This window comes from Arthrobacter sp. 05L417, assembly GCF_056397865.1.
On the sequence record NZ_JBFTOG010000017.1, the window covers coordinates 1 to 57194 of the forward strand.

55 protein-coding genes, 1 pseudogene and 1 riboswitch (1 of these 57 running past the window's edge) are annotated in these 57194 nt (G+C 65.6%); of the genes and pseudogenes, 27 read left to right on the forward strand and 29 right to left on the reverse strand.

Annotated elements, in window-relative coordinates; all coding sequences use genetic code 11:
• From AC1DJW_RS13675 to fabF, 6 genes are all read left to right on the forward strand, one after another.
• The coding region (locus AC1DJW_RS13675) for a transketolase-like TK C-terminal-containing protein (RefSeq protein WP_476901657.1) at window positions 1-399 on the forward strand (399 nt) is incomplete at its 5' end.
• Between the two features lie 209 nt (window positions 400-608).
• Complete coding sequence (locus AC1DJW_RS13680; RefSeq protein ID WP_284751101.1) at window positions 609-1853, forward strand: PucR family transcriptional regulator; 1245 nt, start codon at window positions 609-611, stop codon at window positions 1851-1853.
• An 88-nt stretch (window positions 1854-1941) separates the two neighbouring features.
• Window positions 1942-2871, forward strand: coding sequence for an ACP S-malonyltransferase (locus AC1DJW_RS13685; RefSeq protein WP_284751102.1), 930 nt, complete (start codon window positions 1942-1944; stop codon window positions 2869-2871).
• On the forward strand, window positions 2868-3929 hold the full coding sequence (locus tag AC1DJW_RS13690; RefSeq protein WP_284751103.1) for a beta-ketoacyl-ACP synthase III: 1062 nt from the start codon (window positions 2868-2870) through the stop codon (window positions 3927-3929). Before AC1DJW_RS13685 ends, AC1DJW_RS13690 begins: the two co-directional genes overlap by 4 nt.
• A 109-nt stretch (window positions 3930-4038) precedes the next feature.
• On the forward strand, window positions 4039-4284 hold the full coding sequence (locus tag AC1DJW_RS13695; protein WP_028267518.1) for an acyl carrier protein: 246 nt from the start codon (window positions 4039-4041) through the stop codon (window positions 4282-4284).
• A gap of 140 nt (window positions 4285-4424) precedes the next feature.
• Window positions 4425-5660 (forward strand): beta-ketoacyl-ACP synthase II, encoded by a 1236-nt coding sequence (gene fabF, locus AC1DJW_RS13700; RefSeq protein WP_284751104.1) that lies wholly within the window; start codon window positions 4425-4427, stop codon window positions 5658-5660.
• A 181-nt stretch (window positions 5661-5841) separates the two neighbouring features.
• On the opposite strand, the gene AC1DJW_RS13705 is transcribed toward fabF, so the two are convergent.
• From AC1DJW_RS13705 to AC1DJW_RS13785, 17 genes are all read right to left on the reverse strand, one after another.
• Window positions 5842-6345 carry a DUF3145 domain-containing protein gene (locus AC1DJW_RS13705; protein ID WP_078108617.1) on the reverse strand — a complete coding sequence of 168 codons (504 nt, stop codon included), beginning with the start codon at window positions 6343-6345 and terminating at the stop codon, window positions 5842-5844.
• Window positions 6346-6604: 259 nt separating this feature from the next.
• Window positions 6605-7570 carry a tyrosine recombinase XerC gene (locus tag AC1DJW_RS13710; protein WP_476901658.1) on the reverse strand — a complete coding sequence of 322 codons (966 nt, stop codon included), beginning with the start codon at window positions 7568-7570 and terminating at the stop codon, window positions 6605-6607.
• Window positions 7571-7642: 72 nt separating this feature from the next.
• The gene (gene dprA / locus AC1DJW_RS13715) at window positions 7643-8869 is read right to left on the reverse strand and encodes a DNA-processing protein DprA (protein WP_476901659.1); all 1227 of its coding nucleotides are present in this window, start codon (window positions 8867-8869) and stop codon (window positions 7643-7645) included.
• A gap of 11 nt (window positions 8870-8880) precedes the next feature.
• The gene (locus AC1DJW_RS13720; protein WP_476901660.1) at window positions 8881-10422 is read right to left on the reverse strand and encodes a YifB family Mg chelatase-like AAA ATPase; all 1542 of its coding nucleotides are present in this window, start codon (window positions 10420-10422) and stop codon (window positions 8881-8883) included.
• Window positions 10423-10779: a YraN family protein gene (locus AC1DJW_RS13725; protein ID WP_476901661.1), complete on the reverse strand. Its 357-nt coding sequence runs from the start codon at window positions 10777-10779 to the stop codon at window positions 10423-10425. It abuts the gene before it with no gap.
• 113 nt (window positions 10780-10892) lie between these two features.
• Complete coding sequence (locus AC1DJW_RS13730) at window positions 10893-11237, reverse strand: DUF2469 domain-containing protein (RefSeq protein WP_059387678.1); 345 nt, start codon at window positions 11235-11237, stop codon at window positions 10893-10895.
• A gap of 78 nt (window positions 11238-11315) precedes the next feature.
• On the reverse strand, window positions 11316-12026 hold the full coding sequence (locus AC1DJW_RS13735; RefSeq protein WP_284751119.1) for a ribonuclease HII: 711 nt from the start codon (window positions 12024-12026) through the stop codon (window positions 11316-11318).
• A 35-nt stretch (window positions 12027-12061) separates the two neighbouring features.
• On the reverse strand, window positions 12062-13009 hold the full coding sequence (gene lepB / locus AC1DJW_RS13740) for a signal peptidase I (RefSeq protein ID WP_390283090.1): 948 nt from the start codon (window positions 13007-13009) through the stop codon (window positions 12062-12064).
• Window positions 13010-13687, reverse strand: coding sequence for a signal peptidase I (lepB, locus tag AC1DJW_RS13745; protein ID WP_390283092.1), 678 nt, complete (start codon window positions 13685-13687; stop codon window positions 13010-13012).
• A gap of 78 nt (window positions 13688-13765) precedes the next feature.
• Window positions 13766-14125, reverse strand: coding sequence for a 50S ribosomal protein L19 (gene rplS, locus AC1DJW_RS13750; RefSeq protein WP_059387674.1), 360 nt, complete (start codon window positions 14123-14125; stop codon window positions 13766-13768).
• 286 nt (window positions 14126-14411) lie between these two features.
• Window positions 14412-15257, reverse strand: coding sequence for a tRNA (guanosine(37)-N1)-methyltransferase TrmD (gene trmD / locus AC1DJW_RS13755; protein ID WP_390283094.1), 846 nt, complete (start codon window positions 15255-15257; stop codon window positions 14412-14414).
• The gene (rimM, locus tag AC1DJW_RS13760) at window positions 15258-15821 is read right to left on the reverse strand and encodes a ribosome maturation factor RimM (RefSeq protein WP_390283096.1); all 564 of its coding nucleotides are present in this window, start codon (window positions 15819-15821) and stop codon (window positions 15258-15260) included.
• Between the two features lie 130 nt (window positions 15822-15951).
• Window positions 15952-16194, reverse strand: a complete 243-nt coding sequence (locus AC1DJW_RS13765; protein ID WP_028267532.1) for an RNA-binding protein — start codon at window positions 16192-16194, stop codon at window positions 15952-15954.
• 1 nt (window position 16195) lies between these two features.
• Complete coding sequence (gene rpsP, locus AC1DJW_RS13770; protein WP_059387673.1) at window positions 16196-16618, reverse strand: 30S ribosomal protein S16; 423 nt, start codon at window positions 16616-16618, stop codon at window positions 16196-16198.
• A gap of 194 nt (window positions 16619-16812) precedes the next feature.
• A complete protein-coding gene (locus tag AC1DJW_RS13775; RefSeq protein WP_284751125.1) occupies window positions 16813-17256 on the reverse strand; it encodes a hypothetical protein in 444 nt (147 codons plus the stop codon).
• A 134-nt stretch (window positions 17257-17390) separates the two neighbouring features.
• Window positions 17391-18263 (reverse strand): VOC family protein, encoded by an 873-nt coding sequence (locus AC1DJW_RS13780; protein ID WP_476901662.1) that lies wholly within the window; start codon window positions 18261-18263, stop codon window positions 17391-17393.
• Between the two features lie 77 nt (window positions 18264-18340).
• On the reverse strand, window positions 18341-19435 hold the full coding sequence (locus AC1DJW_RS13785; protein WP_476901663.1) for an amidohydrolase family protein: 1095 nt from the start codon (window positions 19433-19435) through the stop codon (window positions 18341-18343).
• A 93-nt stretch (window positions 19436-19528) separates the two neighbouring features.
• Window positions 19529-19636, forward strand: a riboswitch (TPP riboswitch).
• On the opposite strand from AC1DJW_RS13785, the gene thiC reads away from it, so the two are divergent.
• Window positions 19632-21461, forward strand: a complete 1830-nt coding sequence (thiC, locus tag AC1DJW_RS13790) for a phosphomethylpyrimidine synthase ThiC (protein ID WP_476901664.1) — start codon at window positions 19632-19634, stop codon at window positions 21459-21461. Its footprint overlaps the riboswitch before it by 5 nt.
• Here the strand turns inward: thiC and AC1DJW_RS13795 are convergent, their stop codons facing one another.
• Complete coding sequence (locus AC1DJW_RS13795) at window positions 21462-22211, reverse strand: alpha/beta fold hydrolase (RefSeq protein WP_459341967.1); 750 nt, start codon at window positions 22209-22211, stop codon at window positions 21462-21464.
• A 44-nt stretch (window positions 22212-22255) separates the two neighbouring features.
• Window positions 22256-23821 (reverse strand): signal recognition particle protein, encoded by a 1566-nt coding sequence (gene ffh, locus AC1DJW_RS13800; RefSeq protein ID WP_284751130.1) that lies wholly within the window; start codon window positions 23819-23821, stop codon window positions 22256-22258.
• Between the two features lie 151 nt (window positions 23822-23972).
• Between ffh and AC1DJW_RS13805 the strand changes: the two genes are divergently transcribed.
• A complete protein-coding gene (locus AC1DJW_RS13805; RefSeq protein ID WP_476901665.1) occupies window positions 23973-25373 on the forward strand; it encodes a glucose-6-phosphate dehydrogenase in 1401 nt (466 codons plus the stop codon).
• An 89-nt stretch (window positions 25374-25462) separates the two neighbouring features.
• On the opposite strand, the gene AC1DJW_RS13810 is transcribed toward AC1DJW_RS13805, so the two are convergent.
• On the reverse strand, window positions 25463-25801 hold the full coding sequence (locus AC1DJW_RS13810) for a P-II family nitrogen regulator (protein ID WP_028264639.1): 339 nt from the start codon (window positions 25799-25801) through the stop codon (window positions 25463-25465).
• On the reverse strand, window positions 25798-27132 hold the full coding sequence (locus AC1DJW_RS13815; RefSeq protein WP_284751132.1) for an ammonium transporter: 1335 nt from the start codon (window positions 27130-27132) through the stop codon (window positions 25798-25800). The genes AC1DJW_RS13810 and AC1DJW_RS13815 overlap by 4 nt, the downstream gene beginning before the upstream one ends.
• A 226-nt stretch (window positions 27133-27358) precedes the next feature.
• On the opposite strand from AC1DJW_RS13815, the gene AC1DJW_RS13820 reads away from it, so the two are divergent.
• Entirely contained in the window at window positions 27359-28594 is a 1236-nt protein-coding gene (locus AC1DJW_RS13820; protein ID WP_476901666.1) for an MFS transporter, read from the forward strand.
• Between the two features lie 190 nt (window positions 28595-28784).
• Here the strand turns inward: AC1DJW_RS13820 and ftsY are convergent, their stop codons facing one another.
• The 5 genes and pseudogenes from ftsY to AC1DJW_RS13845 all read right to left on the reverse strand — a co-directional run.
• Window positions 28785-30008, reverse strand: coding sequence for a signal recognition particle-docking protein FtsY (gene ftsY / locus AC1DJW_RS13825; protein ID WP_390283110.1), 1224 nt, complete (start codon window positions 30006-30008; stop codon window positions 28785-28787).
• 20 nt (window positions 30009-30028) lie between these two features.
• The gene (gene smc / locus AC1DJW_RS13830) at window positions 30029-33622 is read right to left on the reverse strand and encodes a chromosome segregation protein SMC (protein ID WP_476901667.1); all 3594 of its coding nucleotides are present in this window, start codon (window positions 33620-33622) and stop codon (window positions 30029-30031) included.
• Window positions 33623-33720: 98 nt separating this feature from the next.
• Window positions 33721-34788 carry a hypothetical protein gene (locus AC1DJW_RS13835; protein ID WP_459341971.1) on the reverse strand — a complete coding sequence of 356 codons (1068 nt, stop codon included), beginning with the start codon at window positions 34786-34788 and terminating at the stop codon, window positions 33721-33723.
• 41 nt (window positions 34789-34829) lie between these two features.
• Entirely contained in the window at window positions 34830-36110 is a 1281-nt protein-coding gene (locus AC1DJW_RS13840) for an MFS transporter (RefSeq protein ID WP_476901668.1), read from the reverse strand.
• A gap of 147 nt (window positions 36111-36257) precedes the next feature.
• Window positions 36258-36422: pseudogene (locus tag AC1DJW_RS13845) on the reverse strand (bifunctional DNA-formamidopyrimidine glycosylase/DNA-(apurinic or apyrimidinic site) lyase); the annotation flags it as partial.
• 213 nt (window positions 36423-36635) lie between these two features.
• Between AC1DJW_RS13845 and AC1DJW_RS13850 the strand changes: the two are divergent.
• Both AC1DJW_RS13850 and AC1DJW_RS13855 read left to right on the forward strand, forming a co-directional pair.
• Entirely contained in the window at window positions 36636-38102 is a 1467-nt protein-coding gene (locus AC1DJW_RS13850) for a recombinase family protein (protein ID WP_476901669.1), read from the forward strand.
• A 132-nt stretch (window positions 38103-38234) separates the two neighbouring features.
• A complete protein-coding gene (locus AC1DJW_RS13855; RefSeq protein WP_476901670.1) occupies window positions 38235-38882 on the forward strand; it encodes a hypothetical protein in 648 nt (215 codons plus the stop codon).
• 40 nt (window positions 38883-38922) lie between these two features.
• On the opposite strand, the gene AC1DJW_RS13860 is transcribed toward AC1DJW_RS13855, so the two are convergent.
• Together AC1DJW_RS13860 and AC1DJW_RS13865 are read right to left on the reverse strand one after the other, a co-directional pair.
• Window positions 38923-39102 (reverse strand): hypothetical protein, encoded by a 180-nt coding sequence (locus tag AC1DJW_RS13860; protein ID WP_476901671.1) that lies wholly within the window; start codon window positions 39100-39102, stop codon window positions 38923-38925.
• Between the two features lie 9 nt (window positions 39103-39111).
• Complete coding sequence (locus tag AC1DJW_RS13865) at window positions 39112-39960, reverse strand: hypothetical protein (RefSeq protein WP_476901672.1); 849 nt, start codon at window positions 39958-39960, stop codon at window positions 39112-39114.
• A 216-nt stretch (window positions 39961-40176) separates the two neighbouring features.
• Between AC1DJW_RS13865 and AC1DJW_RS13870 the strand changes: the two genes are divergently transcribed.
• Entirely contained in the window at window positions 40177-41349 is a 1173-nt protein-coding gene (locus tag AC1DJW_RS13870) for a hypothetical protein (protein WP_476901673.1), read from the forward strand.
• A 34-nt stretch (window positions 41350-41383) separates the two neighbouring features.
• Here AC1DJW_RS13870 and AC1DJW_RS13875 read toward each other — a convergent pair whose 3' ends face one another.
• Window positions 41384-41821 carry a helix-turn-helix domain-containing protein gene (locus AC1DJW_RS13875; protein WP_476901674.1) on the reverse strand — a complete coding sequence of 146 codons (438 nt, stop codon included), beginning with the start codon at window positions 41819-41821 and terminating at the stop codon, window positions 41384-41386.
• 442 nt (window positions 41822-42263) lie between these two features.
• Between AC1DJW_RS13875 and AC1DJW_RS13880 the strand changes: the two genes are divergently transcribed.
• From AC1DJW_RS13880 to AC1DJW_RS13950, 15 genes are all read left to right on the forward strand, one after another.
• On the forward strand, window positions 42264-42647 hold the full coding sequence (locus AC1DJW_RS13880) for a hypothetical protein (protein ID WP_056387364.1): 384 nt from the start codon (window positions 42264-42266) through the stop codon (window positions 42645-42647).
• A 172-nt stretch (window positions 42648-42819) separates the two neighbouring features.
• On the forward strand, window positions 42820-44121 hold the full coding sequence (locus AC1DJW_RS13885; RefSeq protein WP_330194234.1) for a hypothetical protein: 1302 nt from the start codon (window positions 42820-42822) through the stop codon (window positions 44119-44121).
• Between the two features lie 58 nt (window positions 44122-44179).
• Window positions 44180-46471, forward strand: a complete 2292-nt coding sequence (locus tag AC1DJW_RS13890; RefSeq protein WP_476901675.1) for a phage tail tip lysozyme — start codon at window positions 44180-44182, stop codon at window positions 46469-46471.
• A gap of 134 nt (window positions 46472-46605) precedes the next feature.
• Window positions 46606-47598 (forward strand): hypothetical protein, encoded by a 993-nt coding sequence (locus AC1DJW_RS13895; RefSeq protein WP_476901676.1) that lies wholly within the window; start codon window positions 46606-46608, stop codon window positions 47596-47598.
• 2 nt (window positions 47599-47600) lie between these two features.
• A complete protein-coding gene (locus AC1DJW_RS13900; protein ID WP_476901677.1) occupies window positions 47601-48320 on the forward strand; it encodes a hypothetical protein in 720 nt (239 codons plus the stop codon).
• A gap of 73 nt (window positions 48321-48393) precedes the next feature.
• Window positions 48394-49200, forward strand: a complete 807-nt coding sequence (locus AC1DJW_RS13905) for a hypothetical protein (RefSeq protein WP_476901678.1) — start codon at window positions 48394-48396, stop codon at window positions 49198-49200.
• 8 nt (window positions 49201-49208) lie between these two features.
• Window positions 49209-49685, forward strand: a complete 477-nt coding sequence (locus AC1DJW_RS13910; RefSeq protein WP_476901679.1) for a hypothetical protein — start codon at window positions 49209-49211, stop codon at window positions 49683-49685.
• Window positions 49682-49939: a hypothetical protein gene (locus AC1DJW_RS13915; RefSeq protein WP_476901680.1), complete on the forward strand. Its 258-nt coding sequence runs from the start codon at window positions 49682-49684 to the stop codon at window positions 49937-49939. The genes AC1DJW_RS13910 and AC1DJW_RS13915 overlap by 4 nt, the downstream gene beginning before the upstream one ends.
• Before the next feature lie 52 nt (window positions 49940-49991).
• Window positions 49992-50528: a hypothetical protein gene (locus tag AC1DJW_RS13920; RefSeq protein ID WP_476901681.1), complete on the forward strand. Its 537-nt coding sequence runs from the start codon at window positions 49992-49994 to the stop codon at window positions 50526-50528.
• The gene (locus AC1DJW_RS13925) at window positions 50528-51544 is read left to right on the forward strand and encodes a hypothetical protein (RefSeq protein WP_476901682.1); all 1017 of its coding nucleotides are present in this window, start codon (window positions 50528-50530) and stop codon (window positions 51542-51544) included. The genes AC1DJW_RS13920 and AC1DJW_RS13925 overlap by 1 nt, the downstream gene beginning before the upstream one ends.
• A 94-nt stretch (window positions 51545-51638) precedes the next feature.
• Window positions 51639-53915 (forward strand): relaxase MobL, encoded by a 2277-nt coding sequence (gene mobL, locus AC1DJW_RS13930; RefSeq protein WP_476901683.1) that lies wholly within the window; start codon window positions 51639-51641, stop codon window positions 53913-53915.
• 160 nt (window positions 53916-54075) lie between these two features.
• Window positions 54076-54615 carry a hypothetical protein gene (locus AC1DJW_RS13935; protein ID WP_071416492.1) on the forward strand — a complete coding sequence of 180 codons (540 nt, stop codon included), beginning with the start codon at window positions 54076-54078 and terminating at the stop codon, window positions 54613-54615.
• 87 nt (window positions 54616-54702) lie between these two features.
• Window positions 54703-55497: a hypothetical protein gene (locus tag AC1DJW_RS13940; RefSeq protein WP_476901684.1), complete on the forward strand. Its 795-nt coding sequence runs from the start codon at window positions 54703-54705 to the stop codon at window positions 55495-55497.
• 25 nt (window positions 55498-55522) lie between these two features.
• Window positions 55523-55795, forward strand: coding sequence for a hypothetical protein (locus AC1DJW_RS13945; protein WP_476901685.1), 273 nt, complete (start codon window positions 55523-55525; stop codon window positions 55793-55795).
• Window positions 55796-55948: 153 nt separating this feature from the next.
• On the forward strand, window positions 55949-57194 hold the 5' portion of the coding sequence (locus tag AC1DJW_RS13950) for an AAA family ATPase (protein WP_476901686.1). 521 nt of this gene lie beyond the right edge of the window; 1246 of the gene's 1767 nt are visible here — the first part of the coding sequence; its start codon is at window positions 55949-55951; the stop codon falls past the right edge of the window.

Below are 57194 nucleotides of genomic sequence, written 5' to 3' on the forward strand. Positions count from 1 at the left end.
TGGAACGAACTCCGACGCGACGGACTCGCCGCCGAAGAACACGCCTTCCTGAACCCCGGCGAAGAACCCCGCACCCCGTTCGTCGCCCAGCAACTCGCCGGCGCCACCGGACCGGTCATCGCCGTCACCGACTACATGAAGGCCGTCCCGGACCAGATCCGCCAATTCATCCCCAACGAATTCGCCTCCCTCGGCGCCGACGGCTTCGGATTCTCCGACACCCGCCAAGCCGCACGCCGCTTCTTCAAGAACGACACCCACTCCATCGTCGTCAAAGCCCTCCAACTCCTCGCCCGCCGAGGCGAAGTTGACGTGCAGGCGCCTGCCCAGGCAATCGAGAAGTACAGCCTCCTCGACGTCAACGCCGGCACCACCGGAGGGGCGGGCGGCGAAAGCTAAGCCTCCAGAGAAGCAAGCAACATCTCGACGGCGGTCCACACCGAAAGGTGCGGGCCGCCGTCGGGCTTTAACACCCGGGCTTTAACATCCGGGCAGTAACAATCGCCGCTCAGCACCACTCGACGCGGACAGTCACGTGACGTGCACCAATCGCAGTTGTAGCCTTCGCACAAATGGAGCTTGTGGATGATGCGCCGTATGCTCAAGGCATGGCAGAGCCGAATCAAACCCCCGCGAAACGCAAAGCGGCCGCGCGCACGTTATCTCCCGAAAAGGCGGAGACCCTCAAGCGGCTCCGTGCCAATGTGGGGCAACTGTCCACCACCACCATGCGCAAGCTTGAGAAATCGTTGCCGTGGTACAGCCGGCTGAGCTCCGATGAACGCTCAGCATTGGGCCTGGTTGCCCAAAACGGAATCGCGGCTTTCGTGACGTGGTACGAGAGGCCGAGCTCGCCGTCGTGGATCCTGACGGACGTCTTCGGGAATGCTCCGACCGAACTGACCCGCTCCATCAGCCTGCAAAAGGCCCTCCAGCTGATCCGGATCGTCGTCGAGGTGGTGGAGGACCAGGTCCCCGTCATCGCACCCGAAGCCGACCAGCCCTCTTTGCGCGAAGCGGTCCTGCGCTACTCGCGGGAAGTGGCATTCGCCGCAGCCGATGTCTATGCCCGCGCCGCCGAATCCCGCGGTTCCTGGGACACCAGGCTCGAAGCCTTGATCGTGGACGCCATCCTCCGTGGCGAGAACACCGACGCCCTTCGTTCCCGCATCGCGGCCCTCGGCTGGAAGGCCCAGGAGCGCTTCACGGTGATGGTGGGCAACTCGCCGTCGGAACCAAGCGCAAGCTACGTGAGCGAGTTGCGCCGGACCGCCGGACGCTACGCCGAGGACGCCCTCGTCGGCATCCAGGGCGATCGCCTCATCCTGATCCTCGGTGGCGTCCAAGACCGCGACACCGCGTATCTGAAACTGAGCGAGCTGTTCGCCCCCGGCGCGGTGGTCTATGGACCCGAGGCCGGGTCACTGTTGGAGGCAAGCAGCTCCGCACAGGCAGCCTTTGCAGGGCTCACAGCTGCCAAGGCCTGGCCTTCGGCTCCGCGACCGGTAGCCGCTGACGACCTCCTCCCGGAGCGCGTAGTCTCAGGCGACGACGCCGCCCGCCGTTCCCTGATCAAGAACATTTACCGGCCGCTGCTGGCCGCATCCAACGGCCTTGTTGAAACCCTCGGAACCTACTTGGAACTGGGCCATTCCCTCGAAGCAACCGCCCGCGAGCTGTTCGTCCACGCAAACACGGTGCGGTATCGTCTCAAGCGCGTCTGCGACGTCACAGGGTGGGATCCCCTCCTCCCCCGGGAGGCTTTCGTGCTCCAAACCGCGTTGGTTGTGGGCAGGCTTTCGGCCCAGCCAAAGGCGACGTCGGAGCGTCACGGTACCCGATCCGCGGGTTGAACCGTTGTAGACTTCCTACAAACTGACCCAGTGAGCTTGGTGTACGCAAACACCAGTAGTTCACGCGGCAATTTGGAAAGCTGGTTACGTGCTTGCAATCGTCTGCCCTGGACAGGGCTCCCAGACCCCTGGATTTTTGGCCCCCTGGCTGGAGCTCCCTTCCGTAGAAGGCCATTTGGCCTCCCTGAGCGAAATCGCAGGCATCGACCTCAAGGCCCACGGCACCACCTCCGATGAAGAAACCATCAAGGACACCGCCGTCGCGCAGCCCCTGATTGTTGCCGCAGGGCTCGTGGCAGCGAAATCGCTGTTCGACGTCGAACTCAGTACCCTTCCGATCGTCCTTGCCGGCCACTCGGTCGGGGAGATCACGGCCTCGGCGCTTGCGGGTGTCCTGAGCGAGGAAGAAGCCATGACGTTTGTCCGCGAGCGTGCCAACAACATGGCCGCTGCCGCCGCCGTCACCCCCACCGGAATGAGTGCCGTCGTCGGCGGCGATCCGGCCGAGGTGCTGTCCGCTATCGAGGCAGCGGGCGCAACTCCCGCGAACGTCAACGGCGCGGGCCAGACGGTTGCCGCGGGCACGTTCGAACAGCTCCAGGCGCTGGCTGACAACCCGCCCGCCAAGGCCAGGGTCATCCCGCTGAAGGTCGCCGGAGCATTCCACACCTCCCACATGGCCCCGGCCGTGAGCGCGCTTGAAGCACTGCGGCCGTCGCTCAAGCCGCAGGCTCCCACGGTTCCCTTGCTCTCGAACTTCGATGGCCAGGAAGTAACGGACGGCGGCGCCGCCGTCGAAAGCCTGATCGCCCAGGTCTCGCGCCCGGTGCGCTGGGATCTCTGCATGGAGAACCTGGTCCAGCGCGGAGTCACCGGACTCATCGAACTGGCACCTGCCGGCACCCTGGCCGGCCTCGCCAAGCGCGGCATGCCCGGCGTGAAAACCGTTGCCGTCAAGACGCCGGAAGACTTGTCCGCCGCACTTGCACTCTTCGCGGAATTGGAGGGAGACGCATGAGCGCCCCCGTACTCAAGCAAGCGCCGACGAACGCATACTCACGCGTTATCGGCATCGGGGCATACCGCCCTGACATCATCGTCACCAACGACGACGTTTGCCAGTGGATCGATTCCTCGGACGAATGGATCCGCCAGCGCACAGGCATCGTGACCCGCCACCGCGCTGCGGCCGATGTCAGCGTTATCGACATGGCCGAAGGCGCTGCCCGCGAGGCACTCAAGCAGGCCGGCATTGAGGCTTCCCAGCTGGGTGCCGTCATCGTCTCCACCGTCACGCACCCGTATGCCACGCCGTCCGCCGCCGCCGCCCTCACCGACCGTTTGGGCGCCACCCCTGCACCGGCCTTCGACATCTCCGCGGCATGTGCAGGCTACTGCTATGGCATCGCCCAGGGCGACGCCTTGGTCCGATCGGGCGCGGCTGAATACGTCCTGGTGGTCGGCGCCGAGAAGCTCTCGGACGTCATCGACAACCATGAGCGAACCATTTCCTTCCTTCTCGGCGACGGTGCGGGCGCCGTGATCATCGGCCCGTCCGACACGCCCGGCATTGCCCCGTCCGTCTGGGGATCCGATGGCAGCAAGTGGAACGCGATCGGCATGACGCATTCCCTCGACGAAGTCCGCAACCTTGGCGAGACTGCCCGCCACTCGGATGAATCCGACGATCAGGCCATTATTTCCGCGGCGCAGGATGTCTGGCCGACGCTCCGCCAGGACGGCCAGACGGTCTTCCGCTGGGCCGTCTGGGAAATGGCGAAGGTTGCCCAGCAAGCCCTCGACGCCGCAGGCATTGAAGCCTCGGATCTGGCGGCGTTTGTCCCGCACCAGGCGAACATGCGGATCATCGATGAGATGGTCAAGAAGCTCAAACTTCCCGAGACTGTGGTGGTTGCACGGGACATCGCCGATGCGGGAAATACTTCTGCCGCCTCCATTCCGCTGGCCACGCACCGACTCCTCAAGGAGAACCCGGCGCTCAGCGGCGGCCTCGCCTTGCAGATCGGCTTCGGTGCCGGTCTTGTGTTTGGTGCCCAGGTAATCGTTCTTCCGTAGTTTCGGACCGCACCTGCCTTCCAATTGAATAGCGCTTTGAAACCCAAGCCGTAACCGCGGTTTGCCCCCATTCCGGCAATAGCCGGCACAACAAGAAAAGGAGCCAACAATGGCTAGCAACGAAGAAATCCTGGCCGGCCTGGCTGAAATCGTGAACGAAGAGACCGGCCTCGCCACCGAAGCCGTGGAGCTGGACAAGTCCTTCACCGAGGACCTCGACATCGACTCCATCTCCATGATGACCATCGTCGTCAACGCCGAAGAGAAGTTCGGCGTGCGCATCCCGGACGAAGAGGTCAAGAACCTCAAGACCGTCGGCGACGCCGTCAACTTCATCTCGAACGCACAGGCCTAGCCTGGCCTCAACTGTGCCGGACTTCGGGTGCGCCCTGTTGCATCCGAAGCCCGGCACAGCTGCTTTATCTCCCAAAGTTTTTTCCTGCCTCCCCAGTGAGAACAGCACGTGGGTTGGCTGATCCGACAGAGAGTGATCGCATGGCACGCAAAGTAGTCATAACCGGTCTGGGCGCCACAACGCCCATCGGCGGCGACGTCCCCACGATGTGGAAGAACGCGCTCAAAGGGGTCTCCGGTGCCCACACACTCGAGGACGAGTGGGTTGCCAAGTATGACCTTCCGGTCCACTTTGCCGCCCGGTGCTCGACGCCGGCCCTCGAGGTTCTGAGCCGCGTAGAAGCCAAGCGCATGGACCCGTCCACGCAATTCGGTGTCATCGCCGCCCGCGAGGCCTGGGCTGATTCCGGTATCACCGAAATCGACCACGATCGCCTTGCCGTGGCTTTCGCCACGGGTATCGGTGGCGTCTGGACGCTCCTGGACGCTTGGGACACGCTGAGGGAAAAGGGCCCCCGCCGGGTTCTGCCCATGACGGTTCCCATGCTCATGCCGAACGGCGTCGCCGCCGCGGTCAGCCTTGACCTTGGTGCCCGCGCCGGTGCGCACACCCCGGTTTCTGCCTGCGCTTCCGGCACCGAAGCCTTGCACCTCGGCCTGGATCTCATCCGCTCCGGCAAGGCCGACGTCGTCGTCTGCGGCGGCGCCGAAGCCGCCATCCACCCGATGCCGCTCGCCGCGTTTTCTTCGATGCAGGCCCTCTCGCGCCGCAATGACGATCCCGAGCACGCTTCGCGGCCATACGACCGCGACCGCGACGGCTTTGTCATGGGTGAAGGCGCCGGCGCCCTGGTCCTGGAAGCCGAGGAGCACGCGATCGCCCGCGGCGCACGCATCTACGCTGAGCTCGCCGGCACTTCAGTCACGGCTGACGCCTACCACATCACGGCACCGGACCCGGAAGGCTTGGGCGCTACCCGCGCTTTGAAGGCTGCCATGTTCGATGGCCGCATCCAAGCTGAGGACGTCGTGCACGTCAACGCCCACGCCACCTCGACGCCTGTTGGTGACAAGCCCGAGTACACGGCGCTCCGCGCGGCACTGGGCGCCCACGTCGACAATGTGGCGGTCTCCGCCACCAAGTCGCAGATGGGCCACCTGTTGGGCGCTTCAGGGGCCGTAGAAGCGGTGCTGACGGTCCTCGCCGTCTACGAACGCCAGGCTCCGTTGACCATCAACCTTGAGAACCAGGATCCGGAGATCCCGCTCGACGTCGTCACTTCGGCACGCACATTGCCTGCCGGTGACATTGTCGCTTTGAGCAACTCCTTCGGTTTCGGCGGCCACAACGCCGTCATCGCCATCCGCAACGTCTGACAGTCGCCGGAGCTTCGACGAACAAAGCAAGGCACAAGAGGAGGGCCCCACCGTGGTGGGGCCCTCCTCTTTGCTATGGAAAAGCTATTTTGGGAACTTTGTTCCCTAACCGACCTGGCGTTCCCTAACCGACCTGGTGTTGCCTAACCGACCTGGTGTTGCCTAACCGACCTGGTGTTGCCTAACCGACCTGGTGGAGCCAGCGCACAGGGGCGCCTTCAGCGGCATGGCGGAAGGGCTCGAGCTCTTCGTCCCAGGCCTCACCGAGCGCCAAGGAAAGCTCGTGGTAGACGGCGGCAGGATCTCCCGCCCCCGACTCGTAGGCGTAGCGGATGCGGTCCTCAGTCACCATGATGTTGCCGTGGACATCGGTGACGGCATGGAAAATACCCAGCTCCGGTGTGTGCGACCAACGCGCGCCGTCGACGCCTTGGCTGGGCTCCTCGGTGACTTCGTAGCGAAGGTGCGCCCATCCTCGCAGTGCCGAAGCCAATTGGGCACCCGTTCCAGGGACTCCTGCCCAGGAGAGCTCGGCGCGGAACATTCCGGGCGCGGCCGGCTGAGGGGTCCACTCAAGATCGGTCCGCTTGTCAACGACCGATCCGATGGCCCACTCAACGTGAGGGCACAACGCGGTAGGGGCCGAATGCACAAACAAGACACCGCGGGTTATTGCAACAGACATTCCATCCTCCATAGCTGTAGGTACGTCTTCCCCAACGACCTCTGCCTGGATGAAAATGTGCTGCGCGGGTGCCGCGCTGTTCCGGTTTTCCTACCTATCTATGATTTTTTCCGCAGCGGAAGAACATTCAAGTTTTGGTTGAAAGTTCCCCCGCAGTGCTTTCATTTTGCCGTACCGACCCGAATTACGCCAGTGCGATTCACGGACGGGCGGTTTTCCTCCTCTGGGACTGTTCGAAGTGTGGCACGGTTTCTGGTCCTTAAGCACGGGGGTGGGCTTGTTGATAGCTCTTGCGGAGCCGGTCCACCGACACATGGGTGTAGATCTGGGTTGTTGCGAGGCTGCTGTGTCCCAGGATTTCCTGCACGGCACGCAAGTCCGCGCCGCCGTCGAGCAAATGGGTGGCGGCGGTGTGACGCAGGGCGTGGGGGCCGGTTGCCGCGGTATCCCCCAAGGCTGCCAGGAGGTCGTTGACGACGCTGCGGGCCTGGCGCTGATCGATGCGGTTGCCCCTTGAACTAAGGAAGAGTGCCGGCCCGCTGCGCTCGTTTGCGAGCCGTGGACGTCCGCGGCGGAGCCAGTCGTCGACGGCGAGCGCAGCCGGGACCCCATAGGGCACCGTCCGTTCCTTGTTGCCTTTGCCGAGCACGCGAAGAGTCCGGCGGTCCGGATCGAGATCATCGATGTCCAGGCCGACGAGCTCGCCGACGCGGATCCCTGTGGCGTAGAGCAATTCGACGACGGCGCGGTTTCTCAACGGCATCGGAGAGCCCTCCGCGGCTGCCTCTGACAGGTTTTCGAAGATCCTGGAGACTTGCTGCTGGTGAAGGACTCCGGGGAGTGTATGGTCCCGTTTGGGGGCTTGGAGGCGAATGGCAGGGTCCGACGCGATGAGTTCTTCCCGCAGGGCCCAGGCGGTGAATGCGCGGGCCGTCGCGGCATGCCGGGCGAGTGTTGCCCTGGACCGGCCGGATTCGCTTTGTGCCCCCAGCCAACGTCGAAGGGTGCCGAGTTCCAGGTCTGCGAGCTCCCCCACGCCCTCCACGGCAGCGAAGCGCAGTAGGTTCTCGACGTCGCCGATGTACGCCCTCACCGTGTGGGCGGACCTGGCCCGTTCGCTTTCGAGGTAACGCCGGAAGCCCTGAACGGACCCGGCGAGTGCTTCGGGGAGCGGATTCTCTTGCACCCTTCCACTGTGCCAGCCGCGGGGCCCGGTGGCTGGCATCGCCACGTTCCGTGCGGGAGCCAGCCAAGGTCCGGGCTCGTGTGATCCCGTCAGGCCCGCACCGCACCCCCCTCAATATCTCTTTCCGGACCTTTTCCACGCGCCACTCACTGATACCGCCAAGCCCAACAAGCCGAGGCGCCCAAGACCTGCCCTGACGGACTCGGGGCTGAGTCCCGCAACGACCGCGAGCTTCTCCACCGAGCTCGTAGAACGGACGGGCAGGGAGTCGAGCAGGATGAGGTCCTCGAGGGTGAGCCCGTCGTGGTCGGAGGCTGCCGTTTCCTTGTCCCCGACGAGCCCCTCACCGCTCGACCCTGCCAGTTCAGCGATCTCTCCGACGTCCGTGACGCAAACAGCTCCGCCATCCCGGAGGAGCCGATGGCAGCCCCCAGAGTTGGCGCTGTGGATGGACCCCGGGACCGCGGCGACCGCCCTGCCGATGGATTCGGCATGATGGGCTGTATTCAAGGCTCCCGAGCGCCATCGAGCTTCCACCACCACGGTCACGGCTGCCAAGGCGGCGATAATCCTGTTCCGCTGGAGGAACCGGTAGCGGGTGGGCGCCGAGCCCGGGGGAACTTCGGAAATGAGCGCACCTTGGTTTGCCACGGCACGCAGCAAATCCTCGTTTCCGGACGGATAGTATCGGTCCGCGCCCCCGGCCATCACCGCGATGGTCGGCATGTCGCTGGTGCCCCCGGCCAAAGCCCCACGGTGCGCATGGGCGTCGATACCGTAAGCCCCTCCAGACACGACGGTGCAGCCGCGCTGACCCAGCCCATAGGCGAAATCACCCGTTACTGAGGCCCCATAGCTTGTACTGTCCCGTGAGCCTACGAGGGCCACAACCCGCCGGATGGGTGGGAACTCCAATTCGTGTCCCCGCCACCACAAACACAACGGCTCATGAAGGCCCAGGTCTGCCAACTGCGCAGGCCACAGCGGGTCCCCAGGGATGATCATGCGACCACCCAGGCGTTGCATGGTGGCAACATCCCGTTCCGGGGCAAGGTCCGGGATCCGTGGCGCCCACCTTCTCAATGCAGCAGCCAAACCAGCCCCGGCAGAAGAAACCCCATTGTCCACCAACAAGGAAGCCACTTCCTGCTCAAGCCCGTGCCCGGGAGCGAGTTCGCCGGTAGCTATTCTGAGACCGTCAACGGCCCCTGCGGCCTGCACGAGCGCGAGCCCGGCCGCATCTTGCGGTTCCATCAGCCGTGATAGCGCTGCCCGGGCGAGTCGCTCCCTGCTCCGGTCCGGAGCGTCCGAGGTGAGCCGCTGGCCGTGTTCAGTCATGGCGTGTCCTTTCATGCGGCCGCAACCGCCTGCCGCAAGCCGAGGGCCTGTCCGATATCGTCGCTGTGGGGTTGGTCCCTGTGGCCCAGATCAGCAAGGGTCCACGCGAGACGCAGGACGCGGTCGTAACCTCTGGCCGTGAGGATTCCACGTTCCAGGGAAGTATCCAGGATCTTCGTGGTCGCGGAAGGGAGTCGCAGTTCGCCGCGCAGTACCCGCCCGGGAACCTGCGAGTTGGTTTCCATCCCGAAACTCCCGAGCCGCTCACGTTGCCGCGACCGGGCGGCATGGACCCTCCCGGCGACCGTGGCCGTGTCCTCCTCTGCTCCGGATTGCCCGAAGTCCGCGAGGGATACACGCTCCACCTGGAGCTGGATGTCCACTCTGTCCAGCAACGGCCCGGACATGCGCCCGAAGTAGCGGCGCCGCATCACCGGGGTGCAGGTGCAATCGACTCCCTTCCCAGTGGCCTTCCCGCAAGGGCAAGGGTTCGCCGCGAGGACCAGCTGGAAGCGGGCCGGATATGCGGCTGTGCCGGCGGAGCGATGGATGACCAGCTCGCCGCTCTCCAGAGGTTGCCGCAGGGCGTCCAGGACCCGGCGTTCGTACTCGGGGGCCTCGTCCAGGAACAGAACGCCACGATGCGCCCGTGATGCCGCCCCCGGCCGCGGCAAGCCGGAACCACCGCCGATGATTGCTGCGGCTGTGGCGCTGTGATGTGGGTTCTCAAAGGGCGGGCGACGCAACAGCCGTACCGAATCAACTTGGACAGCCGAAAGCGAGTGGATCGCCGTGACCTCCATGGCTTCCTGGTCCCCCAAATCCGGCAAGAGCCCCGGGAGCCGCTCGGCAAGCATCGTCTTGCCCGCACCGGGCGGCCCGCAAAGCAGCACATGATGTGCGCCGGCTGCCGCAACCTCCAAGGCGCGGCGGGCATCGCCTTGCCCCGAGACATCACAAAGATCCGGAACAACCGCGGCCCCGACGTCGTGGTCTCCTGCAACGTCACCACCGGCCGGATCGTAATCCAGGGCCAGGTCCTGCGGATTGGCCCCGAAATCAAACGCAAGGCGGGCTAAGGTCTTATAGCCGCGGACCACCGCGCCCGGAACCAACTCCGCCTCGGCGACGTTTGCGTGCGCCACCACGATCTCCTGATGACCTGCCTGAACAGCTGCCATGACCGCCGGCAAGATGCCGCGAACCGGCCTCAACCTGCCATCCAATCCCAACTCGGAGATGAAGACAGTACCTTCCGTAGAACGGATATCACCGGCAGCGCGCAATACTGCCATGGTGATCGCGAGGTCGAATCCCGAGCCGCGCTTCGGCAGTGAGGCCGGAATCAGGTTCGCGGTGATCTTTCGACGACTCAGCGGGATGCCTGAGTTCTGTGCCGCGGAACGAATGCGCTCCTTGGCTTCGTTCAAGGAGGCATCCGGCAGACCCAGGATCACGAAATTGGGGAGGGTTTGGCCGATATCTGCCTCGACCTCCACGATGTAACCGTTCAGGCCAAGCAGCGCAACGGAGTAGCTTCGGCCCACGCCCATCTAGCCCACACCCTTGAGGTGTTCGAGCTGTGGCTCGCCCACGCCGTCGTCGATGATTCCCACCACATCCACCCGGCGGCGCAGGACGCGCAGCTCGTGATCACGGCACCAGGACAAAGCCAGGCGATGGAGCCTAGCGAGCTTGGCAGCGCCGACCGCTTCGAAAGGGTGCCCATAGGCCAGGTTCTTCCGCGTCTTGACCTCGGCGATCACCAGAGTGTCGCCGTCGAGCGCCACGATGTCGATCTCGCCCTCGGAGCATCTCCAATTGCGGTCCACAATCCGCATTCCCTGGGTTTCAAGGAAAGCTACGGCCAGCGTTTCACCGTGCCGGCCCAACTGGTCTTTGGCTTTCATGACCACCTCCGCTTCCAGCCTGGAGGCGCGGAGAATCCAAAGACAGGGGGCAGTTTGGCTATGTGGGAAAACTCCGCCAGTCAGACGGTGTGGAGGACTAGTTGCCGGGCTTCCTAGTTGCCCAGGTTGCCAAGATCGCCTAGGTCGCCGTCCTTCGGCAGGGAAAGTTCCTCGCTGCGCGGAAGTTCTTCGACGTTGACGTCCTTGAACGTAATGACCCGGACATTCTTCACGAAACGCGCCGAACGGTAGACGTCCCAAACCCAGGCATCCTGGAGCGTGAGGTCGAAATAGACCTCGCCATCGGCACTGCGGGCCTGCAGGTCAACGTGGTTCGCCAGATAGAACCGCCGTTCGGTCTCGACAACGTAGCTGAACAAACCAACAACGTCGCGGTATTCGCGGTAGAGCTGCAGCTCCATGTCGGTTTCATAGTTCTCAAGATCCTCGGCACTCATAGATCCATCTTGCACCATAGAGCGGGCACACGCCGCCAAGGTTGGGCGGGCGGCATCCAGGACAGGGAAAAGCGGGGTCTAGATCAGGTTCCAGCTGGTCCGGTGGTACGGCGTGGGACCCAACGATCTGATGGCATCGCGGTGGAAGGACGTGGCGTAGCCCTTGTTCTCGTTCCAGCCGAAGGCCGGATATTCCTCGTGCAGGCCAAGCATGATGCGGTCCCTGGCCACCTTGGCCAGCACGCTGGCAGCCGCCACGCTGAGGCAGCTCATGTCCGCCTTCACGCGGGTGTGCACTGGCGCCTCGCAAGCAGGCCCGGATGGCTCGACGTCGAATAAGGAACCTTGGCTCTGGGGCGAGAGCCAGTTGTGGCTTCCATCCAGCAGCACGAGGTCCGGATGCACGCCCGAGTCGAGAATCTCGAGCCAGGCGCGTGTTCCGGCAAGGCGCAGGGCACCCACAATGCCCAGTGCATCGATCTCCATCGAACTTGCGTGGCCCACTGCGGAGCCAACCGCCCATTCGCGAACCAGCGGTTCCAAACGCTCGCGGTCTTCGGGCTTGAGAAGTTTGCTGTCGCGGACATCGGCGAGCAAGCCGTGGTCCCTGAGATCGACGACGGCGATCCCCACCGATACCGGCCCTGCAAGGGCTCCTCGCCCTACTTCGTCGACACCGGCCAGGAGCGTGACCCCCGGAGCCAGGAAACCCCGTTCGACGTCCAGGGTCGGAAAATCAGGAGCGTGCTTGGTCCGCGCGGCGGGTTTCCGCTGCGTTCGAACCGGCATTGCCGCTCCCGCCGTCCTGGTCCCTGCGGGCGCCATCATTTGCTCGCTGGAGCCGTGGGTGAAGCCGTGTTCTGGGGCGACGGCGCAGGAACGTTGCGGAAGACCTCGGAGTGGTTGTCAAGGATCTGCCAACGGTTGATGGGCCAGGCAATCACCGTGGCTTTGCCCTCGACGTCGGAGATGTCGATAAAACCACCATTGACTGATTGGTGTTCCCGGGAGTCGGCCGAGTTGTTGCGGTTGTCGCCCATAACCCAAATTTTGCCCGCAGGGACCACCACATCGAAAGACTTGGCCATGGGAACCTGGGCAGGATTGATGTAGCTCTCGTTAAGAACCGTGCCGTTGACGCTGACCCGCGCGGAACTGTCGCAGCACGAGACCCTGTCCCCCGGCAGGCCGATCACGCGCTTGACGAGGTGCTGATTGGTCTCGTCCGGTAGCAACCCGACGAAGACAAGTCCGTCCTGGAACCATTTGAAGGGCCCGGGCGCCGCCTTCTGCGTGGGGGGCAGCCATCCTTGTGTGTCCTTGAAGACCACGATGTCGCCGCGCTCCAGTGCGAAAGGCTGCGGAACCAGCAGATTAACGAAGATCCGGTCGTCAACGTCAAGGGTGTTGACCATGGACTCCGAGGGAATGAAGAAGGCACGGAACAGGAAAGTCTTGATGAGGAAGGACAACACGATGGCGATGACCACCACGGTGCCGATTTCCCTGAGCCAGCCGAGGAACGGACTGGCGTGGGTTTTGCCGGCAGTTTCAGACCGATCGCTTTCGTCCGAAGCCAGCCGCGAACCCCGCCGCGCGGCGCGGCGCGGAGACTCCTGCTCCCCAGGCGAGGCAGCCGCCGGGCCGGTCCCCCTGTCCGGGGCCGGATCGGCGTCGTCCGCTGCGAGATCCATGCGGGGAGCGGACGGTCCGTCCAGGAGCCGGGCATCGTCGTCGTGCCGTTCCGGCTTCCCGGGAGTTGTCTCGGGCATCTATCGTCCGTTCTTCGAGGTTGTACCGGCCTGCGCAGGGCGAGGCAGTTCTGCAAATCTATCAAGCGGCCAGATAATCCGGACCGGACGCCCGATGACACGCTCCAGTGGCACCATTCCTCCGCCGGGTGCGCCCAGAAGGCCGCGCGAATCGGCCGATCGTGAACGGTGGTCCCCCATGAGCCACAATCGGTCACTCGGAACGATGACGTCGAACCTCTGTTCGCTCGGCGTGTCGCCGGGATAAAGATAGGGTTCCTCAAGCGGCTGACCGTTGACTGTGAGTTTTCCATCGGTGCCACAACAAACAACGTGGTCTCCGGGAAGCCCGATGACACGTTTGACGTATGTCGTCTCGCTTCCCGTCAGGCCCAGCCAATGGCCGGTGGCGGCCACGGCGTCGGCAAACGGTCCCTTGCCGCTGTTCAGCGGAGCAAAGGTTCCCCTGCCGTCGAAGACCACGATGTCTCCACGGCGAATAGGGTCTGCGGCGAAATCAGTCCGGGAGACAAGGATGCGGTCCCCGGTGCCCAGGATCGGCTCCATGGACTCGGAGGGGATGAAGTAGACATCTAGCCACAAGGACCGGACAAGCCCGCTGATTGCCACGGCCAGGACAAATGCGAGCAAAACAAAACGCCAGCCCTGTTTCCGGGGCTGGCGTTTTGCGTGGTCCATGATTCGTTTCCTGTTGCGTTGCGGATTTCTCCGGCGCAGGCCGGACACGAATCCAGGACCCGCTGTTGGTCGAAAGACCTACTTGCCGGTGGCGAAGTCGCGCTTTTCCTTGATCTTCGCAGCCTTACCGCGCAGTGCGCGCATGTAGTAGAGCTTGGCGCGACGGACGTCACCCTTGGTGACGACCTCGATCTTCTCGATGATCGGGGAGTGAACCGGGAAGGTACGCTCTACGCCGACACCGAAGGAAACCTTGCGGACCGTGAAGGTTTCGCGAACGCCGTCACCCTGGCGGCCCAGGACGAAGCCCTGGAAGACCTGGACACGGGAGTTCTTGCCTTCGATGATGTTCACGTGAACCTTGATGGTGTCACCCGCGCGGAACTCGGGAACATCGTTACGCAGCGAAGCTGCATCTACGCTATCGAGGATATGCATTAATCCACTCCTGGTGAACGCCACAGGTCATCCACTTTGGGTCACGGCGGGCAAGCCCGGGGCGCAAAGCCGTCCGGAAATTACCGCCGAAGATTTTCAAGTCCGATACCGCCACTGATTGGTGGTTCCGGGTTGTCATGCTGTTGGTGACGCTCCCCCTGTGGCAGGCGCGAACCCAGTAGACACAAGGGTTAATTCTGCCACACCCCGGGAGTTCCGGCCAACCCCGCGAATGCGGCCCGGTGGTTGCGGCCGGCTGGAGGATGAAGTTGCCCGACGGCGGGGCTCAGTCCGGGAGGTTGCCGTCCGGGCGGTGCCGCAACCGGCCGTCGACGACGTCGTACCCGAGTTCGCCGAAAGCGGTGCGGTCCGCGCGTGTCAGGCGGCCGGCGTCGAACTCTGCGAGCAGGTCCGGGCGGCGTTCCGCCGTGCGGCGGAACTGTTCGTGGCGCCGCCACTGGGCGATCTTGCCGTGGTTGCCGCTCAAGAGGACGGCGGGCACGTCACGATCGCGCCATGACGAGGGCTTCGTGTAGACCGGGTACTCCAGCAAGCCGTCTGAATGGGATTCCTCCACCAAGGATTCGGGATTGCCGACGACGCCCGGAAGCAATCGTCCGATGGCCTCGACCATGGCAAGGACTGCAACCTCGCCGCCGTTGAGGACGTAGTCGCCCAAACTGACCGGGCGGACCGTGAAGTGTCCTGCCGCCCACTCGATGACGCGCTCGTCAATGCCTTCATAGCGGCCGCAGGCGAAAACCAGTTGCTCTTCCTCGGCGAGCTCATAGGCGAGGGCCTGGTTGAAACGCTCCCCCGCGGGCGACGGGACGATCAGGACCGGCCTTTTCGTCGGTCCGTCGGATGGGCCGTCAGTTGCGGGGCTTTCCGCTACGGCAAGCCGCGCATCGGCAATGGATTCCAAGGCCTGGGCCCAGGGTTCGGGTTTCATGACCATGCCCGCACCGCCACCATACGGAGTGTCGTCCACGGTGCGGTGCTTGTCCGTGGTGAAGGTCCTCAAGTCATGGACATTGAGCTCCAAAAGCCCATCCTGACGGGCCTTGCCTATGAGGGAAAGCTCGAGTGGCGCCAGGTACTCGGGAAAGATGCTGACGACATCGATGCGCATCTAGGCGTCATCCTTGGTGTGGGCGTCGTCCTCTTCCGTATCGGAGCCCGAAGCGTCAGTGTTCAGTTCGAAGAGGCCCGGCGGAGGGGTAAGAAGCACGTAGCCGTCCTCGACGTTGACCTCAGGCACGATCTCTTCGACGAACGGCACCAGGATTTCCTTGCCGTCCGCGTCTTCAATGACCAGCAGATCCTGCACGGGCATCGTGTTGAGTGCGGTTACCTTGCCCACGGTCTGCGAGCCGACACGGACCTCAAGGCCGACGAGCTCATGCTCGTACCAGCCTTCGTCGTCGTCCTCCTCCAGTTCTTCCGTCTCGATGAACAGCTTCGCGCCGCGGATTTCCTCCGCCTGGTTGCGCGTGGAGATCTCTTCGAAACCGAGCAACAGGATGTCCTTGTTCCAGCGGGCGCTGCTGATGGTCAAGGGACCGGCCTTTGCGGGCTCCACCACAAATTCGGTCCCCGGGACGAAACGATCGCCGGGGGCATCAGTGAGCACCTGGACAGTGACTTCGCCGCGGATTCCGTGGGGCTTGCCGATTCGGGCAACCTGGAGCTGCATGGGGTTCCTCTGATTTCTTCGCTGGGCCGACTTAGGGACCAAGGCTGGGGGTTTTGCTCGTAAAACAATCCGGCCCCTCCACCATAATCTGGTGAAGGGGCCGGATCTAAGACAAGTATTGCTGAGCGCGTTACCGGCGACGGTCGGTGTCGACGACGTCGACCCTGACCTGCTCGCCGCCCGCCAATGCCGCAATCACAGTGCGCAAAGCGCGTGCGGTGCGACCCTGGCGACCGATCACCCGTCCGAGATCGTCCTGGTGAACACGCACCTCGAGGGATTCCCCGCGGCGGTTGTTCTTGGCACTGACCTTGACGTCCTCAGGGCTGTCAACGATGCCACGGACCAAGTGCTCGAGCGCTTCTGCCAGCAACTTACTCAGCCTCGGTGGTCTCTGCTTCAGCGTCAGCGGGAGCTTCAGTTGCTTCCGACTGCTTGGCCTTCTTGGTGATGGCTTCCGGGATGATGACGGAACCCTTCTCCGGTGCAACGAAAGCAGGCTTGGCGACCTTGGTCTTCAGCGTGCCTTCCTGGCCCGGGAGACCCTTGAACTTCTGCCAGTCACCGGTGATCTTGAGGATCGCGGCAACCTGCTCGGTCGGCTGGGCGCCGACGGACAGCCAGTACTGTGCACGCTCGGAGACGACCTCGATGTACGAGGGCTCTTCGGTGGGGTGGTACTTGCCGATTTCTTCAATCGCACGGCCATCGCGCTTGGCGCGGGAGTCCATGACGACGATGCGGTAGTACGGTGCGCGCATCTTACCGAAGCGCTTAAGGCGAATCTTTACGGCCACTTTTGTGGTCACTCCTGTTTCTGAAACGGGGTTGAGCCCGTCGTTCTGCACCCGTGGGGCGGGCCATACTTGAGGGTTCCAAGGACAAGATGCACGCACGGAGAGAGGGGCCACGCGGATCGAGTACCTGTCTATTGTGCCAGATGGCAGCCAGTATTTCGAACACGCGGCCGTGCGGCGGGTTTACCGCAGGGTTACTGCTCGGCGGACCAGACGTAGAGACCGGCCCGTTCGGCCTTCTCGACGTCGCTCGCGAGCGACGCCAACTGCTGGACATACAGCCGGGACTGTTGGGCGTCAAAGGGCATATCTTCTTGGGCCGCCCAGCGTTCGGCGACGTCGTCGAGGATGCTTCCCTCGCCCTCGGTCTCGTAGCTGAGAAGCTCAGACAAGGCACGCACCATGGCTTCGGGGACGCCCAGCAAGGCGTCGCTGGTGACGTCCACCAAAGCGAGCTCATAGTCGGCCCCGGCTGCGTGCACGGCCGTGCCGGCCAGGTCGCCAAGTTGTTCTACTTCAAAATCGCTGATTCCCGGGATCCGTACCGCGGCGCCGGATACGTCACTGCCCTTCTCCAGGGCAGCGGCCCTCTTGAGTGCTTCATCGTGGGTGGCAACAAAGATTTCAGCAAAGCCCATGGAAACTACTCTCATTCATTCGTGCCAACGGAGCTGCGGCGTGGCCGAAAAGTGCGCGCCACGCCGTCGAGCCTAAGTGTAACTTGCGAGGGGTCCCCGGCTGAGCGAAGCGAAGTCGGGGAGCAAGTTGGACGCTAGCGGACGGCGACGCGCAGCCGGTTGCGCCACGGGTCCTCGAAGCGCAGCTCCTGGCCGGTGTGGTGGGACGCGATGCCGGCAACCTTGAGGCGATCGGCGAGCGCGCCGACGTCGTCTCCTGACGGCACCTCGATGACCACCTCGCCGAGGCCGAGCGTGTCCTTGCGCGGACCTGCACCGCGGCTGTTCCACACATTCATGGCCATGTGGTGGTGGTAGCCGCCCGCGGAGACGAACAGGGCCTGCCCATGCCAGCCGGCCGTCTGCTCGAAGCCCAGGGTGTCGACGTAGAAATCATGGGCGGTCCGCACGTCGCCCACCTGCAGGTGGACATGCCCGACGCCGGCGCCCGCCTCATGCTGGCCGGTCACCGCCGATTCGCTCAAGTACTGCTGGAGGTAGCGCTGCGGCGGGAGCGGCAGGCTGTCCATGACGACCGAACTACCGTTCCACTCCCAGCCTTCGCGGGGCTTGTCGTAGTAGAGCTCGATGCCGTTGCCCTCCGGGTCGGTGAAGTAGAAGGCCTCGCTGACGAGGTGGTCTGCGCTGCCGACGAAGGCATGGGGTTCGTATTGCGCCGCCGAGGCAACAGTTGCGGCGAGCGATGACTGGTCTTCGAAGAGCAAAGCCGTGTGGAAGAGCCCGGCCTCTCCGCGGCCCGGGATCTGGAGCCCGGAGGCCGGAGCCAAGTGCACCAGCGGCTTGCCGAGCCTGCCAAAGTAGAGTCCGCCATCCTGTTCGGCGACGACGTCCAGGCCCAGCGCCCGCTGGTAGTAGTCGCCCATGAGCTTCATGTCCCCCACTTTGAGCATGACAGCGCCCATGGTGAGTTCGGCAGGAAGGAGATCCTGGCTGGATGTGATGGTCATGTGAAACTCCCGGCTTTCGTGGCGCCGCCCTTCGGCAACCTCTATCTATCTAAATTACTTGAAGCTTCAATTTATTCCTAATGCCCGGCGCTTCTTGAAATGTGTCCCCTCAGCACGGTGCATTGCGGCTTCAGCACGATCTCAAGGGACGCACGGGGATCGTTTGCGTAGAGCACGACGTCGGCACTGGCGCCTTCGCTGATGCCGTCGGCACCCAGCCACTCGCGGGCGGACCAGCAGGCGGCATCGAGGGCGGCTGCCGCCGGAAGGCCGGCCTGGTGCAGTTCCAGAATTTCCTCGCCGATCCGGCCGTGCTTGATGACGCTGCCGGCGTCGGTCCCGGCATACACCCGCACTCCGGCGTCGAACGCCTCGAGGACCCGCTCATGCCGGCGCTCCCACAACGCGATCATGTGGGCGGCGTAACGCGGGAACTTGGTTTCAGCCTGCTTCGCGATGTCCGGAAAAGTCGCAATGTTGATGAGGGTCGGGACGATCGGAACATCCTGGTCCAGCAGCCGCGGAATATGGTGCGGGAGGAGACCGGTGGCGTGCTCGATGCAGTCGATGCCGGCGTCGAGCACGTCGTCGATAGTCCCTTCGGCGAAGCAATGGGCGGTCACCCGGGCCCCCTCGTCGTGTGCCGCCGCCACCGCGTCCTTGACGACGGCGGCCGGGAAGGACGGGCCAAGATCCCCGGCCGAGCGGTCGATCCAGTCCCCGACGATCTTGACCCAGCCGTCTCCGGACCGGGCCTGCTTACGCACCGCCTCCACCAGTTCCTCCGGCTCAACCTCTTCGGCCAGCCCGGGGATGTACCGGCGTTGCCTCGCGATGTGCCTGCCTGCGCGGATGATCCTGGGCATGTCCGTCCGGCGCTGCAGCCAGCGCGTGTCACTTGCGGATCCCGCGTCGCGGATCAAGAGCGTCCCGGCGTTACGATCCGCCGTTGCCTGCAGACGGGCAGTCTCCTCGTCCACCGCTCCACCCTTGCCCAAGCCAACATGGCAGTGTGAGTCGACAAGTCCGGGCGCCACCCATCCGTCCAGGACGACGTCCGGTACGGCAGCAGGCCGCAAAAAGGTCAGCCGTCCGTCGACCGACCAGAGGCCGCGCCGTTCCACGTCCGGCCCGGTGAGGACGGTGCCGCTGAATTCGATGATTTCCGCCATGATTCCACCCTAGACTCCGACGCCGCGCCGGGCCCGGTCACATCTGTCCTCGGTCACATCTGTCTCTGGAACTCTCAGCTGTGGTAGCTTCGTCTACGACCACACGGGGGCCCTTGCAAGGGCTGAGATCGGGCTGACGCAGCCTGCGACCGTTGAACCTGTCCGGGTAATGCCGGCGAAGGAAGTGAGTAATCCTTTGAGCACCAAAGAAACACAGCTGAGCCCTACCCAAAACGGATCGGCCCAAGAGGTGACACAGTCCCTCAAGTCGCATTCCCTCTCGTTCCTTGAAGATGCCGAAACGGGAATCCGGGTTCCAGTGACTGAAATAGCCCTGGAACCGTCCCCGAACGGCGAGGCCAACGCGCCATTCCAGGTGTACCGCACCGAAGGACCCGGTAGTGATCCCGTGGTGGGCCTCGAACCGTTCCGCAGCGGGTGGATCGAAGCCCGCGGCGACACCGAGGCCTACAGCGGCCGCGAACGGAACCTTCTCGACGACGGCAAGTCTGCCGTGCGCCGCGGCGCCGCCTCCGCGGAGTGGAAGGGCGCACAGCCGGTGCCCCGCCGCGCCGTCGACGGCAAGACCGTGACACAGATGCACTATGCCAAGCAGGGCATCGTGACGCCCGAAATGCAGTTCGTGGCACTACGCGAAAACTGCGATGTTGAACTGGTCCGCAGCGAAGTCGCCGCAGGCCGGGCCATCATCCCCAACAACATCAACCACCCCGAATCCGAACCGATGATCATCGGCAAGGCGTTCCTGGTGAAGATCAATGCCAATATCGGCAACTCGGCCGTCACCAGTTCCATCGCCGAGGAAGTGGACAAGTTGCAGTGGGCAACGCAATGGGGCGCCGACACGGTCATGGACCTGTCCACGGGCGACGACATCCACACCACCCGTGAGTGGATCATCCGCAACTCCCCCGTGCCGATCGGCACCGTGCCCATTTACCAGGCCCTCGAGAAAGTCAACGGCGAAGCGAACAAGCTCACGTGGGAAATCTTCCGCGACACTGTCATTGAACAGTGCGAGCAGGGCGTGGACTACATGACCATCCACGCCGGCGTGTTGCTGCGCTACGTGCCGCTCACCGCCAACCGCGTCACGGGCATCGTCTCCCGCGGCGGCTCCATCATGGCGGGCTGGTGCCTGGCCCACCACGAGGAAAACTTCCTCTACACCCACTTCGACGAGCTCTGCGAAATTTTCGCCAAGTACGACGTCGCGTTCTCCCTCGGCGACGGCTTGCGCCCGGGAGCGACGGCGGACGCCAACGACGCCGCGCAGTTCGCCGAGCTCGACACCCTGGCCGAGCTGACGCAGCGGGCGTGGGAATTCGACGTCCAGGTCATGGTGGAAGGACCCGGCCACGTTCCCTTCCACTTGGTGCGGGAAAACGTGGAGCGCCAGCAGGAGCTTTGCAAGGGCGCTCCGTTCTACACCTTGGGTCCCCTGGTCACCGACGTCGCTCCGGGCTACGACCACATCACCTCGGCCATCGGCGCCACGGAGATCGCACGCTACGGAACCGCGATGCTCTGCTACGTCACCCCGAAGGAACACCTGGGCCTGCCAAACAAGGACGACGTCAAGACCGGCGTGATCACGTACAAGATCGCCGCCCACGCCGCGGACCTTGCCAAGGGACACCCGGGCGCCCACGAACGCGACGATGCCCTCTCCAAGGCCCGCTTCGAGTTCCGCTGGCGTGACCAGTTCGCCCTGTCATTGGATCCAGTCACGGCCGAAGCGTTCCACGACGAGACCCTCCCCGCCGAACCGGCCAAGACGGCGCATTTCTGCTCCATGTGTGGCCCGAAATTCTGCTCCATGCGCATCAGCCAGGACATCCGCGACGAATACGGCTCCGCGGATTCCCAGGCAGCCATCGCGGAAATGTACAGCGGGATGCGCGAAAAGAGCGAGGAGTTCCTGGCATCCGGCGGAAAGGTCTACCTGCCCGAACTCGAGGTTCCCGCAGGAAAACGTGAGGCGACGTCAGGAAGCCTGAACTGATCAGGAAGCTTGGACTGACCCGGCGCGGCTGACATCCGCGATGAAGGAGCGGATCATCCGGTCTCCTTCAACTGAGTCATGAGGCCGGTGTCCTCCAGCCGCAACGCGGTGGAGGGCACCGGTTTCCTGCAGGTAGCCGGCGATCTCTTCGTACAGGGGTTCCCAACCACCGGTCAGGACAAGCGTGGGAACGCCCGGCACAATGTGCAGGGGCGCTTCCCACGGCGGCGCTTGGAGCCGCAGGCGTCGCGCGGTACGCCTGGCCTCCGGAGTGCTGAGGACTGCAGCCTCCGAGGAAAACGCCCGGCGGACGAATTCACGTTGGTAATCGTCGTCGCTGAGTTCGCGCCGGATCGCGAACAAGGGCTCCATCAGTGCCCGGTAAGCCGCGGTGGCGGGCAATTCAGCAGTCAAGGAAAGGCACGCCGGTTCAACCAGCACGAGGGAGCGGACCAGGTCCGGCCTCTCCACCGCAGCCAGCATGGCGGAAATCGCGCCTTGGGAATGCGCCACGACATGGCCTCCACGCGCGGGGCCGGCCGCCGAAGCGGCCTCCCGAGCTCCGAGGCACTCGAGGATAATCTCCACATCGGCTGCAACATCGGATTCCAAAGGCTCGGCCTGCGCATCAAAGCCGTGGCGTTTCAGGAACAGTGCATCGTATGCCAGCGCCATGCCATGCTGTTTCGGCCACGCGGCAGCGCCGAATGTGCCTGCTCCATGGACGAACACGACGCGCTGCTTTTGCATCCCCCCAGCCTATGGCACGGGGCCGACAACCTCCGGCGGGAGCGCTACTTGCCGAGGAACTTATCGAAGCCCTTGGGCAGGTTCAGCTGCGAGGGGTCGAAGTCGCCGGAAGGCTGGCCGAATGCCGCCCCGGTGCGAACGGCGTTCGCCCGCTTGTTCTCGGCGTCGCGCAGTTCCTGGGCCGCCTTGGCGGGGTTTCCGGAACGGGCCTTCTTCTTGGGCGCGCTCTTGCTTGCCTTGCGGGAACCGCCACCGAGGCCGGGCATGCCAGGCATCCCGGGCATGCCTCCGCCCTGGGCCAGCTTCTTCATCATCTTCTGTGCCTGCGCGAAACGCTCCAGGAGGCCGTTGACCTCGGAAACGTGCACGCCGGAACCACGGGCGATACGGGCGCGACGGGAACCGTTGATGATCTTCGGAGCCAGACGCTCGTGCGGGGTCATGGAGCGGACAATCGCCTCCACGCGATCGATTTCGCGCTCGTCGAACTGCTCCAGCTGCTGGCGGATGTTCTGCGCACCCGGCATCATCATGAGCATCTTCTTCATGGAGCCCATGTTGCGGATCTGCTGCATCTGGGCGAGGAAGTCGTCCAGGGTGAAGTCTTCCTGGTCGGCGAACTTCTTCGCCATCCGGGCAGCTTCGTCCTTGTCCCAGTTCTTCTCGGCCTGCTCGATCAGGGTGAGAACGTCGCCCATGTCGAGGATGCGGGACGCCATGCGGTCCGGGTGGAACAGTTCGAAGTCGTCGAGTCCTTCGCCGGTAGACGCGAACATGACCGGCTTCCCGGTGACCGACGCGACCGACAGGGCCGCACCACCGCGGGCGTCGCCGTCGAGCTTCGACAGCACGACACCCGTGAAGTTGACGCCTTCATCGAAGGCAACCGCCGTGTTGACGGCGTCCTGGCCGATCATGGAGTCGATCACGAACAGCACTTCGTTCGGGATGATCGCCTGGCGGATACGGCGCGCCTGGTCCATCATTTCGGCGTCGACGCCGAGGCGTCCCGCGGTGTCCACGATCACGACGTCGTGCAGCTTCTGGCGGGCTTCGTCGACGCCGGCGCGGGCGACGGCGACCGGGTCGCCCGTGGGAACATCCAGATCCGAGGTGGTGCCGGGGTGCGGAGCAAACACAGGTACGCCGGCGCGTTCGCCGACAATCTGGAGCTGCGTTACGGCGTTGGGACGCTGGAGGTCGGCGGCAACGAGCACGGGGCTGTGACCTTGGGCCTTGAGCCACTTGGCAAGCTTGCCGGCGAGGGTGGTCTTACCCGCACCCTGCAAGCCGGCGAGCATGATGATGGTGGGGCCGGTCTTCGCCAAGCGGATACGACGAGTCTCGCCGCCGAGGATCTCCTGGAGCTCCTCGTTGACGATCTTCACGATCTGCTGGCTCGGGTTCAGGGCCGCGGAAACCTCAGCGCCCAGGGCACGTTCACGGATGCGGCCGGTGAACTCGCGGACCACGGGCACGGCAACGTCGGCGTCCAAAAGGGCACGCCGGATCTCGCGGACGGTGGCGTCGACGTCGGCCTCGGTGAGGCGGCCCTTGCCACGGAGATTCTTGAAGGTTGCTGTCAACCGGTCAGAGAGTGAATTGAACACGCGCCGTGCACTTCTTTCAATGGTCTACGAATGGCGGCCGTTCCGACGCACCAATATCTTGACGATTCCTGCCCCAAACAAATCTGACTCAACTGAGGGACTCGACTATCTAGGGTACCAAGACGCGCCTGCAAGATGGCATGCTGGCACAGTGACCAGCAAAACAACAGTAAATACGTTGCTCATCCTAGGCGCCTCCGGAGATCTGACGGGCCGATTGCTGTTGCCGGGCCTTGCCAGGCTCGTGGCCGGCGGCCTTGCGAACGGCCTGAAGCTTGTTGGAGCCGGCTCCGACCCGTGGACGCCCGAACAGTGGACCAAACGTGTGGGCGGTGCCTTCGAGGAGGCCGCCAAGGGTGCAGGTGCCGCGGGCAGGAAAGCAATCGCGGCCCTGGAGAAAAGTACCGAATACCATCAAGTGGATGTCACTGCGGAGGGCCGGCTCGCGACGCTCCTGGCCGCGCTCGAAGCACCAATCGCCGTCTACTTCGCTTTGCCACCGCATATCAGCCAGAAGGCCTGCGAGGTCCTCACCGCCCAGCAGCTTCCTCCCGGAACAAGCCTGGTGATGGAGAAACCCTTCGGATCCAGTTCCGAATCCGCCAGGGAACTCAACAAGACCCTCGCCGCTTTGGTCCCCGAGGACCACATCCACCGCGTGGACCACTTCCTGGGCAAGGCCACCGTGTTCAACATCCTGGGACTCCGCTTCGCCAACAGGTTCCTGGAGCCGGTGTGGAACCGGGACCATATCGAGAAGGTGGAGATCATCTTCGATGAAGACCTCGCACTCGAAGGGCGCGCACGCTACTACGACGGAGCCGGCGCCCTCAAGGACATGATCCAGAGCCATTTGCTCCACATCATGGCGCTGCTGGCCATCGATGCCCCCTCCAGCATCGGCGAGCGCGATCTCCGCGACGCGATTTCAACGGTACTGCGAGCGAGCAGCATCACCGCACCGTATAAGAAGTCCACTCGGCGGGCGCGGTACACAGCTGGCCGGATCGGCGATCGGGACGTGCCGGACTATGTCGCGGAGGCGGGCGTGGACCCTGCACGGGAAACGGAGACGCTCGCGGAAGTCGAAGTGGGAATCGATAACTGGCGCTGGAAAGGCGTCCCCTTCATCCTGCGCTCGGGAAAGGCGCTGGGTGTCGCGCGGAAAGAGGCCATCGTCACCTTCCGGCCCGTCCCACACCTGCCGTCCGGGTTCGAGGGCGTGGACTCGCCCAACCAGCTCCGCATCGGGTTCGGTCCGGACACCCTGCAGATCGACGTCGACGTCAACGGTCCAGGAAACATCTTCACGCTGGATCGCGTGACGCTCAACGCAGAACTTAATGCCTCCGATCTGCTGCCCTACGGAGAAGTGTTGGAGGGCGTCATTACCGGAGATCCGCTGCTCTCGGTCCGCGGCGACACCGCCGTCGACTGCTGGCGGATCATCGAGCCCGTAATCAAGGCCTGGGCCAAGGATTCCGTGCCGCTCGAAGAGTACGACGCCGGCGGGCCCGGTCCCGCAGACTGGCCCACCGCCGTCGGGGTTTAGCCAGCTGGCCGCGCTCCTTCGGAAGCGCGCACACGCAAGAGGGGCCGGGTACCTTTCCAGGTACCCGGCCCCTCCTTTGCGTTGGTGCCTTAGATGGCTGCTGCGCCTCGCTCGCCCGTGCGGACACGGACGGCTTCGTAGACGTCCACGGTCCAGACTTTGCCGTCACCGGCGCGGCCGGTGTTGGAAGAAGCAATCAGGACATCGAGGATGTCGTCTGCCTGCTCATCCGTGGCCAGGACCTCCACGCGGATCTTAGGAAGCAGATCCACGTTGTACTCGGCCCCGCGGTACACCTCGGTGTAGCCGCGCTGCCGGCCGTAGCCGCTGGCCGCGCTGACCGTCAGTCCCTGTACCCCGTATGCTTCGAGCCCCTCTCGGATGGCGTCGAGCTTCTCCGGGCGGACGATCGCCGTGATGAGTTTCATGCCTGGACACTCTCCTTGCCTGATACGGATGCTTCGTCAGCTGTTTCGGACGATGACTTGCCGGTGATGAGGTCGTGCAAGGGCTGGAAGCTTCCGCCGTGGCCGCCAACGCCGAACTCGTATGCCGTCTCGGCGTGCAGGCTGAGGTCTGCGCCGGCGATCTCCTGGCGTTCGGAGATGCGGAAGCCCATGAGCTTGTGGATCGGGTAGGCGATGATGAACGTCATGATGCCCGTGAAGACGATCGAGCAAAGCGCTGCAAGGGACTGTGCAACCAGCTGGGTGGTACCTCCGCCATAGAACAGGCCTGCAGCACCCTGGGTCGGGGTGGCGAGGAAGCCGATGGCCACCGTGCCGATGATGCCGGACACCAGGTGCACGCCGACGACATCCAGGGAGTCATCGTAGCCAAGCTTGAACTTCAGGCCGACCGCGAGGGCCGAGGCAACGCCGGCTGCGACGCCGAGTGCGATGGCGCCGAGGGGAGAAACGTTGGCACAAGCCGGGGTGATGGCAACCAGGCCGGCAACGACACCCGAAGCGGCACCGAGGGAGGTGGGGTGGCCGTCACGGATGCGCTCCACGATAAGCCAGCCGAGCATGGCCGCTGCCGGAGCAGCGAGGGTGTTGATCCAGATGAGGCCCGCCTGCTCCACGGTTGCTGCTGCACCGGCGTTGAAGCCGAACCAGCCGAACCAGAGGATGGCGGCACCGAGCATGACCAGGGGCACGTTGTGCGGGCGGTGGTTCGGGTCCTTGCCGAAGCCCTTGCGGTTGCCGATGATCAGGACGAGGATCAGGCCAGCCACACCAGCGTTGATGTGCACCACGGTGCCACCGGCGAAGTCGATGACCGGAGCGAAAGTCTGGCCGAACCAGCCGTCCTTGGAGAAGAGGCCGCCGCCCCAGACCATGTAGGCCATGGGTGCGTAGACAAGGGTTGCCCAGATCGGGGTGAAGAGCGTCCAGGCCGAGAACTTGGCACGGTCCGCGATGGCACCGGAGATGAGGGCCACGGTGATGATCGCGAAGGTGGCGGCGTAGCCTACCTTGAGGAGGTCAGCGGGATCCGTGAAGTTGTGCAGACCGAAGTGGCTGAACGGGTTTGCGAAGAGCTGGAAGAAGTTGTCCGTGTTGCTCGTGGACATCGATGCGCCCCACAAGACCCAGACGATGGTCACTGTGCCGATGGCGATGAAGCTCATCATCATCATGTTCAGGGCGGCCTTGGCACGGGTCATGCCGCCATAGAAGAATGCCAGGCCCGGGGTCATGAACAGCACGAAGGCTGACGCGACCAGGAGCCAAACGAGACCGGCGCTGAATTCCATGGTCTACGTCCTCTCTGCTCTTTGTTGCGGACTTTGCCGCCTGTCCCAACGCAATTGCGTTCTACATAAGAGTTTTGCGGGGCAGTGTTTCACCTGCGAAGGTTTTAGATTGCGGGGCTGTTACAAGAACTTCTCGAACGTAAATGGTGCATATCACCCTTGTTACGGATATGTTTCGTCAGTTCCACATCCCCTGCTTTCCAACTACCCAGAGGACCCCAACGCCATGACCGCAAGCCCCGAATCCCCCGCCAATCAAGGAGCGAGGGCCGCGAAGGCTGAAATGCCACGGGACATCAAGGTGATGTTGGCGGCAGCGTTCCTCATCGCACTGGGTTTCGGCCTCGTGGCACCCGTGCTGCCCCAGTTCGCTACGACTTTCGACGTCGGAGCGACGGCCGCCGCGGTGATCGTGAGTATTTTCGCCTTCATGCGCTTGGTGTTTGCCCCGGCCGGAGGTGCCCTGATGGGCCGCTTCGGTGAGCGTCCCGTGTACATCGCAGGGTTGCTCATAGTGGCGGCGTCGACGGCAGCGTGCGCCTTCGCCCAGAACTATTGGCAGCTGCTCGTTTTCCGGGGCCTTGGCGGGGCTGGTTCCGTGATGTTCACGGTTGCTGCGATGGGCCTGTTGATCAGGCTCGCCCCTCCGGAAAGCCGTGGGCGGGTCTCCGGCGCGTATGCCTCCGCCTTCCTGATCGGCAGCGTCCTTGGCCCTGTGGTCGGCGGCCTGTTGGCCGGGTTCGGCCTGCGCGTCCCGTTCCTTGCCTACGCGGCAGCCCTGGTCCTGGCGGCCTTGGTTGTGCGCACGCAGCTGACGGGCAGTTCAAATGCAGCCGACCACGGTGGCGCTGCGGGGCCGGCGATGCAGATGAAGGAGGCCCTGGGCGACTCTGCCTACCGGGCCGCCCTGTTCTCCAGTTTCAGCAACGGCTGGGCGACCTTCGGCGTGCGTATGGCCACTGTGCCATTGTTCGCTGTGGTTGTCCTGGCCGGAGGATCGGCCTCGGCGGGTTGGGCGCTGGCAGTGTTTGCCGGCGGAAACGCGCTGGCGCTGACCTTCTCCGGCCGTATGGCTGACACTTTCGGCCGCAAGCCCATGATGTTGCTGGGCTTGGTCGTCACCGGCCTGGCCACCGCGGCCATCGGTTTGACGGGCAATCTTCCCGCGTTTTTCGCGGCGTCTGCGGCGGCGGGCTTCGGCTCCGGCTTGCTCAACCCTGCCCAGCAGGCCGCCGTCGGGGACATCATCGGTCGTGGCCGCTCCGGTGGCAAGGTGCTGGCCGTCTTCCAGATGGCCTCTGACGCCGGAGCGATCGTTGGCCCGGTCCTCGTCGGACTCCTGGCCGATGGGCTCGGATACGGCTGGGCGTTCGGCGCAACCGGCGGCATCCTCCTGCTCGCCGCCGTCGGCTGGTCCGTTGCGCGTGAGCCCATGCAGCGCGGCCCGGAGCGCATCGACTAGCCCAACTAATCCCCACCGCCACCCTCGCCTCGCAAGTCCCCACCGGCTCCCAGCCTTCGCAAGCTCAGGCAGGGTCCCTCGCCAGTGGGGCCCCACGGCCAGGGAACCCTGGCGGCGTGGGCCCACGCAGTTAATGTCGTTTTCAGGGCTGAAAACGACATTAACTGCTATTTAGTTGGGCTGGATGCACCTAGTTGAGCAGGGCGTCGACGAAGGCTTCGGCCTCGAACGGCGCGAGGTCGTCCGGTCCTTCGCCGAGGCCGACAAGCTTGACCGGCACGCCGAGGGCCTTTTGGATCGCGACGACGATCCCGCCCTTCGCCGTGCCGTCCAGCTTCGTGAGCACGATTCCCGTGATGTTGACCACTTCGGAAAAGACCTTGGCCTGGTTCAGGCCGTTCTGGCCGGTGGTCGCATCCAGCACCAGCAGGACTTCGTCCACTTCGGCCAGCTTCTCGATGACGCGCTTGACCTTGCTGAGCTCGTCCATCAGGCCGACCTTGTTTTGCAGGCGGCCGGCGGTGTCGATCATGACGACATCCACTTCCTGCTCAATGCCGGACTTGACGGCTTCATAGGCGACAGAGGCGGGGTCCGCGCCGACGACGTGCGACCGGACGGTTGCGACGCCGACTCGCTGGCCCCACGTCGCAAGCTGTTCGGCAGCCGCTGCGCGGAAGGTGTCGGCTGCGCCCAGCAGGACGTCCTTGTCTTCGGCCACGAGAACGCGCGCGAGCTTGCCGACGGTGGTGGTCTTGCCCACCCCGTTGACGCCGACGACGATCATGATGGCCGGGTGGGCTCCCTTGCGTTCCACGTTCAAGCTGCGGTCCATCGTGGGATCCACGAGCTTGATGAGCTCCTCGCGCAGGAGGGCCTTGACGTCCTCGGGGCTGCGGGTGCCCTGGACCTTGACCCGTGCGCGCAGGGCATCGACCAGCTGCATGGTGGGCTCGGTGCCGAGGTCGGCAAGGAGCAGTGTTTCCTCGACTTCGTCCCAGACGTTCTCGTCGATCTTGTCGCTCGAAAGCAGGGCCAGGAGACCCTTGCCGAGAATGCTGTTGGATTTGACCAATCGCGCGCGAAGCCGGTTGAGGCGGCCCTCGACAGGCGCGGGGGTCTCCACCTGGATAAGTTCCAGTCCTGCGGCGTCGTCCGGAACGTCTGTCTCCGGTACGGCGAGCTCGGCGGGCTCGACGACGGGCCCGGGCACCGTGCGATCCGGCGCGGTCCCGGTGGCGTCGTCGACGATCGTTCCGCCGCCTGCCGGGGCCTTGTCGGCGGGGTCGTTGGCGTCGCGCGTTCCAGCGTAAGTCGAGGAGGACTTCCGCGCCTTGAGCAGGACAGGAATCAGCCCTCCGACCACCACGATGGCAGCGACAATGGACAAAATAATGGGGAGGAGATCGTTCACTCCCCTAGCTTCTCACAAAGCTAGACCTCGGCACCGAGCCTTTGGCTGATGACGGTGGACACGCCGTCGCCCCGCATTGTCACTCCGTAGAGAGCGTCCGCGACCTCCATGGTCCGCTTCTGGTGCGTAATGACAATCAGCTGGCTGGACTCGCGCAGCTCTTCGAAAATCGTGATGAGCCTGCCCAGGTTCGTATCGTCCAACGCGGCTTCCACTTCATCCATGACATAGAACGGCGAGGGCCGCGCCTTGAAAATCGCCACGAGCAGCGCGACAGCTGTCAGCGACCGTTCGCCACCGGAAAGCAAGGACAATCGCTTGATCTTCTTCCCGGCGGGCCTTGCCTCCACCTCGATGCCGGTGGTCAGCATGTCATCGGGGTCCGTCAGCACCAATTTGCCCTCCCCGCCCGGGAAGAGCCGCGCAAAGACATGGTCGAACTGTTTGGAAGTATCGGCGAACGCTTCAGCAAACACCTGCTGGACGCGGTTGTCCACTTCCTTGATGATGTCCAAAAGGTCTTTGCGACTGGATTTGAGGTCTTCCAACTGCGTGCTCAGGAATTGGTGGCGTTCCTCAAGCGCGGCAAATTCCTCGAGCGCCAACGGGTTTACTTTGCCAAGGGCGGCGAGGTCCCGTTCGGCCTTGCGGAGCCGTTTCTCCTGCTCGGCGCGGACAAAGGGGACACCTTCGACGATGGCGTTTCCGTCCTCGTCCACCGGCGTTCGGAGTTCGGCCCACTTGTCCACCGAAGCGGCAGGCACGGGAACGGGCTGCTCCGGACCGAAATCGGCCACGATTTGTTCCGCTGACAAGCCGAGTTCCTCGATGGCGCGGGTTTCCAACGCTTCGATCCTGAGCCTTTGCTGGGCTCGGGCGAGTTCGTCGCGGTGAACAGAATCCGTCAGTCCGGCAAGTTCCTGGGCCAACGTCTCATTGCTGCTCCGGACATCGCCGAGTTCCTTTTCGCGCTGCTCCCGGACCGCCTCGGCCAGGTCGCGGGCGCGGGCAGCCAGGTCCACCGACACATCGACGAAACGTACGGCCTGTTCGACGGCGGAAGCGACGGCGGAGGCCCGCTCGGCTTGGGCTTTGCGGCGCATGGCCCGGCGCGCGGCTTCTTCACGTGCCCGCCGTTCGCTTGCGGCGGCCCGTTCGAGGGATGCGGCCCGGTTGCTGGTCGCGGCGAGCTGTTCCTCGGCACTTCGCAAGCCCAGCCTGACCTCCATCTCACGGGACCGGGCATCGCTGGCAGCCCGGGCCAAGGCATCGCGGTGCTCCGTGGAAGGCTCTTCTTCCTGGGGGGCTTCTTGCGCCGCGGCCAGCCGTTCCGCGGCAAGCTCAAGGGATTCCTCTGCCACGGCGATGTTCAGTTCGGCCTTGGCCAGGGACTCGGCCATTCGATCGCGTTCCCCGACGGCGCTGCGCAACTGGGAGTTCAGGTGGCCGAGCCGTTCCGCGACTGCCGCCAGGCGGGCGTCCGAGTCGTGAAGTTTGTCGAGCGCCGCGTTCGCCCGTTCCTGGGCATCGGCCCGGCGTGCTTCGGCTCCAGCCAGCGCGAACTTGCCCCGTTCAAGGCGGGTGGTGAGCTCGAGGAGCCGGGTGTCGGCGTCGTCCACTGCGGCCTGGACTTCAAGGAGCGACGGCGCCGTGGCCGATCCACCGTCTACCGTCAGGGCCCTGAAGACGTCGCCTTCGAGGGTCACCGCAGTGAGCGTCGGGTTGCCGGCAATGAGGCTTGCCGCCGCATGCAAGTCGTCGACGACGGCGGTGGACGCCAGGAGGTTCACCGCGCCACTGGCTTCGCTGGCGTCAGTCGCCACCAACTCGGCAGCCCAGCGCGCACCGTCAGGCAGCGTTGGCAGTTCCCGCAGGCCGGGCTCCGGAGCCGCGGAGGGGACCGCGCCTGCCACCAAGAGCGAGGCGCGTCCGGCGTCGGCGTCCTTCAACAGCTGCATCGCGGCGACGGCTCCCGCGCCGTCCGCCACCACGACGGCGTCGGAAGCACTGCCAAGCGCTGCGGCCACGGCGGTCTCATACCCGGGCTCCACCGTCAGGAGGGAGGCCAGCGAGCCCAGGATTCCAGGGTGGTCCGAAGACAGAAGCCGCGAAGAGCCATCCTTGCGGTTGAGTCCGAGCTGCAAGGCATCACGGCGGGCGGTGAGCGAATCGCGTTGGCGGATTTCATCGCGTTCGGCAGCTTTCAACGCTTCAATCTCGGCGTTGATCTCGTCAAGAAGGGTGCTGGCGTCTTCGTATTCGGCGTCGAGGCTTTCTTCGCCGTCTTCAACGCCGGCCACTTGCGACTCGAGGGCGGTAAACTCACTTTGCGCGTGGCGACGGCGTTCCTCGCCGGCTGCCAGCGATTCCCTGAGCCGGCCCCTCTCGGCCTCGGCGGCCTCGGCCCGCGATCGTGCGGCGGCCAACTGACCTACGAGTTTCGCGAGGCCTTCACGGCGATCGGCTGCTGCCCGCAACACGGCCGTCAGGCGCTTGTCCTCTGCCGCGGCAAGGTTCTCGGCTTCCTGTTTGGCTGCCGTAGCCTCGAGCAGGGCTGCTTGCTTCGCCAGGATGTCGTGCTCCAGCTCCGCCTGTTCCTGCCGGACCCGGGCGCCCTGACGGTCCAGGTGATCCGGGTCGCGGCCTGAATCCGGGGCAGCATCGGAGGAACCGAGGAGACGGCGGCGCTCGGTAGCGAGGGATCCCAAGGCGCGAAGCCGGTCCCTGGTTGCCGACAGCTGGTACCAGTTGTCCCTGGCCGCATTGAGCTTGGGTGTGGCCTCAGCCGCGAGCTGCTCAAGACGGATCTGGCGTTGACGGCCTGCGCTGAGCTCCGCTTCTACCACCTCGCGGCGCTCTTTCAACGCGGCTTCGTCGGCGACGTCCTTCTCCAGCGCCCGGGTCAGCTGGACGAGATCATCGGCCAACAGCCTGGACTTGGCGTCACGAACGTCGAACTGCACGGTCTGGGCGCGGCGGGCGACTTCGGCCTGTTTGCCCAGCGGCGTGAGTTGGCGGCGGATTTCTGTCGTGAGGTCGCCAAGGCGTTGCAGGTTCGCCTGCATGGCTTCCAGCTTGCGGACGGTCTTTTCCTTGCGACGCCGGTGCTTGAGGATGCCTGCCGCTTCTTCGATGAATCCCCTGCGGTCCTCTGGGGTGGCGTGCAGGACACGGTCGAGTTGCCCCTGCCCCACGATCACATGCATCTCCCGGCCAAGGCCTGAATCCGAGAGCAGTTCCTGGATGTCCAGGAGGCGGCATGGCGAGCCGTTGATGGCGTACTCGGATCCGCCGGTCCGGAACAGTGTGCGGGAAATGGTGACTTCGCTGTACTCGATCGGCAGGGCGCCGTCGGCGTTGTCGATCGTCAACGCAACGTGCGCGCGGCCCAATGGTGGCCGCCCCGAGGTACCCGCGAAGATGACGTCTTCCATTTTGCCGCCGCGCAGGGTCTTGGCACCTTGTTCGCCCATGACCCAGGCCAGCGCGTCAACCACATTGGACTTGCCCGAACCGTTGGGGCCGACAACGGCGGTGACTCCCGGCTCGAAGTCGAACGTCGTGGCCGACGCGAACGACTTGAATCCCCGGACAGTCAAACTTTTCAGGTGCAAGGTGTTTCGGTTCTCTTTCAATGGCGGCAGTGGCTGCTTTACGGCCTAAATCTACCGCCCTCCCGCCGAATGGCCCGGATTGGCTGCGGCTGGGCGCATTACCGGACCACTGACGGAGACCATGCGTGCTCAATGAAGAGGGCGGGTGCCGCGGAAGGGTCGGTCCGGATCGACCAGATGTCGCTGTCGGTTTCAGAGCCGTTACGCGGCAGGCCGTATAGCAGGGTGGAGTTGTCCAGCCACTCAATCTGGTCGTCGATGCTCTGCTGCTCGGACAGCACGGTCTCCTTGCCGCTGGCGAGGTCCAGGACGGCGATACGGCGGTGGCCGGTCAGGGAGCCGGAGTCACTCTTCTTGTAGGCGATGCGGGTGCCGTCCGGGGATACGGAGGGACATTCAATCCCCGAGCCGACTACAGTCAGCGTCCGCCCGGCGATGCTCCCTTTTACGAGCCAGATTTTGCCCTGGGAGGAGGCCGTGGCATAGAAGACATCCGGCTGCCGGGGGACGAAGGTGACGCCCCAGATGTTCCTGTCAGTGGCCTTGATCCTGTTTCCGTCCAGGATCAGCGCGAAGCCTTCGAGGTTTCCGCTGACCGGCCCGGCCTGGTCCCGGATGACGGTTTCCGTTGAGAATCCGGCTGCGGAGTAGGAGTGGCCGGACACGAAAACGGTAGAGGCCATCAGTGAACCGTCGGCATTGGTCCGTGCCCTGCTCGGGATGCCTGGAAGAGGCCAACTCGCCGTCTGCTTCCAGTGGCTGTCGTACACCGAGGCTTGGAAGTTTGTAGCGAGCTCGTGTTTGGTCTGCAGGCAAAACGCCATCGCAGACGTGCCGTAGACGCGGTCGCAGGCTATTCCGCTCAATGCCCTCGGGCCACCCGGATCCGTCAACGGTACTGTCGCAGCCTCGCCGAAGCCTTGGCCCGGGGCGGTGTTGCGGAAGAGAACGAAAGGTGCAACCGGCAAGGCCTGCGACGTGGTGACTTCAACAGGGGGCGGCGCGGCTTGGCTCGCTTTGGCACCCTGGAATTCCAGCGCCGCATAGATTCCAGCCGCCGCGATCGCGGTGACTGTGATCACCAGCAGCGTTATGAGGCGCTGCCTGCTGATCATCAACCGTTGCCCGGTTGTTTCGCCGGTCCGTCCCTGAGTGGTGGGCCGCATTGCAGCCCTCCGTTCCGCGGCCGGTTTCCGGCTGCGCGGCGTCATGCGCCGGCCGCCTGTTTCCGGGACGTGCCCATGAGCACTGCCGTGGCCGCCAGCACCGCAGCCAACACGACGGCGGCTGTCAGCATGGCAGCAGACGCTCCGATGGCGAACCAAAGGATCCCGAAGCCCGCTGACGCCGCCATCCGGCACAGGGCGACGACAGTCTGGGCGGCGCCGATGCTGGTGGCCACCTTCTCGGGCCTGACCAAGCGGCTGGCGAGCGCTGCCAGCACTCCATCGGTTGCGGCGTAAAACAGCCCCAACAGCATCAGGCAAGCCGCCGTGACACCGATCCCTCCGAAGGGGGCCGCCGCCAGCACATAGCAGGCCAGCAAGGAAAGGTGGCCGCCGAGGAACACCCGGACCCGGCCCCAGCGATCCGCAAGCCGCCCGATCGGAACCGCCAGGACAAGGTAGATGATATTCGTTCCCACGTAAAGCAGCGGGAACCATTGCACGGCGAACGAGTCCCGGTCCTGCAGGACGAGGTAGATAAAACCGTCTCCAACAGTCAGCAAGGCCAGCAGCCCGGCCGTCACAAGAAGCCTCGTGAGTCCGGGTTCCTTCAGCTGGCTCCATCTAAAGGCAGGACGTGCGCTTGTCCGCGCCTCTGCCGCGCGCGGCGTCCTCCGGTCCGGCACCACCAAGACCAACACTGCTACGCCGATCACGGCGAACGCCACCGAGACCACAAAAACCGTGCCGAACCCGTTCGGGATCAGCAGGAGGACCAGGAACGCCAGCAACGGGCCTGTTGCGGCGCCGATGTTGTCCAGCATCCGGTGCACACCGAAAGATCTGGCCAGATGTTCCGGCTGGGCTTCCGCCGAGATCAGGGCATCCCGCGGCGCCGTGCGGATGCCCTTGCCGATGCGGTCGCCGGCGACGACCCCGATGAGCGACCAGAATCCGCCGACGAACAGGAGCCCGATCCGTGCCAGCATGGACAGGCCGTAGCCGGCCATGGCCACCCGTTTCGGGTGCCCGGTACGGTCGGATGCCCAGCCGGCAGCAATTCGCACGATGGCGCTGGCGCCCTGGTTGAGCCCGTCAATGAAGCCGTAGGCGATGGTGGAGAGGCCTAGGAACCCTGTGACGTACAGCGGGAGGATGGCCGAGACGGACTCCGAGGAAATATCGGTGACCATGCTGACGATTCCAAGCCAGAGGATGACCGGCGACAACCGGAAGGCCACCCCCGGGGCGGCCTGCAGTTCCGTGCGTGCCGCGCCGGGATCCGTCTTACCGCCGGTGCGGTCAGCCATTGAAATGTACACAGGCGCCCCCATCCCTCGTCTCCGAACCAGTGGCGTCCGGCGATCCGGACAGCCCAGGCTTTCATGGCGGCAGTCTGTCAGCCGGAAGGAGGAATTGAGTAGCGTAGTACTACCTGTTTTAGGTACGTGTAACGGATTTCCGGGCCGCTACCAGCGGCCGTTGCGGGGTTTCGGCTGGCAGATTGGGCAAGTGTAGGAAGAGCGGTTCATGAATTGCTCGCGCTTGATCACACCCGGCAACCCTATAGCCGCGCAACGCCTGCACGGTTCGCCCGCCCGGCCATAGGCATCCAAGGACCGGGCGAAGTATCCCAACTACATACGTTTGTGACATTGATGTTGAGGCTAGCTCCCGAGACGAGGTTTTCCCTGGACAGGCGCGAGTTTGGCCCAGTGGTCCGTGCGTCGCGCGGGGCGATAGGAATCCAGTCAAGCATGGCATACGGCTGACCGCACTGGCCGCTTGAACACGAGCATCACCGCCGTTCACACGTTTGTTGCATTGATGCAGTTAGGCTCAGATACGTGACCCTTGCTGCTGTGTACCTCCGCGTCTCCAAGTCCGACGACGACTCGGACGAGTCGCTGACCCTGGAGACGCAGCGCCGACGCATCCGCGCCTTCTGCGAAGCGCGCGACTGGGAGTACGGCCCGGAGTACATTGACGACGGCATCTCCGCGACGAAGGCCCGCGACGCGACAACTCGCTGGGCCTCGATGCTTCAGGACCTGCGCGCAGGCAAGTTCGACGTCGTCGTGGCCCGTGACCTCGACCGCCTGCTGCGGACCTTGCAGGACCTGGTCAAGCTGATCGACCTCAAGGCGAAGGTCGCTACCGTCGACGGCGACATCGATCTGACGACCGCCGATGGCGAGTTCAGTTCGACCATGCTCGCTGCGGTGGCAAGGTTCGAGATCCGGCGCAAGTCTGAGCGAGCCATCCACGCCAACGAGACAAGGCGTCGTCGCGGGATCCCCATCGGCCGCGTGCGGATCCTTGGCTACGACGACGATGGGGTGACTCAGATCGACGACGAGGCGGCGGCTGTCAAGAAGGCGTTCGAGGACTATCTCAACGGCACAGGCATGGCCCAGATAGCCCGCGACCTGAATGCCCAGGGCTTCACGACGAGCCGAGGCCGGCCGTGGAGCACTCACAATCTGCGCTCGATGTTCGGCAACACCCGGTACAAGGGGATCATCTCGAAGTGGGAGTCTGACGACAAGAAGCGGGCAGCGGGCGCGAGGATGTCCGACAAGTCCTATGCGGGCGACTTCGACCCCATCGTCACGGCGGACGTCTGCGACAGGGTCCAGCTGCTGCTCAACGACCCGCTTCGCGAGCGCGACTGGGGGACCGACCCGAAGTACCTGCTCAGCGGGATCGCCCGATGCGGGCGCTGCGACGACGACACGCGCCTGTTCACGCAGTATTACCAGCGTTCGGCGTACACGGGGAAGGACGGCGTGTATAGGGAGTTCGAGCCGAAGAGGCTGTACGCCTGCCTCAAGCACAAGCACCTGTCGCGGACGGCGCAGCCTGTCGACGACTTTGTCGAGGAGCAAGTGCTGTGGCGTCTGAGCCAGCCGGACGCCATGGCACTGTTCGACATCGCCGAGGACAAGTCGATTGACCGCAACCAGCTGCAAAATGAGCTCGACGAGCTGCGGAAGAAGTACAGCGGGCTCGCACGCCTCTTTACAGCAGGGATCCTCGATGAGGAGGGCGTCCGGGAGGAGTCGGGGCGCATCCGCGGCCTGATGCTCAAGATCGAGGGACAGCTTGCACCGCCGCCCAGCAACCCAGGGCGAGACCTGCTCCGAGGAGGGAACCTCATCGAGGAGTGGAAGGATCTGGAGCTCTCGCGCAAGCGCTTCATCCTGGAGAAGATCGCAACGGTCACGATCCTGCCCGCACCGCCGGGGAGCGGTCGCTCGCGCGGCTTCGACTCCTCTCTCGTGGACATCGACTTCACTCCCCGGTCGGCATAGAGGATTAGCCAGGCCCTCGCATAGGCCATTTGATAGATGAGTCGAATCGTGTACAGTCATCTATCAGATGACCATTCGATTCGACCCCCGGCTGACTGACCAGGCGGTCCTTCGATCTTCCGAGGGGGACGTATGCGCCTGGACGTGATGACCGCGGCCGACAAGTACGGCTGCAACCACGAGACGCTTCGACGCCTGTTCAAGCAGGGCGGCATCGAGGGGCGATACGAGACGTACCCCGGGCGCAACGGATCCGTCCAGAAGAGGCTCACCTTCGACGAGGCCGATCTCGAGGCGGCCTTCGCAGGCCCGCTGGCGCACATCCGCGATCGCGCAAACCAAACCGTCGACTTCGGCGATGCAGGCCGGCTCGACGTGCACGAGGCGGCTCAGCGGCAGAACTGCAGCGAAGCCCGGATTCGCCAGTCGTTCAAGCGTGGCGACCTGCGAGGCGAATACACGATGCTCCCAGGCCGCGGAGGACGGCTGGTGAGGAAGCTCACCTTCGACGAGACAGCCCTGGACGAGTGCTTCGGCAGGGAGATGACGGCCCAGGCCAGGCATGAGGCGCATGTGGCGAAGATCCGGGCGACGGCGATGCCGCTTACCGATGAGCAGAAGAGCGCGATCGCATCGGTCTTCATCGACCACCTGCGGGAGAAGCGTGCAGCCGAGCGAGCGGCGGCCTACGGCGCGGCTGACGCCGTCGACGAATCGGAGGAGTTCGACGAGGACGACGAGGACCAGGTCCAGCGCGTTGGCCTTATTGCGGCCTCATGATGCCTCCCGACGATGAGGCTCCTTCAGCTGGTGTTCCCGTTTACACCTCATCGAACGGCAGGTCGATCTTCTCGTCGCCAGGATCGATGGGGCTCCCCGGAATCATGCCGGGCACCTGCCGGGGATGGTCCTGGTACAGCTCGTCAGAGGCAGCCTGGTCGTAGACCTCACCGGCCGCCCTCTCGTCAACGTCGAACACCTGACCCCAGTCGAATCCCATGAGTCGATCCTAACTTCGCTGCTCGTACTCGAGGAGGATCGCGGCGACGCGGGCCGTCAGCTCGTCGGCCCTGGCGTAGACCTCCTCTCGCTCCGCGTCGGTGAACTCGCGCACGGGCGCGCAGGGTTCGGGCTCGGGGGTTGGCATCGGGGCTGGTCCGTCCAGCAGCGCGTCGATCGCGCGGACGACGACCGACATCGACGACGGATGCAGGGATGAGTATGGGTCCATCCAGCCCCACCGGTCGATTGCGGGCAGCACCCCGACGCAGGTGAGCCAGTCCGGGCTGGGGTCGGGCAGCTCGTGCCGGTGGCCTACCACCTGGTCGTCGCGGCGGTGGGCCAGCGACCTCAGGCCGGTGCGCGACCAGCCGCTGTTGGTGCCGATGACCTCCAGCCACGACCACGCGGCGCAGGCAGGGCAGGAGGCTGGTTCTTCGGCCACGCCGATGCGGGGACGCAGGCGCTGGACGCCATCGGGCCGCAGCGACCGGACCTCGGAGCGCGTCAGCCCCAGTCCACCATGCGACGCCGGTGCGATGAGCACGGCGACGAAGAGCATGCGCCCCAGGCGCAGCCTCAGCTGCCAGTCCGTCACCCGGTCGCGCACGAGCACGTCGCCTCGAGCGAGCAGCCGGCGCAGCGATGAGGTGTCGCGGCCGTGAGCAGTCGGCCAGGCCGGGGCGACAGCAGGTTCCTCAGGAGGGGCGGTCACTTTGCGCAGCCGCACGAGCACGGCTTTCGACGGACCGGCCTGCCGGGCGAAGGCTTGCAGCAAGGCGTCGTCGATCCGCTCCTCAGGCACGCGGGCCACGGCGCACCAATCGGACCAGAGCTCGGGCAGTGCGGGGATCGTCATCCTCTCGATTGTCCTCTCCCGGTTCGAGCCGGACCAGGGCGCGACGCCGATCCGGCCTCCCCCAGCTCACGCGACGGCCTTTGTCCTCCATGGCCCGATAAGAGCAGTTACCAGAGACCCGGTTCGAAGCCGCCCCGTCGATCGCGGGTATGGGGAATCGCCACTGACAGACCATTGCGACTTGGATTCTCCGGCCAGTGAGTCGAGACTGGAGTCATGGCAGCACAGACGAGGCTTGCAGCACTCAGCGCTCCGACGGTCCCGCCGGAGCCGGAGGTGGACGACGAGCTGCGTGAGCTCGAGGAGATCTCGCGGTCCTTGGAAGGACACACGCTGTCTGCTGCCACCCGGCGCGCCTATGCCACTGCGTGGCGTGCCTTTGATGACTTCTGTACCGGCCACGGACTGGAGGCGCTGCCTGCGCACCCGGAGACCGTGCGCTGGTACGTCGCCTGGATGTCCACGCAGCTCGATGACGACGGGCTCCCCCGGTTCTCCGTCGCGACGATCCGCCAGCGCCTGGCCGGTATCGGCGAGAGGCACCTGCGCGGCGGGTTTCTGGATCCGACGGCCCACCGCGGCGTGGTGGATCTCGTGCGCGGGCTGGCCAAGCTGCGGGCCACCAGGCCCCGGGGCAAGCGCCCGCTACTTCTGGACGACGTGGTCCGGATCATCGCGGTGATGGAGCACGACACATATCCGGCAGGCGTGTCAGCCACCAGGGACGCCCTGGCGGTGTGGCTCGGGTTCGCGGGGGCCCTGCGCAGGAGCGAGGCGGCGGCCCTGACGCTGAACCGGCTCGAGCTGCATCCGGTCGATGGTGTCCACATTCATGTGGGGGCCTCGAAGGCCGACCCGGAGAACGCGCTGCCGGACGTGGTCGTGCTGCCGTTCGGGAGCTCGCCGGCATCCTGCCCCCCGTGTGCGGTGCACCGTTGGGTCGTGCTGCTCGGGTTCGCCCGGCAGGACGATGCGCGCACACGGCGTCGCGGGATCATGCGGCAGCTGTTCTCGTACGGTCTCGAGGAGCACGTCTGCGGGGCCGCCGGCTCAACGGCGCTCATCAGCAGCGCCGACCTGGCCTCGGGCGCGCCCCTGCTCCGGGCAACGTACCGCAACAGGAAGGACGCCCGGATCCATGCACGGGCGGTGAGCGGCGACGCACTGCACACGATGCTGCTCTCGCGCATGGTCGAGGCCGGGATGAACCCTGCTGCCTACGGCTTCCACTCGCTGCGGGCCGGGCACGTAACCCAGGCGCGGCGCAACGGTGCGAGCACGGAGGAGATCATGCGCGCTGGACGGTGGAGCCGGGCAGCGACGGTAGACGTCTACGACCGCGAGTTCAATCCTGCGGCACGCAACAGCGTCATGCGTCTGGGGTTGTAGACCCCTCGATGCCGGGGGCAACCCTGTGCCCGTGCTAGTCGTCCTCCTCGACCGGGACGCGGGCGTCGATGCTTTCCAGGAGGCGGAAGTCGACGACACCTTTGAGTTGAGCGCCGCCGCCGAGCACTTGAATGGCCTTGGAGAGCCGCAGCACCTCCAGCCTGTTCTTCTCCCACTCGCGCTGGGCCGCTGCGAGGTCGGCGAGGTACTGCTGCAGCTGGGCCTCGCTCTCTGCCTCCGGATCCTCGGCGACCAGGATCGCCAGGGGGACGTCCAGGGCCTTGGAGGCGGCGACCGCCTCGTCCAGGCGGACGGCGCGGATTTGCTGCTCTATCCGGGTCACCGCCGAAGGGTCGACGTTCGTTCCGAGGATCTCGGCAATCCTGCGGGCCAGCTCAGCCTGGCTGATGCCCAGGCGTTCCCTCTCCTGTCGCAGTCGGCGGGCGAAGAGGTCTCCGGGCAAGGCGTTCATCTGGTTTGGGCTCCTGGTCGGGTACATGGGCGCGAAGGGCTCAGCAAGAAGCGTATGCCGAGCCGTGCCGGAGCCGCACACCGCGCGCCCCGTCATGTGAAATCTACACGTTTTTGAGCAGAACGTCAGTCCTACCGCCGACACCTCGTTTGCGCTGGTCTTCGAGCACATTCCGGACTCGTATCCGACTCGTCGCGGATACGACTATGACTGATGACTCGAATGATGTAGATTGGTCACTGAAGATGTGCACGTATACGAGTCCCTAGAGAGGGGTCGGCCGCATGATTGCAGGCATTTCGTCCCGCTCAACCGGGAGTCACGTCGCATCGGGAGAGACCATTGATAGGGCGCTGTGCTCTGTCTAGGCGAATCGGTTGTGCCAGTCGCCTCGTGACACATGTCATGCAAGCGACCATTCGATAGGCGAGAGGAAAGAACCATGACGAAGATTTACGAGGCGGCACTCGAGCGGGTCGCCCTGCCCACCGCGGCCTGGGACCTGACGAGCTTCCTAGAGAACGCGAAGTCCCAGATCCAGCTCTGGGGCGGGCTGCTGCTCATGCTCCTGGGTGCGGTCGGACTGGTCTGGGGCGGCGTGCTCCTGATCAAGAAGCTGATGGCTACCCCGCAGTCCGCGGGCCAGCAGCAGGGCTGGGGCACCATCGCCCTGCTCATCCTGGTCGGCGGCGCGCTCGGCACCGGCGGGTGGTCGCTGATCAACACCATCGGCTCCGGCGGCCAGAAGACCCTCGAGGACCTTGGCGGCGGCTCGGTCCTCGTGCAGACGGTCAGCCACGTACTGACCAGCGGCGTCCTGGGCTAAGCCCGGCGCGGCAGGAATCAACGGCCGGGCACACAAAGCGTCGACGGACCGCACCGGGTCGGTTGAGGTCACCAGGCCTCAACCGGCCCGGTGCGTCGTTTCCGGGGTCGGACGACGGCGCTGACGACGAGCAGGACAGGCAGAGCAAGGAACAGGACGAACGGGAACGGACATGGGGATCAAGGACAAGGCGCTGGCCTTCGGCAAGCGGTTCAAGCTCGACTCGCACCACGCAATCGAGCGCTTCGGGGTGTTCTTCGGCATCTTCGCTGTGATGGGGCTGGTCGTGGTGGCCGGCTCGGGTGCCGCCGCCTTCAAGGCGGGCAGCGACGCGGTGTCGCACACCGCGCTCTACAACACCGAGTTCACCTCCTCGAAGACCCAGCTCAAGGGCACCGTCGACGGGGTCTACACCAATCACACCGGCAACAGGGCACTGGTCATGATGCACTTCCCCGCCAGCGCGGCGATCTCGTACAACGCGGCGGACTATCAGGCCTTCCTGCTGGGCACCAACGACAAGCTGCAGACCGAGAAGGTCAGCACCAGCGGAATCAGGGGCACCTTCCACGTCTTCGGCTCGACCGGTTACGTCGGGGTCCTCCTGGACGCGGACCGGCCCTTCGACCGGCAGGTGCTCAACCTGACCGTCCGCGCGAACGCCGAGCTGACCTACGACGAGCGGCAGCAGAGCAGGGATGACCAGGTCGTGGGCGACTCGAGCTTCAAGAAGTACGACCAGTGGCGCGTGATCATCAACCCGGGTGCGTCGGGCACCACCGACATCCCGGCCCTGGACGCGGCCAGCTTCGACCCGGCCCGGGCCTATTACGACGTCGTGCTGAAGACCCAGGAGCAGCAGACGCGGGACAAGCTCGACCAGAAGCTGCTCGCGATGCGCACGAGCCTGAAGCAGGTCGAGTCGTACACCTCCGACCTGGCGACCACCAAGGTCGATGGGCTTTTCCTCCGTCCGCCGGCCGTTCCGACCTCCATCGCAGGTGATCAGGTGGCTGGTGCCTCGGCGGCCGAGGCCAAGGACGGGAAGGCGACGCTGGAGCTGAAGACGGGCCATGTCGTGCCCGGCGGATTCGACTTCAACTGGCGCGCGGGCAACGTCTATGACGGCTACCTCGACACGCTCGTGCCCGCCGGGAAGGGCTATGTGCAGTTCCTCGCCGACAAGCGCGCCGAGGGCAGCGACAGCACGAGCCAGCAGGTCTCGGACATGAAGTGGGTCCTCTCCGACGGCACCGACCTGAAGAAGGACTACCGGTCCTCCGATGTGACGATGCGCCCGCTCACGAACGTGATGAACAACCTCTCCCAGGCCTACCAGGACTACGGCAAGGCCAAGTCGGAGTACCAGTCCGGGCTCCTGCTTGAGCTGCTCGGCTTGGACGTGAAGCTGCGCGATGTGCAGTCCAACAGCACTGCGAACTCGGCCGGGGACTTCCTGACCGTCTATCACTGAGCGCGCTCCACGGAGCGGGCAGTCACCACCCAGGCATCGAGCCGGAAAGGACAAGCTTATGGCCATCGACAAGCCGACGCGGCGGGATGACCCGGCCCGGCGCGCTGCATCGCCCCGCGGGGACCGCAGGTCCGCCGACGGGGGTGCGAAGGAGGAGTCGCAGCCCCCTCGTCGTGAGGGGTCCGGCGTACGCCGCGCCGGGCCCCGTACCGGAGCGGCCTCCGCTCCTTCCCCGTCCGGGGATGCAGCCAAGGGCCTGCCGAAAACCCCGGGGGCCTCCCCCGCGCCGCAGCCTGTGGAACCGACGCCTGCGGGCCGCGGGTCGAAGCACCTGGGAGCCGCGCAGGCCCCGGACACAGGGGCTGCCGCTGGCAAGGCCGCAGGTGCGGCCGACACAGCCAGCAAGACCAACAAGGCTGCCAAGGTTGCCAAGAGCCTCGATGGTATTGCCGCTGGGGCAGCCGGTGGAGCCGCCCGCAAGGCGGTCGAGGGTGACGGCAGCAGCGCGGCCCGCCGCGGTGCAGGACGCTACGCGGGAGCCGCTGCCTCGGGAGCTGTCGCCGGAGCGCAGGCCGGAGCCGCCGCCGGCGGTGTCGGCGCTCTGCCCGGGGCAGCGGCCGGCGCTGCCAAGAACGTGGGCCTGGAAACCGGCAAGGACGTTGTCGACGGTGCATCCAAGGTCACCGACGGAGGGCCGGACGCCGAGCCTGCGGACAAGCGGCTCGGTGCCGGGGGTACCGGCTACGAGCGGACCTCGCAGAACGAGAAGGACGGCCAGCTGCTGTCCAAGACCGCCAAGGGTGTCGCCGTCGGCGGCACCGCGGCGGCTGCTCCCCCGGCCGCGGGGCTTCTCATGGTCATGGCATTTCTGAAGTGGCTCAAGACCATGTTCTTTGCGATGCTCGCGATGGCCGCCAACGCGGCAAGCATGATCTGGGGCTTCGTTCTCGGGATCGCCAAGGCGGTCGGGCACACGATCGCCGCGCCGTTCATCGCACTGGGTGGGCTGGTCGGTAAGGCGGCAGGAGCCGTGTTCGGTGTCACCGTCACGGCCACCGTCGCCCCTGCGGCCACTGCCGCATCAGGGGTGGCTGCAACCGTTGCCGCGGTGGCTGTGCTCAGCACGGTCCTCACGGGTGTGCTCGACCAGGCCGGCTTCGATGGCGGCCGCGGCTCGACCATGACCAACTGCATCGTCAATGTCGGCCGCAACGGCCCCGGCGCTGACGTCCCGGCGAACACCGAGGCGAACGCCCGGTCGGTCTACTCCGTGCTGAAGACCTGGGGCATGCCCGAGGAGAACATCGCGGGCATCCTGGGCAACTGGTCGCAGGAGTCGGGCGTGGACCCCACCAGCGTGGAGGGCATCTACAACGAGCCGTACCAGATCGGCCCGCGCAAGCAGACCGCCTGGGACGGGAACTTCACCCACATCCCCGGCCAGTCGCACGGCGGCATCGGTCTGGGCCAGTGGTCGAACGGGCGCACCACGATGCTCCTGGACTACGCCAAGTCCAAGAACCTGGACTGGTACACCATCAAGGCCCAGCTGGTATTCATGGCGGAGGGCGACAGCCCGGGGGACGTGGCCGTGTTCAAGGACATGATCAAGACCTCGCAGGTCTCTCCCTCTGCTGCTGCACTGCACTTCCATGACAAGTGGGAGCGCTCGGCCGACAACGCCTCACAGCTGCAGGAGCGTAAGGCCGACGCCGAGATGTGGTTCGGCAAGATGAGCGGCTGGACCGTCGACACCTCGGTAGTGGGCGGGGTCCAGGACATCGTGGGCGGCATCGTCGACACGGTCGGTAGCGGGATCCGCTCCATCTTCGGCAACTGCGACAGCGACACCAAGGTGCGCCCGGGCAGCCTCGTCGACGGCGGCATGAACGAGGAGCAGGCCCGGCAGCTGATCGACCTGTACAACCAGGAGGGCGACAAGTTCCTGGACGACAAGTACGGCGCTGGCGGACCGGGCTCCTGCGGCGACAACCACGCCATGAACTGTGTGTCGTTCTCGGTCTACTTCATGAACAAGTACACCTCGTTCCAGCAGTACCCGCCGGGCGACGGCATCCAGACAGCCCACGCGATCGCGTCCATGACGGGCAAGCAGGTCTCGAGTACGCCGACGGCGTACTCGGTCGGTTCCGGGCCGGGTACCGGGTCCGCGGGCCACACCCTCGTGGTGCTGGGCGTGCAGGGCGACAAGGTCATCCTCGGTGAGGCCGGCTACTGCGCGTTCATGGGCCGCGTTCGCGTTGACAGTGCGGAGCGGATGAAGTCCGAGGGGTGGGTGTTCGTCGACGTCACGGACCTCATCGCCACGGGCGGCAAGCTGCCGGCGTAGCCGGCGTAAGCAGGGCCGGTGTCCGGACGATTCGGGCACCGGCCCTTTCTGCGTCCGGATCCGTGCGCAGTGACCTGTCGAATGGGAACGACTCGTTATTAAATGACCATTGCCGATAGACTTGGGAGTCATATATGAGGACAAAGCGAGAAAGGGCGGGCATCGTGACGAGTGCGGACGATGATGCGCGTGGCAGGGCCGGGGACACGGTCGAGGACGAGGACGGCACGAAGGACGGTGACGGCGGGCCGAAGAAGCTGAAGGCCCCCGCCACCCGCAGGCGGGTCAGCGGGGTCGAACTCGAGGCCCGCTTCGAGGGCTGGCGCTCCGAGCGGCGCGGAGAGCGGCAGGCACGCACCCCGGAGGAGTCGGCGCGGCGGACGCGCCTGGTCTTGAGCGCCGCGATGGGCGTGGCGATCCTCGGGCTGGCGGCGGCCGCGGGAGTGAGCGGCAAGGGATTCGAGGCGGAGCACGCGGCCAACGCCGACCGGATCTCCGCGCTCCAGGTCCAGATCGAGGATGCCAGGAGCACTCCGGTCGCCCCGGATCTGCCCGGAAAGATGACGCGGCTGATGGAGGCAGCCGCAAAGGACGCCCAGAAGGTCGCGGAGGCGCAGCAGCGCTTCGCGCAGCTGCATCACGAGGCGGCGTCACAGCCCAATGCGGGCAACGGTACGCCGAACGCGGCGACACTGAAGATCGCCGAGCACCGCCGGACGCTGGCACCCCTGTTCAGCCCGCGCTCTTTCCTGGCCGACGAGAAGAGGGCCTACTCCTGGACCTCCGTGACGCCGTTCGACCCGAGCACCCAGATCGACCCGCGGTTCCCCTGGTACGTGCGCTACGAGGGTTTGAAGGCTTCCTCGCCCGAGGCATACGCCTGGTCGGTCGAGTCGGTGATGCCGGACCTCGCCACCCAGGACGCCACGGGCACCACGCGCACGGCGCGGGTGATCTGGCTGTGCCGGGACACCGCGGGTGGACAGGTGCTGGCGTGGGCGAACGCGGTCTACACCTACGACGGGAAGGCCGGGACCTTCGATGCACTCAAGGTTGTTGTGACCGCTGCCGGCGCGGCCCATCAGCAGGACGCATCGGCGACGGGCAACGGAAGCGGAGAGGGCTGATCATGCAGGAGCAGCAGATGGACGGCACGGACGAAACGGCAGCGCCGGGGCCCGGCTTTGTGCGGCGCAACGCCCTGGTGGTGGCCGTCGCGGCCCTGCTCGTCACCACAGCTACGGTGACCGGCCTGACCTGGGGGTCCCAGCGCAGCGCGCTCGATGCACAACAGCAGACGATCACCGGCCTGCAGGGCCAGCTCGTCTCGGCCACAGCCGCGAGGTCCGAGCAGATCGGGCAGGACATCCTGGAGTCGCTCGGCGTGAGCCAGAGCCGGATCCACGATGACAAGCAGATCGTGGACCGCCTGGTGAAGACGGCGTTCACCTGGGACTCCGGCCAGGCCTATGAGGCCGCCCGCCAGGACCTGAAGGAGCGCTACCACCTCTCCGAGGACGAGCAGTTCCTGAAGCAGTTCATGCCGCCGGCGCGCTTCAACGAGGACACCTCGGGCAAACGCTATTACTTCATCGACACGCAAGGATTGAACTCGACGGTCAATGCCGACACGGACCTGGAGGTCGTGAAGGTCACCGCGGACGAGTACACGTACGCGGCCCAGGTCGAAGTCGCAGGCACGTCCGACGCGGTCTCGCAGAACAAGGTGGCCCCGGACCGGATCAAGTCGTATCGGACCGTGCTGGTGTACCTTACCGTCGACGCGCAGGGGAAGGTCTCGGGTCTGTCCGCCATTCCCGCTGGCGGCTCGACTCGTCATTCCCGATGATTCGACTCCCTTTCGACTCATCTTCTTGATAGAGTTGTACTGATATTCGAGACGAAGAGCGAGTTGAGGGGCAATGGCATCGACAAAGATCGACGAGTCGGGCGTGCAGGCTGACAAGCCTGTCCGCAAGACCCGGTTCGTGGCCGCGCCGGACGCCGGTGCGGCACCGGGCGACGCCGACCCCACCAAGGACGGAAAGGTCCCGGGAGCACTGATGAGCCGCCGGGCGGCCATCGGCGGGGTGTGCATGGGTGCGGCCGCGCTGCTCTGCTTCGTGGTCGGCGCAGGTCTCTCTGGCGGCGAGGCCACCGTCAGCCACGACAAGGCACAGCAGATCGCCTCCCTGCGCGAGCAGATCCGCACCGCCCAGGTGCGCGCCGACGCTCTCCCGGCAGCCAAGGACGCCGACCGCGCTCTGGTCACGGCACAAGGAGCTGCGGAACAGATTACCCGGCTGCAGAACGAGTACCGCTACCTGACCCCATCGGTGGCGGACTCAGGCGGGAAGCTGGACCAGGCTGCCGCCGAGCCGACGCGCCGGAACCTCACCCCCTACTTCGCCCCTGACGTCGGGCAGGCGACGCTCCAGCCCTGGTACCTGCTGGCCTCCGACAAGGACGTCGCCGCGGGCAACGAGATTCCAATGAGCTTCGACTCCGGCTTCCAGTGGGTCGCGCAGCGCCCCTACTCGGTCGAGGTGGACGGCACGATCCGGGTCACCTGGCTGGCGGTGCAGACCCGCCCGGCGGCCGGACAGTCTCCGTCGGTGCTGGGCTGGGCCCGGGCCGATTACGACATGACCCGTAAGAGCTTCTCCGGGGTTCAGACCGGAACGACGACCACGGGCGAGGCCCTGCGGCAGGAGGTGAAGGCACCGTGATCGAGGACGTGAAGGACTGGGTGCGCGCGAGGGCCGGGAAGGTCCTGGTCTGCAGCACCGGAACGCTGCTGGCGCTGTCGCTGCTCTCTCTGGCCCCGGCACTGCTGGCCGACGGTTCGGCGGACGCCGATGCCAAGGCCGACCAGCTCATCGTCCAGCTCCAGGGCAAGCAGGAGGACGCGCAGGTGGCACTTGAGACCAAGCACGCCCGGTTGCTGGCTACCCTGCCGGGGATGGATGCCGAGCGGGCCGACCGGGACCGGGCCGCAGCGCGCTCGGTGCTGCTGAGCCTGACGGATTCCTCGGCCGCCTCGCGGACCGTCAAGGAGACGCAGGCCGCCCTCGACGCCCGGTACGCGTTTCTCGGGACCTCGTCCCGGACCCTCACCGAGTTCATCCCGGAGTGGATGGCAGCGACCGGTGCCGGAAGGGCGCGGGGACGGCGTACCAGCTGGCCGACTTCGACGTCGACGTTGCCGCGGTGAAGGGCCTGGACTACTCCTACATCGGAGTGGCGCGCCTGGACCCGGTCTCCGCCGACGGCAAGTCCAAGGCCAAGGCCAAGGCCAAAAGTGAGTATGTGGTCTTCACCTTCGCCACCGGACAGGACTGCACGGTCGCCTCGTTCGAGGCGTACCGGGCCTCGGGCCGGACGCGGGACCAGCTTGCCGCGCAGAGGCCATCTGCCTCTGCTTCACCCGCCGAGACCGCCAGCCCCGGACCCAGCCACAGCCGCTGACCGGCGGGACACCCACACAGACACGACACGACAACAACGAAGGACGAGACGAATGACGATCCAGACTCTGGACAAGACCGCGAGCACGACCGAGCACGAAGCCCGGGTGGAGGCTGCCACTGCAGTCCCCGTCGAGAAGGCCCCAGCCAAGCCGAAGGCCGGGCGTGGCCCTTCGAAGCTGGCCGGCGCACTGCGCCGCCTGGCCCCCGGGAAGGGCCCCGGCGGATCGCCGTTGCTGATCTGGGCGGTGTTCTTCCGCTCGGTCGTGCTCATCGCCGACTACGTGCTGGCCTCGATGACTGCGATGGTCGTGATCCCGATGCTCGGCGCGTGGCTGCACCGGCAGTCGGGTGCGGCCAGCGGCGACCTGACCATGGCCGGGACCGTCGCGATGTGGATCGCCCCGCTGCTGTTTGTGGTCCTGCTGCTGGCCGCCGCGGAGATCGCCGCGATGCGCGGGATGTGGCGCTGGTCCACCCGTCGGATCCACGCCGTGCGTGAGGCACGGACTCCGGCGATGGCCCCGACCACCGCCGCTCCCAGGACCACCCGCCCGAGCAAGAAGACCAACCGCAAGAGGAGCAATTGATGCGCACTGCTGGACTGATGATGAACGACGTCTGGGCCGACCGGGCCCTGCGGGAGCGTGGCGTGCAGGCGCACCGCTACGACGGCCTCGACGCCCAGATCGGGGTGCTGGTCGACTCTGTCGAGCTCAAGCACCGCGGCAAGGAGGAGAACTACCGGCCCTACCTGCACGTCGTGGGCGAGCTGCGCTCGATCACTCCCGCCGAGCCGCTTCCGTACGGGATCACCCAGGTGACCTACTCGCACGGCCAGGGCGAGAAGGTCGACGCCTTCTACGAGTTCGACGACGAGCAGCTGGTCGCACTGGCGGCCAAGGGCTACTTCAGCCCTTCGTTCACTGTGCCCGACCAGCTCACGGGGATCGAGTGGGAGCTGCCCGCCAGGGCGGATGCCCTCGTGCTCACCCCGTCCGGGGACCAGGCCGATGCCCCCGTGGTCTTCATGAACGTGCACCGCATCGCCGATCTCGAGATCGACCTGGCCTCCACCGAGTACGACCTGGCGGCCTACTTCGCTGATCGCTCCAAGGATGGTCATGGTCCGGTCGAGTCCGTCGTCGACCAGCGGGGCCTGCGGGCCCGCTCCGACGCGATCAACTCGCTGTTCAGCGAGGACGAGCTCGACTTGGTCGCGCAGGCGGAGAACCTCCAGCGGCCGGAGGCGCAGCAGCCGGCTGCCGAGGGCGTCACCGCGCAGTTGCTGGCGGTCGAGGCCGAGATCACCGCGGAGCGCGAGCAGTATCAGGCTGAGCTGGAGCGCACTGAGGGCACGCCCGAGCACCTGTACCACCAGCGTGTGGCCCCGGCCCTGCACCTGGACGGACCGGAGGATGCTGCCGCCCCTGCGGCAGCGGAGCCGAATGCCGGCGCGACCCACGATCTGGACTTTGGTCTGGATGAGAAGGCCACCGGGCAGGAGGTGCCCGCGCCGACGCTCGAGGAGCGCAAGCGCGAGGCCTCCCGCCGCGCCGCCGACCTCGACTTCGGCGAGGAAGACGGGCACGGTCTGGGCCACTGAGGCCGAGGCGGGCAGAGCAGTCAGGACGGGCCCCGGTCGCTGGAGGACAGCGGCCGGGGTTCTGTGCATTCACACGACGGAGGGATGAGGCGGGATGGGCCTGAAGCAGTCAGTGGTCATCGTCAACGAGTTCAGTGTGCCGCTGCCCGGCGGCAAGGGGTCCCGGGGCGGCACCCCCGGCGACTACGTCACCCGGTACATGGCGCGCGAGCAGGCGACTGAGTCGCTCGCGCCGATCCAGCGGCTGCGCACGGACGACTTCATCCTGCGCTACATGGCCCGCGAGAGCGCGGTCGAGCGCGCAGGGACGAGCAGGGTCGAGGCCAAGACGACAATGCGCCAGGCCCAGGGCGATGGCGGCGTGGCCTTCGGCTACGGCTCAGTGTCGCTCTCCGACGAGCAGCTGCGGGCTGCGTCCCGGGACATCCAGAAACACTTCGAGAGCGGTAAGACGGTGCTGAAGACCGTGCTCTCCTTCGATGAGGAATACCTGAAACGGCACCGCATCGTCGGCGAGGACTTTCACTGCGAAGGCCGCGGGGACTACCGCGGCCACATCGACCAGATGAAGCTGCGGATGGCGATCATGCACGGGCTGGAGCGGATGAGCTCGGGCACGAGCGGTTTCGACGACCTGCGCTACGTCGGCGTGATCCAGGTCGACACCGAGCACGTCCACTGCCACCTGGCGATGGTCGACGCCGGACACGGCCACCTGGCCAAGGACGGCACCCAGCGGGGCAAGCTTCTGGACCGGCACAAGTCCCGGTTGCGGCGCGGCGCGGACGCCTGGCTGGACGAGAAGCAGGCCGTCGCGCACCTGTCCAGCGCCGTCGGTTACGAGCGCAGGAACGTGACGACCTTCATCAAGCGCTGGGCACACGAGCGCATGCACTCAGAGGCCCTCCCCCAGTTCCTGCTGGCCTGCCTGCCCGCCGACCGCTCGCTGTGGCGCGCCGGAACCAACGATCTGCGGATGCGCAAAGCCAACCGTCTGGTCTCCGAGCTGGTGGCCGAGCAGCTGGAGCGGCCGGGCTCTCCGCTGCCGGCGGCAATGGAGAGGGTTGTGGAGTACGCCAATCAGCGCCGGGAGGCCGAGGGCCTGCCCACCGACGAGTGGCAGCGCCTGGTCGACGCGGGCCGCAACCAGATCACCGAGCGGGCGGTCAACGGGGTCTACCAGATGCTGCGCGCCCTGCCCGAGGAGGAGCTGCGGGTGCGTACGCCGATGCTTGAGGTGATGGGTATGGACTACGCCGAGATGGCCGCCCTGGCCGCAGAGCGCCAGCAGCAGCACGGCAGCTCGGAGGACGATGTCGTCTCCTTCGGCTTCCGGCTGCGCAGCTATGCCTCCCGCCTGCAGCATCACAAGTCCAAGGCCAGCGCCTACCGCGACCTGGCCCGGCAATGGGAGCGTGCCGAGAAGGCCGAAGTGGCCGTAGAGGACTCCCGGCCGCTCTACGACTTCTACCGCTACGAAGAGGACTGGCACCGGCGGGTGATGAGCAAGTACCAGCACTTCCTGCCGTTTGTCGGCGACGCCAGCCAGTGGTACGCCCAGCAGCAGGAGGTCGCCGCGTACGGCCAGCGCCTGCTCTCGCTGATGGCGCTGCGCCAGGACGCCTCGCTGCAGCGGATGAAGGACGCCGACCAGGCCGAGGAGATGGGCCGCGAGATCTACGGCCAGCCCGGCGGACGGCACCTGACCGCGGGCAAGGCCGGACGGGCGGTGCTGGACGCGCGCATCGAGACGATGAAGCAGGTCTACGACGAACGGCTCCAGGAGCTGCGCACCGACCTGGCCGACTCGGGGCTGGTGCTCGTCGCCGGTCCTGCTGACCAGCGCAGCGCCGTCGCCGGCGGGGATCCGGAGGTCTCCACCCAGCTGTCGATCGAGACCGGGACGGTGCACCCCTTCGACGAGGTCAAGGCACTGGACCTGCATCACCTGGGCTACGACTTCGTGGCCGATGTCGAGATCGGCGAGCGGGCCCGGCGGGAGTTCACCGCAGCCGCGGCCGAACGCCGCCGGCTGCTGCTGGCGGCCATGGAGTACCTCGACCAGTCAGGCCAGTCCGAGTCGATCGCCGACCTCCCTGTCGACGACATCGCCGCGATGACCCGGGTCTCGCGGGAACTGGTTCCGGTGGAGGACGGCTCCACGCGGCCGGTTCTGCGTTCGAGGATCGCGGCGCTGCGCGAAGAGCAGGAACAGGCGGCCCGGATGCGCCGTTCGAAGGCCTCCTCGCTCGACGCCGGCCTGGTGGTGCGTGTCCAGCAGCGGGTCGACGCCGCGGTGGCTGGTGCCGGGGTCCTCCCCGGCCCCGAGCAGGAGCCGGCAGGCCGGTCCGACGGCATCCAGCACGAGTAGGGACACGAGTCGAAAGATCATTCGAATGGTTGCGGAATGCGCTATAGGAGTATTAGTGTATAGAGCAGTTCGGCACTGCACTTCGGGGCTTTGCTCGGACGACGTGAATGATCAAGGCCGTTCTGCCGAGTGGCGGACGGAACGACGAAAGGACGAGATCATGGCACTTCTCAAGGGCAAGGGCGCAATGACCGGGGTCAACCTCATCGCCAAGGTCTATGACAACGGCGCGACCAAGGACGGCAAGTCGCACTACGCCGACATCCAGGTCGACGCCCGCGACTCGCGCGGACCGGAGCAGAGCAACCTGCACCTGAAGTCCGAGCGCGTGAAGGGCCCGGACGGCAAGGAGCGCTTCGCCAACACCGCCCCCTACTCAGTGGGCCAGCTGGAGGAGATCGTCAAGGCCGCGGGCCCGAATACGGAGCCGCTGCTCAACAAGGACGGCGAGAAGGTCGGCACCGTCTACGGCTTCAAGGGCAACGTGATGCCGGCCTCGCGCGGCACCGGTCTGGTGGTCAACACCAAGTCCGTGGAGGCCAGCGACTTCAAGGTCGACGCCAAGACCCTGGACAACCAGTTCGCCTCCATGAAGGCGGCCAAGGAGGCCCAGGCGGCTGCCAAGCAGAGCCAGGCCGGTCCGGAGCAGACCGCCCAGGCCGAGCAGGTCGTCGAGGCCGAGGCCCCCGCGGTCGGCTGACACCGATCCACGGCTCAGCAGAACTCATTGAAAGGCCCCCGGAGAGACCTCTCCGGGGGCCTTTCGCATAGAGAGGAGCGAATCATCATGGCAGATCTCAGTAAAGGTTCCCAGGGCCGACCGGAGCACGGCCAGCGCCCGACGTCGTACACGCCCGAGCAGCTGGCGGCGATCCGCTGGGCCACCCCCGATACCGGAGAGCAGCGGGGCCCGAGCTCGCAGGCGGGCCTCGGCGCGGTGCGGGGTCCCCGATACAGCGTGCCCTCCTCCCCCGCTCCCGGCCAGCCGGGCTCGAGGTTCAACCCCAACGTGGTCGAGCGGCGGCCGCGCCCGCAGGCTGAGCCGGCACCGGGGATGATCACTTCAGCGGATGTGCCGAAGCCGGAATCGTCCCGGCAGGAGCAGCCCCAGGCGAAGCAGGCCCATGCCGGCGGCACGGTTCAGGGTCCGGTGAAGGTCCCGCTCACCCAGCGGGCCGCCGGGTCGAAGGTCGGACAGGCCGTGCAGTCCGCGGGCCTCCGCGAGGGAGCCAGGCGGCTCGGCACCGAGGCCATGCAGGATGCCGCGGCCCACGCCCAACGTGCCCAGCAGTCCGGTGCATCGACCAGGGGTGTCGCCGCCAGCGCCGCCAGGGGAGCTGGCGTGGGTGCAGCCCGCGGGCTGCGCACGGAGCTGGACGGACATGGCGGACAGAAGGCCCCCCAGGGCTCCGCTGCCGGGGCGGACCTGGTCGGGCGGATGGGCTCGGTTGTCGGCCGTGGTGCTCAGGAGCAGCTGCCGGGCACCTCGCCGCAGGGACGGAAGCCGGTCAGCGAGAGGTACGACTATCAGTTCGAGGGCCAGGGCGGGCCCGAGGGCACCGAGCAGCAGCGCGGGGCCTGAGACAGGCACGGAGGAGGAGAAGGCTATGGCGACGAACGATCCCAGCCCACTGAGCGGAACGAGCCTGCTGGAGCTGGGCCTGGACGAGATCACGGCCCCGGACGAGGGCAAGGACATGTGGGCCGAGGCCGGGCGCGCACTGGTCGACCGCGTGGGTGCCTCGATGCGTCAGCAGCGGGAGGCGAACGAGCGGGCACGGCGCGACCGGGAGTCCAGCAGGCCGCTGAGCGAGCGGTACGACTACCAGTTCGAGCAGGATGGGGCTTCGTCCCAGAAGGACCGCCAGCAGGGGCTGTGACAGCACCCCTACGGAGTGAATGGCCAAGAGACCCCCGGATATGAGTCCTGGGGCCTTTCACTGTCCTATCGTAGTCGAGCCGAATGGTGCCATGATAGACTTTCGACTGATCTATCAGATGAATTCAAGTCTTGGCGAGAGGTCTTCCACGGCATGTTCCATGAAGTGCACCTGAATGAGGGCTATCCGCTCCTGTCGAAGCTGTCGGACCCGCTCAAGAGGGCCGAGCGCGAGATCGTCGGCCGCGAGCACGAGAAGCTCCAGCTGCTGGCCTCGATGAGCAGGCCGGAGCTGTGCAACGCCCTGCTCCTGGCCGAGGCAGGTACGGGTAAGACCGCTCTCGTCCAGGCCACGATGGCCGCTGATGCCGAGCGGCTCTATCTCGAGGTCGATCCGTCCCGGATGATCTCCGAGGCCGGCGACTCGGACCGCATGGCCGCCATGCTCAAGGGCTTCTTCGACGAGGCCGAGCACTTCGTGGCGGACGAGAAGCAGGAGCTGGTCCTGTTCATCGACGAGTTCCACCAGATCATCCAGCTTTCCGACGCTGCGGTTGAGGCGATCAAGCCGGTGCTGGCGGCCTCCGGGGCACGCGGCATCCGAATCATCGCCGCGACGACCTATGACGAGTTCCACAGGCACATTGCGCCGAATCAGCCGCTGGTTGAACGGCTGCAGCGCATCAACCTGACGCCGCCGGACCAGGAGACGACGATCCGGATTCTGCAGGGCATGGCCGAGCACTACGACGTCGCCGACCAGTTCTACGACGATCACATCTACCGGCAGATCTATGAGTACACCGAGCGCTACATGCCGGCGAGCTCGCAGCCGCGCAAGTCGATCCTGGTGCTGGACAGCATGGTTGGCTGGCACCGCCTCACCAAGCGGGCGCTGGACCGCGATCTGCTCTCGGACGTGCTCCAGGAGTCCCTGGGCGTCAACGTTGCCTTCAAGGTCGACGGCGCGAAGATCAAGGAGCAGCTGGACTCGAAGGTGTTCAGCCAGGACCTGGCCACGCGTGCGGTCGCGCGGCGGCTGCAGCTGTCGGTCGCGGACCTGAACGACAAGGGCCGGCCGGAGGCCTCGCTGCTGTTCACGGGGTCGACCGGCGTGGGTAAGACCGAGCTTGCCAAGCAGCTGGCACGGCTGCTCTTCGGTGACGACCAGCGCCACCTGATCCGCTTCGACATGTCCGAGTACGCCCAGGACTCCTCGATGGACCCGTTCCGCTCCGAGCTGACGAAGCGGGTCTGGGACCTCTCGCACGCCGTACTGCTGTTCGACGAGGTCGAAAAGGCCTCGGCGATGGTCACCCGCCTGCTGCTGCAGGTGCTCGACGACGGCCGGCTCTCCGACGACAACAACCGCGAGGTCAGCTTCCTGAACACCTACATCG

Bases quoted from the DNA above. Each gene is read 5' to 3' on its own strand.
- AC1DJW_RS13720 (WP_476901660.1), bottom strand. From the start codon at position 10,422: ATGGGCGTGGGCCGAAGCTACTCCGTTGCGCTGCTTGGCCTGAACGGT.
- AC1DJW_RS13895 (WP_476901676.1), top strand. From the start codon at position 46,606: ATGAGGACAAAGCGAGAAAGGGCGGGCATCGTGACGAGTGCGGACGAT.
- AC1DJW_RS13690 (WP_284751103.1), top strand. From the start codon at position 2,868: ATGAGCGCCCCCGTACTCAAGCAAGCGCCGACGAACGCATACTCACGC.
- AC1DJW_RS13725 (WP_476901661.1), bottom strand. From the start codon at position 10,779: ATGAAAGCCAAAGACCAGTTGGGCCGGCACGGTGAAACGCTGGCCGTA.
- AC1DJW_RS13920 (WP_476901681.1), top strand. From the start codon at position 49,992: ATGACGATCCAGACTCTGGACAAGACCGCGAGCACGACCGAGCACGAA.
- AC1DJW_RS13935 (WP_071416492.1), top strand. From the start codon at position 54,076: ATGGCACTTCTCAAGGGCAAGGGCGCAATGACCGGGGTCAACCTCATC.
- AC1DJW_RS13905 (WP_476901678.1), top strand. From the start codon at position 48,394: ATGGCATCGACAAAGATCGACGAGTCGGGCGTGCAGGCTGACAAGCCT.
- lepB (WP_390283090.1), bottom strand. From the start codon at position 13,009: ATGCCCGAGACAACTCCCGGGAAGCCGGAACGGCACGACGACGATGCC.
- trmD (WP_390283094.1), bottom strand. From the start codon at position 15,257: ATGCGCATCGATGTCGTCAGCATCTTTCCCGAGTACCTGGCGCCACTC.
- AC1DJW_RS13865 (WP_476901672.1), bottom strand. From the start codon at position 39,960: ATGACGATCCCCGCACTGCCCGAGCTCTGGTCCGATTGGTGCGCCGTG.
- AC1DJW_RS13890 (WP_476901675.1), top strand. From the start codon at position 44,180: ATGGCCATCGACAAGCCGACGCGGCGGGATGACCCGGCCCGGCGCGCT.
- AC1DJW_RS13880 (WP_056387364.1), top strand. From the start codon at position 42,264: ATGACGAAGATTTACGAGGCGGCACTCGAGCGGGTCGCCCTGCCCACC.
- fabF (WP_284751104.1), top strand. From the start codon at position 4,425: ATGGCACGCAAAGTAGTCATAACCGGTCTGGGCGCCACAACGCCCATC.
- lepB (WP_390283092.1), bottom strand. From the start codon at position 13,687: ATGGACCACGCAAAACGCCAGCCCCGGAAACAGGGCTGGCGTTTTGTT.
- AC1DJW_RS13780 (WP_476901662.1), bottom strand. From the start codon at position 18,263: ATGACCATCACATCCAGCCAGGATCTCCTTCCTGCCGAACTCACCATG.
- AC1DJW_RS13820 (WP_476901666.1), top strand. From the start codon at position 27,359: ATGACCGCAAGCCCCGAATCCCCCGCCAATCAAGGAGCGAGGGCCGCG.
- AC1DJW_RS13695 (WP_028267518.1), top strand. From the start codon at position 4,039: ATGGCTAGCAACGAAGAAATCCTGGCCGGCCTGGCTGAAATCGTGAAC.
- rplS (WP_059387674.1), bottom strand. From the start codon at position 14,125: ATGCATATCCTCGATAGCGTAGATGCAGCTTCGCTGCGTAACGATGTT.
- AC1DJW_RS13940 (WP_476901684.1), top strand. From the start codon at position 54,703: ATGGCAGATCTCAGTAAAGGTTCCCAGGGCCGACCGGAGCACGGCCAG.
- AC1DJW_RS13730 (WP_059387678.1), bottom strand. From the start codon at position 11,237: ATGAGTGCCGAGGATCTTGAGAACTATGAAACCGACATGGAGCTGCAG.
- AC1DJW_RS13945 (WP_476901685.1), top strand. From the start codon at position 55,523: ATGGCGACGAACGATCCCAGCCCACTGAGCGGAACGAGCCTGCTGGAG.
- AC1DJW_RS13710 (WP_476901658.1), bottom strand. From the start codon at position 7,570: ATGCCAGCCACCGGGCCCCGCGGCTGGCACAGTGGAAGGGTGCAAGAG.
- AC1DJW_RS13775 (WP_284751125.1), bottom strand. From the start codon at position 17,256: ATGGGCTTTGCTGAAATCTTTGTTGCCACCCACGATGAAGCACTCAAG.
- AC1DJW_RS13900 (WP_476901677.1), top strand. From the start codon at position 47,601: ATGCAGGAGCAGCAGATGGACGGCACGGACGAAACGGCAGCGCCGGGG.
- AC1DJW_RS13870 (WP_476901673.1), top strand. From the start codon at position 40,177: ATGGCAGCACAGACGAGGCTTGCAGCACTCAGCGCTCCGACGGTCCCG.
- AC1DJW_RS13705 (WP_078108617.1), bottom strand. From the start codon at position 6,345: ATGTCTGTTGCAATAACCCGCGGTGTCTTGTTTGTGCATTCGGCCCCT.
- AC1DJW_RS13735 (WP_284751119.1), bottom strand. From the start codon at position 12,026: ATGCCGGTTCGAACGCAGCGGAAACCCGCCGCGCGGACCAAGCACGCT.
- AC1DJW_RS13860 (WP_476901671.1), bottom strand. From the start codon at position 39,102: ATGGGATTCGACTGGGGTCAGGTGTTCGACGTTGACGAGAGGGCGGCC.
- AC1DJW_RS13785 (WP_476901663.1), bottom strand. From the start codon at position 19,435: ATGGCGGAAATCATCGAATTCAGCGGCACCGTCCTCACCGGGCCGGAC.
- AC1DJW_RS13855 (WP_476901670.1), top strand. From the start codon at position 38,235: ATGCGCCTGGACGTGATGACCGCGGCCGACAAGTACGGCTGCAACCAC.
- AC1DJW_RS13835 (WP_459341971.1), bottom strand. From the start codon at position 34,788: ATGCGGCCCACCACTCAGGGACGGACCGGCGAAACAACCGGGCAACGG.
- AC1DJW_RS13680 (WP_284751101.1), top strand. From the start codon at position 609: ATGGCAGAGCCGAATCAAACCCCCGCGAAACGCAAAGCGGCCGCGCGC.
- AC1DJW_RS13925 (WP_476901682.1), top strand. From the start codon at position 50,528: ATGCGCACTGCTGGACTGATGATGAACGACGTCTGGGCCGACCGGGCC.
- AC1DJW_RS13885 (WP_330194234.1), top strand. From the start codon at position 42,820: ATGGGGATCAAGGACAAGGCGCTGGCCTTCGGCAAGCGGTTCAAGCTC.
- AC1DJW_RS13815 (WP_284751132.1), bottom strand. From the start codon at position 27,132: ATGGAATTCAGCGCCGGTCTCGTTTGGCTCCTGGTCGCGTCAGCCTTC.
- AC1DJW_RS13795 (WP_459341967.1), bottom strand. From the start codon at position 22,211: ATGCAAAAGCAGCGCGTCGTGTTCGTCCATGGAGCAGGCACATTCGGC.
- rimM (WP_390283096.1), bottom strand. From the start codon at position 15,821: ATGCAGCTCCAGGTTGCCCGAATCGGCAAGCCCCACGGAATCCGCGGC.
- mobL (WP_476901683.1), top strand. From the start codon at position 51,639: ATGGGCCTGAAGCAGTCAGTGGTCATCGTCAACGAGTTCAGTGTGCCG.
- dprA (WP_476901659.1), bottom strand. From the start codon at position 8,869: ATGACTGAACACGGCCAGCGGCTCACCTCGGACGCTCCGGACCGGAGC.
- AC1DJW_RS13875 (WP_476901674.1), bottom strand. From the start codon at position 41,821: ATGAACGCCTTGCCCGGAGACCTCTTCGCCCGCCGACTGCGACAGGAG.
- AC1DJW_RS13810 (WP_028264639.1), bottom strand. From the start codon at position 25,801: ATGAAACTCATCACGGCGATCGTCCGCCCGGAGAAGCTCGACGCCATC.